This window comes from Pseudomonadota bacterium (assembly GCA_039028935.1).
Lineage (GTDB): Bacteria > Pseudomonadota > Gammaproteobacteria > Steroidobacterales > SZUA-146 > SZUA-146.
This window is the reverse complement of record JBCCHD010000024.1, coordinates 1-55,908: the sequence shown is the minus strand read 5'-3', so window position 1 is coordinate 55,908 and position 55,908 is coordinate 1. Positions and strand designations below refer to the sequence as shown.

The window sequence follows — 55,908 nt, the reverse complement described above, 5'->3', positions numbered from 1 at the left end:
GTTTTTAGCTATTTATTACGAAAACACTTAACGATAAACCGGCTTCTCGTGCGACAGATACCGAGCCGAGCGGTCCGTAGCGTTTATCGGTGGGTATAAAGGAGCGTAACGCTTGATCGCCAATCGACCCGAGCAAAACATCCTGGGCGAGGCACCCGAATTTCAACGGGCCCTCGAGCATGCCTCCCGAGCCGCACAGCTTGCCAAACCCGTGCTTATTCTCGGTGAACGCGGCACCGGTAAGGAGCTGTTTGCAAGCCGCGTTCACTTTCTCTCGCCGAGATGGGAACAACCACTGGTCAAAGTAAACTGCGCGGCCCTGACCGAGAGCATTCTCGAATCCGAACTTTTTGGCCACGAGGCCGGCGCTTTTACCGGGGCGTCAAAACGCCATATTGGTCGCTTTGAGCGCGCCGATGGCGGTACGCTATTTCTTGATGAGCTGGGCACGATCCCGCGTCGCATGCAGGAGAAGATCCTACGGGTTATCGAATACGGTGAATTCGAACGCGTGGGTGGCACCGAAACGGTGCGCGTTGATGTTCGCATCGTTGGTGCCACCAATGCCGATCTGCCTAAATTGGCCGCGAACGATGAATTTCGAAGCGATCTTTTGGATCGTCTCGCGTTCGACGTGATCTGGGTGCCACCGCTACGCGAACGCAAAGAAGACATCGGCACGCTCGCCACGTATTTCGCGGTCGGCATGACCAGTGAATTGGGCCGCGCCTTCTTCCCCGGCTTCACTCCCGAGGCTGAAGACGCTCTCATGACCTACCACTGGCCTGGCAACGTCCGCGAACTCAAAAACGCAGTAGAACGCTCAGTCTATCGCGCACCCGACGACGGCGAAGAAGTGGATGACATTATTTTGAATCCGTTTCAGCAGACGGCACCCGATCGCGTAGCGACACCCTCACCGCCCGAGGACCAGAGCGACCAGAGCGACCAGAGCGACAATAATAGGCCTTTCGATTCTCCCCCAAATTCAATCGACACATCGATCACCGACTTCCCACTCGATCTGAAAGCGCACATCGATACGATTGAGTCGAATCTGATCAAACAAGCGCTAGCCCAACATCGCTACCATCAAGGCCACACTGCTGCCGCGCTAGGCTTGAGCTACCATCAGCTTCGTGCGGCGCTGAAAAAATTTGCGATCAACGTAAAACAGCTCGAATCCTGACCAGCGCGTGTCGACGGGGACTGTTCCGATCGGCAGACACCATCCCGTCTTCGAGTACACTCTCTGACCTAGTCGATGCGGCTGTCTCGCCCGAGACTATCTTGGTATTCTCATGGCGTGCGACGACACTTTCGTGGTACTTCGAATAACAAAAAATGGGGACCTAACATGCGCGACGAATACTCACCACCCGCGGCACCGGTCGCGGACCAACTGGACTATGGCGATGTAAAGATCTTTAGCCCTCAAGGTCGCTTTGGGCGTATTCGCTACTTAGCCCACAGCTTCTGGGTATCCTCACTCATCTATGCGGTGGGCGTATTAATCGTCGTGAGCCTCGGATTGGCTGCCGATGAGGTAACGGAAGGCACGGCTTCGGCCATAATTATGATCCCGCTGATCGTGGTTACCTTTATATTCACGATTAAACGCTGCCACGATTTCAATGCCAGTGGCTGGTGGTCCGTGCTGGTGCTGATTCCTCTGGTGAATCTGCTCTTTGTGTTTATACCCGGCAACGCCGGTGCGAACCGATTTGGCAAAAAGCCACCCCCCAACACATTGCTCTTGTGGCTCGGCGGGCTGGCGCTTCCGCTCACGTTTATGGCGGGCGTGTTAGCGGCAATTGCCCTCCCTGCCTATCAGGATTACACCGCGCGAGCGCAGGTGGGTGAAAGCATGAACGTGTCGACACCGGTTCGACAAACCATGGCGGCGTTCGCTCAGGATAATGGATGGCCAACAGAGGCGGATCTTGAAGAACTGGGATTGAGTGAGCCCGTCGATTCGGTCTACGCGATATTGTATGCGCACGCCGATACCGGCGTGGTCGAGATTGTGATGAAAGGCGCACCGCCGAATGCTCAGAGCGTAGCGAACGGCACCATTTTACTCACACCCTACATTGAGGAACGGGTGTTGCGGTACCGCTGTGCTAGTGACGATATCGAACCGCGCTTTTTGCCTAAATCGTGCCAGTAAAACGATGACAGACCGGTCGTCCGTGTGACTCAATATACGGGCGTCAGGCGCCCTTTGCTGTCGCGATCATATGGCGCCCACCCCAAGGCCACGAAGTGCACCAGAATTTCGGTGGACTTGGGTTTGATTGAAATCTCGTTCAGCTCCACGCCGTTGGTCGAAAACGTGCCCTCTAGGTCCGCGACTGCCTGCTCGACCTCTTCACTCAGCGCTTTGAATTTCTGAGTCAGCACGTCGAGCGTTTCTTCTGCGCGATCAACGTCAGCCGCTTCTTTTTTGGAAGAACCTAGTCGGCCCATTGCCGTTCGCACACGCGATGCCGACGTGTAGCTAACCTTTTTGCGACCCAGCAACGTTCCAATCACTGCGGCACCGAAGCCCAGAACCGAATCGAGTTTCTTCTTTTTCGCCTGCTCTTTTTCGACGTCCAATTTCTGCTGCGCTTTACGCACGCGTTCCTCCGCGCTGGCAAGCTTTGAGGCGTATTTTGCTCGAAGCTTACCCACAGCGAGGTCTCGTTGCTCATTCGCAATTATCTGCAGGCGAACACGAAAGTCGCCCTCCGATTCACCAAATGTTGAGACTGCTTTTAAAGGCTTGTATTGATAGAGCGTGATCGCGTTGTCGTTGCGCAACCAGCGTTTGTACAGCTTCGACCACGACGCATAACTACGCACTTTCGCCATCGGCCCATCCACCTCCGCATAGTCTGCGTAGTCCTCAGCTTCAGTCAACAAATCATCAAAACCACACTCAAGTGCGCTGGCTTCTTCCCACTCTAGAGGCACGGGCGCGTCGTCAACATGCCCCATCATCAGAAACGATTTGTCGGCATCAATATGATACCGGGCACTCGAGTACACAACCTCGGCCGCGCCCACAACAGTGGGCTGATACACCAGCGTGCCGCGGTGGGGCTTGGTCTGCGGCACATAGTATTGTGTGATTTTTGGGTCGAGCGCTGGCGGCATCGATTCGGTCACCGCTTGTTGCTTCATGGCCGTCTGCGCGTGTGCCTTTTCGGAGGCCTCGGCCTTCGCCGTGGCCTGCGCCACCGTCGCCGTTGACGGCGGATTAAGCGCGTTGAGGCGCTTAATCTGATCTCGCGTCATGGGCCCAGCGAGGTACGACATGACCCAACGCGTACCGAATACCACGTCCTCGTCCTCATGCACGTTGTGAAGCAAGAATTTACGCTTACCCAGCCCTGCGAGCACCTGCTCCATTTTTCCTCGATCGAAATCACCCTTACTTGCGGCACCCTCCAGGCCCTCCATTACCCGCATTTTGTCGCGCTCCGTCTGCAGGCGACCAATAAACCAAGTGCCGGTATTTGATAGTCCCTTGTAATCCAAATCAACCGGGTTCTGTGTAGAGAGCACCAACCCCAGACCGAACGCGCGGGCCTGTTTCAGTAATGTTAGAAAGAGTTTCTTGCTCGGCGGATTCGCGGTGGGTGGCATATAGCCGAAAATCTCATCCATGTAGAGAATGGCGCGCAGGCTACCCGTACCCGGCTGTGTGCGCATCCAACTCAATATATCGCTAAGAAGCATCGTCACAAAGAACATGCGCTGTTCATCGGATAGATGGGCGATCGACACAATCGATACTTTTGGTTTGCCCTCTGGCGTGTGTAGCAGTCGCGCGGTATCGAGCGGCTCGCCGCTCATCCACGACGTGAATCCAGGCGCAGCAAGCAAATTATTGAGCTTCATCGCCAACGCAAAACGATCTTTAGGATCAAAGAACGCGTCGAGCTCCATCACGCCCACTTTGTCCATGGGCGGCTGTTGGATTGCGCCGATCAGCGCACTGATGTCGAGGTTTTTACCAAGTCGCCAGTAATGATCAAGAACATTTGAAATAAGAATATGCTCACGTGACGTAATGGGATCAGACTCGATACCCAAAAGCGCAAGAATGCCCGTCGCCGTGGCCTGAATCTTGTCGGTGTAGACATCGGTGTCTTCAATAACAGCAGCCGGTGGTGCATTAAAGTTCTCGAGCACCGAGAGAGGCCGCCCCGCCGTGCTACCTGGTGTGTAAATCGCAAAATCGGTGGACTCGCGCAACCGTTTGATGCGTTTACCGTCCTGCCCCCAACTCTTAAGCCCTTTTTTCCAAAGCGCCGCCTGACTCGCCCCAAACGCTTCGACAGTCTCGCCGGCTCCCGAAGCGGCTTGCGGATCCACCCACGGCGTAAACGCTTTGGCCGACAACGCAGGAAAGGTGAGCAATACATTGCCCATATCCCCTTTTGGATCGATGGCGATCACGGGCACGTTATCCATGGCGGCTTCTTCGATAATACCCACCCCGAGTCCCGTTTTGCCGCTGCCTGTCATGCCGATGATGACGGCGTGCGTCGTGAGATCCTTGGCGTCATACAGCACCAAATCATCGGCAAGTTCGCCCGCGTCGTTGACGCGTTTGCCAAGATAAAACGAGCCGAGCTTTTCAAAGTCCTGCATGTGTCCACTCCCCCTGAAGCTGGCTAACGAAATGCCGATGACGCCAGCGCACGAAATTGTAGCATTGACCGAGAGCATTCCCGAGTACACGCCAGAAAACTTCGCGGTTTGTTACATTGCTCACTGCTAAAGCCCACGGCATTCCCGATCCAAGAAGTAAGGTGGCCTACCCACAAAAAAGCCCGGGACCAAGCCCGGGCTTATCCGCCTGCGATCGGAGCGCTTACCAGCCGCAAAGGCGGCCGGCGTTCTGTTCTTTTAGATACTCCATGAGCGGTTGGAAGTACTCGATTATCGCCGAGGCATCCATCTCACGACTACCGGTCAATTGCTCGAGGGCTTCCTGCCAGGGTCGGCTTTGCCCGAGCGCCAGCATATTCATGAACTTCTGCCCGGCCTCTTTGTTGTTGTAGATCGAACATTCATGCAGTGGCCCGTCAAAACCGGCTTCATGACACAGTGCTTTGTGGAACTGATACTGCAAAATAAAGGATAAGAAATAACGCGTGTAAGGAGTATTACCCGGCACATGATACTTTGCCCCCGGATCAAAGTCGGCCTCAGTGCGCGCCACGGGCGGACGTATACCTTGGTACGTCTTGCGTTGGTTCCACCAGGCAGAGTTATAGTCCTCCGGCGACGTTTTGCCTGAAAACACGTCCCATCGCCATTGATCAACCAGTTTTCCGAAGGGTAAAAATGCGATCTTATCGAGCGCATTGAGCATCATCTGATTGATTACCACTCGTTCATTGGGCTTAACGCCGCTTACTAGTCCGATACTTTCAAGATAGTCGGGCGTCATTGACAACACGATCGTATCGCCGATTGCTTCGTGAAAGCCATCATGCGCTCCGCCTTTAAATAGTGGCGGCAAGTCCCGGTAGAGCAGGTAATAATAAATATGTCCGAGCTCGTGATAAACGGTATAGAGCTCTTCGGCAGTCGGCACAATGCACATCTTAATTCGCACATCGTCTTTGCCGTCAATCGGCCACGCGCTCGCGTGGCACACCACTTCACGATCAGCCGGTTTGGTGAGCATCGAACGCTCATAGAACGAATCGGGCAGACTCGGCATACCCAACGAAGTGAAAAACTCTTCTGCCTGACGTGTCATGCGTACGGCGTCCCAGCCTTGTTCGACCAGCGACTGGGTTACATCGAGACTCGCTTCACCGGGATACGGTTCCACCAATGGATACACATTGGCCCATGACTGAGACCACATGTTGCCAAGCAGATGAGCCGGTATCGGTTCGTCTAGTGCGACTTTGTCCTCACCGTATTCTTCAGCCAGTGCGGCGCGAACATGACAGTGTAGCTGCTCATAAAGCGGACGCACTTGAAGCCACAAATCTTCAGCCACTTTCTCAAAGTCGTCGGCATCCATGTCGTAACCGGACTTCCACAGCGCGCCGAGATTATCAAACCCCAATTCGTTCGCACCGTCCTTGGTGAGCTCCACAAATCGCTCATACAGCGGTCGCATATCGCGGGAAATCGTCCGCCAGCCTAGCCAGGCTTCTTCGAGTTCGTCGTAGTCGCGACTCGTCGCGAGCGTCTTGGAAAGATCGCCCAGCGTTAGGCAACTGCCATCGTCTTTGCAGTACTTTCCCTTGCCGTACATCGAATCCATGTCGACCGCGATTTGGGCAAGCTCGGCGCGATCATCGGCATTGTTGGGAGCGGGCATCGTGTTTTGGATGCGAATGAAATTCATGGCACGACCCAGTTCCCCGGTGAGCTCGAGATGATCGAACTGTTTACTCTCCTCCACGATGCGACTGCCAAAGGCCAGCCCCTCTTCGCCTGCTGCAGCGGCCAGTGCGATCGTGTCTTGCGTAATATGCGTCTGACGCAGCCACTCGGTGCGCGCGATTTTGAGACCAAGCTCCGCAGTTTGGGCGTTCACGCCATCGATAAATCGCTGAGCATCTGCCGTGCTCGCGGGCGCTGTGGCTGTTTCTGTCGGCTGAATCGACTTGGCGTCATCGTCGACGGCTTTGGCGCAAGCGACCAGCGCCAGAGCAGCCGAGGCTATGAGTATTGATCGCATGAGATTCTCCGTATTGGACTGGGCGAGGCTGGCGACGACGCCAAAGGAATAGACGTCGATGAAGTCCCGGTTCTACGGCCGATACCGAACAGGACAATCCCAGGCAACAGCCGCCGTGGCAACAAAAGTGCCGCTAGAGTACAAAAAAAAACGAGGCGCTAAAAGCGAGCTTCCGCAAAACCCACGATGGCGCGCTCAAGGCGGATAACACCGGCCTTAGTACGGCAGACCACCGAATGGGAACGGCTGCAGGATGAAAGTGTCACAGAAATAAGGGCCACCGGCCTCGAAAACGAACCTCGCGCCGCGAGCTGTGCCATAATCGGCCGCTAATTGAGCGGGTGTCACACGGTCCGACATGGTGCCCTGCAATAAAAACACCTTTCACGGGGGACACAAATGAGCACAGCCGACACCTTCCAGCCACCGGCCAATGAGAAAACCATTCTGGGCCACCCGCGAGGGCTGGTGATTCTGTTTTTCACTGAAATGTGGGAGCGCTTTTCATACTACGGAATGCGCGGCCTTCTCATTATCTATCTCACTCAACACTTCCTGTTCTCTGATGAGAAGTCGACCATTCTCTATGGGGCGTATACCGCTTTGGTTTACGTAATGACGATCATTGGTGGTTCGTTGGCCGACAAATATCTTGGCTCGCGAAAGGCCGTCACCTACGGTGCCATCCTGCTGGTGTTGGGCCATTTCGGTATGGCCTTTGAGGGCAACGGGTCCAAAGAGCTCATCACCGTCAACGGTAGCGAATACCAAGTCACACTGGATGGCCGCGGTGGCGACGCCAACCAGATTTTAGTCGGCGATCAGGGCACTACGGCGATCAGTTTTAGTGACGATGGCAAGAACATGCTCTTGGCCGACCCCGGCGCCATCGGATTGCCCGCATCCATTCCGACCGACTCTTACACGTCACGTATTGTGACCGAAGAGCGGTACAAGCAGATTTTGTACCTGTCGCTTGCCTTGATTATTGCGGGCGTGGGTTTCTTAAAAGCCAACATCTCCACGATTGTGGGTGCACTCTATGGAGAGGGCGATCCACGGCGAGATTCGGGTTTCTCCATCTTTTATATGGGCATAAACCTGGGATCGTTTCTCTCGTCGATCACCTGCGGCATTCTTGGGATTACTTACGGCTGGAAGTACGGTTTCGGTCTCGCGGGCATCGGCATGTTCGCCGGACTCGTGGTCTTTTTAAAATATCAGCATTGGCTTGACGGCAAAGCCGAGCCACCGAATCCGGCCAAGCTCAAGGAGTCCTTCCTCGGGCCCATCAACTACGAGTGGATGTGCTATCTGGTCGGTGTCTTGATTGTAGCGGTGTCCATGTTCTTCGTCAGCCACCCTGACGGCTTCGGTAAAATCCTACTGCCGCTGGGTATTCTGATGTTTGTGTATTTGATCTTTTACGCGTTCAAATACTGTGAAGGGGTCGAGCGTGATCGGATGCTGGCGGCCACGTATTTTGTGCTGGCGCAAATTCCATTCTGGGCGCTTTTCGAGCAAGCCGGTTCGTCACTCAACCTGTTTACCGATCGTCTTGTTGATCGGACGATATTCGGCTGGTCGGTACCGGCACCTGTGTTTCAGTTTCTAAACGCGGGTTACATTGTCATATTCGCACCCATCCTGGCGTGGCTGTGGATTTATCTTGCAAAGCGCAACCTCAATCCCAGTTCGCCAGTGAAATTTGCATTTGGTGTCTTTTTCGCGGGCCTCGGATTCTTTGCGCTTGTCGCCGGCATGAAAGCCTCTGGGGTCGATGGTCTGACACCCGTCATGTTTATCTTCTTAATTTATTGGATCCATACAATGGGCGAACTCATGCTGTCGCCCGTCGGCCTGTCCGCGGTGACCAAGCTGGCGCCGGTCAGAGTTGTGGGTATGACGATGGGCGCCTGGTTCTTGTACAGCGGATTATCCAACTTTTTGGCCGGTGTCATCGCCCGCGCGACGGGCGCCGAAACGCTCGGTGGCAAGCTCACCAATGCGGCTGCCGCCAAAGCGGGGTATATCGACGTGTATACCAACGTCGCTTACGTAGCCAGCGGCATCGCGCTATTTATGCTTTTGATCTCACCGATCATTAAAAAATGGATGCATGGCGCCGACTAGTTCGCCTTATTTGTTGCCGGTATGCGTATCGGGCGGCCCATTAGCGTGCCGCCCGATACCCACATGGACTCCTCTGCGACCCATTGTCGCCGCATCAAATGACCACTCATCTCACCCTCCAACTTCTTTCTCGCACGGAGAGACAACACCATGGACAGTTTTTTTCCGACGGTGATCGCGCAACGCGTCGGTTTGCTTTTGTTGCTCATCGGGCTCACGGCTTGCGGCACCTCGCCGACCACCATCCCGACCGATCAATCGGATGAGGCATCCGGGCCGTCAGATATTTTCACCACACCCTACCGCCTTGAAACGTTAGACAACGGATTAACGGTGCTGTTGGTTCGAACCGACTACCCCGATATCGTCAATTTGCAGATTCCCGTGCAAACCGGTTCGCGCAACGAAGTGGAACCCGGCAAATCTGGATTTGCCCACTTTTTCGAACACATGATGTTCCGGGGGACGGACAATTACCCCGCTGAGGTCTACACCGAAATTCTCAAAAACGCGGGGGCAGACCAAAACGCCTACACCACCGACGACTACACGAACTATCACGTGACGTTTACGAAAGGGGACCTAGACAAAATCCTGGAGATCGAAGCCGACCGTTTTCAACACCTCAAATACTCGGAGGAAGTGTTCCGCACAGAAGCGCAGGCGGTTAAAGGCGAATACTTAAAAAACTCCTCCAATCCAGTGAGTAAATTATTCGAGGTGATTCGCGAATCCAGTTTCAAAACACACACCTACGGTCACACAACGATGGGTTACCTTCGGGACATCGAAGAAATGCCCAATCAGCTCGAGTATTCCAAAGTGTTTTTTGATCGATGGTATCGGCCGGAAAAAGCCGCCGTTATTTTGGTTGGCGACATCGAAATCGACAGCGCACTGGCCCTGGTTGAGAAGCACTTCGGCTCGTGGGAGCGAGGTAATTTTACCAACATCATCCCACAAGAACCGCCTCCATCCGGCCCTCTGTATGAACACATCGCCTGGGAAAACCCCACTCAACCTTGGCTTGTCATGGCATTCCGTGGACCTCGCTTCGACCCGACGCAAAAAGACATGCCCACCATGGATATTTTCAGCTCGGTGTATTTGTCTCAATCGTCCGAACTCTATCAAAAATTGGTGGTGCAAGAGCGCCTAGTTGACGCGCTGTTTCCCTCTTTTCCTGACCGCAAAGACCCCAACTTGCTCCTGATCGGTGCGCGCCTGACAGATATTGCTAACGCAGGCGCAGTGCGTGACGCCATTGCCGACACGTTGGCCAACGCTCGCGTTACGCCCGTTGCAAAGGACAAACTTGAACAGACCAAATCGCGATTGCGCTACCAATTTGCGGCAGGTCTGGATAACTCCGAAGCGATTGGTGATCTACTCGCGAGTTACATGCAATTTAATAACGACCCCGAAGTGATCAATCAGGTCTACCGTCAGTACGCCGCGGTCACGCCGGACGATCTCATCACACATGCCAACAACTATTTTGTTGATCAGGGCCTTATCGTCGCAACCCTCGCCAATGGGGAAACGATGGAGGGGTTTGACACGCGCACGTCAATCGATGCGCGTGTTTCTGACGGCGCCGTCGACCCGACCGAATCGACCAATACAAGCCGTGATCTGGCAAGACGAATTTCAAAGTGGGTCCCTGAACAAATGCCTCGCTCGGGCGGTGGCGTCTCCTACGTTTTGCTACCGTCCGACTCGTCACCGCTAATCGATGTGTCGTTCGTGTTTAACACCGGGGCGGCAGACGATCCGCCCGGCAAAAAAGGACTCGCCATGCTCACTGCAGCCATGATCACCGACGCGGGTTCCAAGGCGTTTTCTTACGAGGAAATCAACCGCGCTATGTTCCCGATTGCGGCGGGATTCAGTGCCCGGGTCGATAAGGACATGACCACGCTTTACGGCGGCGTGCATCGCGACAATCTCGACACATGGTACGCATTGGTGCGCAGTCAGCTACTCACACCGGCCTTCAATGAGGACGATTTCAATCGCATTAAGACACGAGCCATTAATGGCGTACGTACCGATCTTGTTGGTAATAACGATGAGGAACTGGGTAAGGAGATGCTCTATCAGCGCATCTTCGGCGAGGATCATCCTTACGGTAGTTATAACGGTGGCCACAGTGACGACCTTGAGGCCCTAACACTGGAAGACGTACGCGCCTTTTATAACCAGCATTTCACTGCCACCGGGTTACGAGTGGGTGTGTCGGGCGGCTATGATGAGTCATTTTTAAGCACGCTTAAAACCGACGTGGCACGACTACCCGGCGGCGGACGTGCCGCAACGAGCGCGTTCGAGGATGTGCAGCTCTCTAACGGTCGTAACGGCGTCATAATCGAAAAAGACACACAAGCAGTCGCGGTATCGTTTGGCTTTCCAATCGACCTAGTTCGCGGTGACAAAGACTGGGTGGCGCTGTGGCTGGTGCGCTCGTGGCTCGGTGAGCACCGCAGCTTCAACAGCCACCTCTTTGGCCGCATCCGAGAAGAGCGCGGCATGAACTACGGCGACTACGCCTACATTGAGTACTTTCCGTTTGGCATGTTTCAATTTCATCCGGACACCAATCTAGCTCGACAACAGCAGATTTTTCAGGTGTGGATTCGCCCGCTACGCACGAATACGGACGCCCATTTTGCAACCAGAGTCGCAATGTATGAACTGCAGAAGCTCATCGATGATGGCCTCACATCAGCGCAATTTGAAGCATCGCGTAATTTTCTTGATAAGTTTGTAAGCCTGCTCGCCAAGTCACAATCCAGACAGTTGGGTTATGCGATCGACAGTGATTTTTATCGTATTGGCAACTTTACGGACTACGTGCGCAAAGAGTTAGCCGCACTGACCGTCGATGACGTCAACCGCGTTATTCGAGAAAATTTACAGACCGACAACATGGAGTTTGTGTTTATCGCCAAGGACGCTAAGGGCCTTAAAGAATCGTTACTGGACGATCGGCGATCACCGATCGAATATAACGCCCCAAAACCTGAACTGGCCGAAGAGGACGCGGTGATTGAAGTGCTGCCGCTGCGTTTTCAACAGATCGATATTGTGCCGGGTGACGACGTATTCAAATAGGGCTGTCCCACAAGCACCGCACGTTTGTTGGGGCGAGACTCACGTCGGTCTGTTGGCCCTCATTTCATTGAAGCGCCCGCGGCGTCGGGCGCTTCCGCTCGTCGACCGATGTGTCGCGACATAAACAGTCCCGCCTCATACAACGCGTACATCGGGATCGCGAGCATCACCTGGGAAATGATGTCGGGCGGCGTCAAAAACATACCCAGCGTAAACGCACCAATCAGAATGTAGGGTCTTTTTTTGGCAAGCGCCTGCGGCGTCGTAAGACCGATCCAGACGACGAGCACTGTGGCCACGGGTATTTCGAACGCCAGGCCGAACACCAAAAATAGCGCGAGCATGAAATTCAGATACTGACTGATATCGGTCATCATAACGGCTGTGCCAGGCGTCACGGCCACAACGAAATTGAATACGACCGGAAACAGCACAAAATACACAAAGAGAATACCTAGATAGAACAGAACAATACTGCTGATCAAGAGCGGGATGGCCGCCTTTTTTTCGTTTTTATACAGGCCCGGCGCAACAAAGCCCCACACCTGATAAAGAATATACGGCATGGCCAAAAACAGCGCCGTAAAAAACGACAGTTTGAATGGCGTCAAGAACGGCGAAATCACATTGGTCGCAATCATCGTCGCATTGGTCGGAAGTTTTTCGGCCAGCGGCGCCGACGCAAGCTCGAACAATCGCTTACCAAACGGCATAAGCATGGCAAACAGCACAACGACCACGATGACGCTGCGCATCAGCATCGCGCGTAGTTCCATCAAGTGGAACAACAGCGTCTGCGGCTCGTCTTCCAGGTCTTTTGGGGTGTTCACAATTCGTCCGACTTGACGTCTGTTTTTGCTGATTCCCGAGAACGAGATGATGCCGCACCTTGCGCCTCTACGCGTTGTGTCGCCATCGAGTCATGGGCGGGTATATCGGTGGAATCCGGTCGCATCGATGCGATGCCCTCTTCGTCCGTGTCCATGTCGGAGTCTTCCGTGGAAGGCATGGGCGCATGCGGCTCAATCGTGTCGTGTTCCGGCACTGATCCGGTCGTTACACCCTCATCATCGATCGATGACGAGGCGGCAATCGGCGCACCGAGCTTGGCGACGTCGTCGCGTGTTTGCTCAAGAATAGAGTGTCCTTCATCCAGCGTGCTCGCCGCTTCACGGAGTGGCTGTTCAACATCTTGTTTCAGCTGTTTGAGCTCTTTGAGATCGACCTCTTTTTCGAGCTCACGCTGAAACTCGGCAGCCATCTGCCGACCGCGTCGAACCCATCCGCCGAGCGTTTTAACGACCGCCGGAAGTCGTTCAGGACCGAGTATGAGCAGGCCCACCACCGCGAGCAAAAACAGCTCGGAAAAGCCGACATCGAAAAACATGGAGCGAAAAAAACGGACCTAACCGTTGGTCGACGTATCGGACGACTGCTTGATGGGATCGGTCGAGGATTCTTTCTGCGCAATTTGGGCGGCTTCAGGCGGATCGTCCTCTTTCATGGCTTTTCGGAAGCCCTTGATTGCTCCACCCACGTCAGAACCCATGCCCTTGAGTTTGCGCGTGCCAAACACGAGCACCACGATAAGCAATATAAGCAGCAAGCTGGCGGGGCTGATTCCGCTGAACATAGTCTTTCTCCGATACCGAGAGCGGCGTCAGGGTATTCCGACGCACGATTACATTATATCAAGTTGCGTACCGCCTGAGTGAGGGGGCACTGAAACTGTGCGGTACGTCACGGTGCGACCTGCAGCCAAAAGGTCACGGGTCCATCATTCGATAGGTCGACCTTCATATCCGCGCCAAATTGGCCTGTATCCACCTTCAGTCCAGTGTGTCGAGCCTCCTCAACCAAATGAGCGAACAGCCGCTCCCCGTCTTCAGGGCGGGCGGCGGAAGAGAAACTCGGCCGCATGCCTTTGTGAGTGCTGGCCGCCAGAGTGAATTGCGGCACCAAGAGCAGTTCACCGCCAATATCGGCGACGCTTCGGTTCATTTTGCCGTCATCATCGGCAAAAATCCGATACCCACATAACCGCCTGAGTAATCGCGTCGCTTCGTCCTGACTGTCGCCCTTCTCAACGCCGATCAGTGCCAGAAGGCCCGCGTCAATCTGCCCGACTGTCGCGCCATTCACCGTCACAGACGCCTGCGTCACGCGTTGAATTAATGCAATCATAGAATAAGGACCGTTTGTTTCACTCGCCTGAAAGCACCGTTCGCTCTCCACCCCGATTCTCCCTGTTTTCTCATTATTTTCAATGATTTCAGCAGGATTAGTCTGAGGACTGATCACGTGCCTATCCGAAGAAACCGACCGTTATTAAGCCCTCTATGGGCGAATATTGAACACACCAACTAGTTTGTAGGAAAAATCCTACACGCATTGTCGGAAAGCGCTGGATTCATCTTTTGCGGGTTTTCCGCATACTGTATCGGCAGTTGCCCGAAAGGGTGCTGCACGAGACGGGAAAAAGGATTTCATAGCCGCAGGACGCGACACGGAAGATACCGTTTCATTTGGTTACTCAATCGCCTATTGCCAGGACGGCTTTGAACCCCAGCCACCGTGCTGGGGTTTTTTATTCCACGAATAATCGCTTTTCTGGTTAAAGAAATCGATATTTCCCACTTCCGTAGAGTCTGCGTCAAATATTCAGCTTATTGCTTCTTTTCCTTTGTAAAAGAAAATGACCTTTGCCTAGACGCTTTTTTTTGTCGGCTTTGTGGGGAATAATAAACGAAATCAGCCGCCTCCAGCGACCGCACACCTAATTAATTGACCCGCAATGGTTTGCTCGAGTTCGACCACTCTGGGATTACGCGATTGCCGCTCGCGCTGTTCTGCCACAAGATCGCGGGTTTCTTGGCATTGCTTATCTAACGCGTCATCGAGTAAACCGCCCAGCTGCCAAACGGCGGCATTGACGGCCATTTTTGACTCAAGCACCGTCGAAGAGCCCGGGCGAAGTTCACGCTCCAGCACTTCGATCGCTTCGCGGGCCTCGCGAACATCTTGACCGGACGACGGTAGCCCACCGAGCTGCTGCGCCGATACGCGCCGCACGCGAAGCTGCGGTATGGCCGTTGTATCGTACGCGTTGCCAGTAAGGTCCGCGCTCAACGCGCGCTGCACGGTGTTGAGCACTTGAGCATAATCACCCAGACTCATATAAGCGGAGGCTAAATTGGTGTGCAGCGCGATCACGTCGGGATGGCTGAGTGGGTGATAGCGCAACCTGGTTTCAATCGCTTCAGAAAAAATCTTCGCGGACGCTTCATGCTCTCCCTGACGTCGTCGCAGCATGCCGAGATTGTTCATCGTGATGTTGTAGTCAGCGGAATTTTGTCGCCCCCGTTCGGCAAGTAGCGACAGCGAATGCTCAAACGGCGCAACCGCCGAGTCATAGTCGCGAGCAAGCAGGTAGTTCAATCCAATGTTGTTATGGATACGTGACAACAGGCGCGCGTTTCGCTCGCTCTGCTCATACACCGGCAGCAATGTATCGAGCGCTTGTGTGAACCAGCGGCCGGCCCGTTCAAAATCGTCCTCGCCTTGTTTGACCAGACCCAACATATTTTGAATGCGCGCGACCAAAAACCGATCGTCGGCCCGCTCTGCCGCCGCCAACGCCTGATTCGCATACTCGCGGGCACGTTCTATTTCGCCGATCTCACGCTGAAGACCCGCCAACTCAAGTGCGATTTGCGCTTCCAAAAGCGGTGCGTCTTCGTCGGCTTGTTGATACACGGCCTGCGCCTGCTCAAACATCGCGCCAGCTTGCTCATAGTCATTGAGCTTTAGGAACAACTCACCCAGCGTGCGAAGAGAATCGGCCTGCGCTAACGGATCGTCTATCGGTTCGTCGCGGAGTCGATCACGAGCCGACGTGACCACGTCAAGCGCCGTGAGCACTTCGCCTTGGGTACCAGGCTCCGCATCTGAAAAAATAGACGCCATAAAACTGCTGGTGATATTCGCCCGGCCAAGCGCTCGCTCGGCCTTGTCCGCATTACGAATCGCCTGATTCCATAGAATCAACGACACCCCAAGCAGCGCCGCAAGCGAGGCGATGACCCCACGTCGGATATGGCTTGCCCGATCGGCTCGTTTTAGTGACGCACGAACGAAGCGCTGTTGGTTCTCATCAAAAAAGCCCTCTCGACCGAGCAGTTTTTGCGCGTCGACGAGTAACTTGCCATCACGCAGCAGATACGCTTCAGCATGATCGTCCTGGCGCCATTTGTCACTGAGCTCAGTGAGCCAACTGCGAAAGCGAAGGTCGGCGTAGCTGCGCTCCGCCCAATCACGCGCGCGCTGCCAATGCTCCATAACCGACTCGTGAATGATCTCGATGCTTGGCTCGTTGGTATAGGCATCGAGAAAACTGATCATGAGTCGCGCATTCACAAATCGCTCAATCAACGCGCGAGCCGGTGCGGAACGAAACTCGGACAGCGGCACAGTGCGCTTGAGCAGACGGCTCGCATTGCGCGGATCGGCGGTCACTAACTGACTCAGCACCTGTGCAAGGCAGCGCTGCTGCTCGTCTGATAGAGACTGATACACGCGTTCTGCGTGCTGCGAAAGACAGCCTTTCAAACTGCCGAGTTTGTCGTACTGGGCGAAGCTCAGCAGCTTTGATTCGCCGCAACTTAGTTCCAATTCGCGCAGCGCAAACTGCAGCAGTGGCAGACTATTGGAGAGCGTGGTCGCCTCGTCGATTAGCCGCACATCCAGCCGCTGTTTGTCTTCGCGTTGTTCAAACGCGAGCCCCGCCAACACAGCGGGCTTGCGCACGATGTCACCGATTTCAGCCGCCCCAGGCTGAGTCACGTCAACGATACCGTGTCGCCCTTTAAGGTAGCGCAATGCATCGTGATGAATAAGCTGCGGATAAAATTCATTGCGCATGGTGGCGACTATATGCACCGCGCCGCTACGCGCCAATGAATAGATAACCGAAAAGATCATCGTACGCTGCTCGTCCGCCAACGTCGCACTCGTGAGAAACTGCTCGAACTGATCCAAGAGCCAAATGGCGCGACAAACGGGTGAGTCCTCTTCCTGATCTTGCTCAATGAGCTGTGCAATCGTCTCTTCGGCGTCCTCTGACAGTCTCTCGATGAACGCCATCACATCCGGATTCAACGGTCGCGTTACCCCAAAGGTTCGCAACAGGCTTTCGGCGATCTGAAACACCGGGTCTTTGAGTCCCTTACCCGCCTCCAACACAAATACGTCCGGATTAAGACCCTGGCGTCGTCGCTCTTCAACGAGTGCAGGAAGGACACCCGCTCGCGCTAGCGAGGACTTTCCACTACCGCTCGCACCGAGTAGCAGCACGAACGCTCGGCCGTCATCGAGCTGGCGAGCCAAGGCGTCACAGGCCAATGTCGTCAGTGCTGCACGACCAAAAAACTGCTGAGCATGATCAATATCAAAGACGTTTAGTCCGCGGTACGCACTCGTGACAGCCGCGGTAGTCGTCAAACTTGTCTCCGAGACCTCGACTGGCGACGCGTCGGCTTTGCTTGGCGCAAGGTTAAGGCGGTAACCACGCTTGGAGAGCGTTTCAATCACTGCGTCGTTGTTGTCGGTAGAGAGTGCCTTGCGCAGAAAATAGATCGCTCGCCTTAGCGCGCCGCCGTCAACAAACACGTCAGGCCAAACGTGTTCCAGTAAATATTCGCTGCTGACCACCTGCCCGTGGTTATCGACCAGGCAAAGGAGCAGTTGCATGACTTTGGGTTGCACCTGACGAACAGAACCGTCCAAGAGAATGCGACCTGTGCGAGGTTCAACACGAAAAGGCCCTAGTTTAAAGATCTCGGCTTCTGAATAACTCACCGGCCACCCATTCGATACGTAGCGAGAGTGTGCCTGGTCACCATGCGAATCAACACCGCAAACTCGGGGTAAACACTGAGACACGCATTATGCAAAAACTTGGACAGAATCCAAATCCATCTGGAAAGTCTATTTTTTTCATGCAGTTAGATGTCCACTCTATTCTGTTCCAAAAATGGTAACAAAAAAATCACACCTTTTCCCTGCATTCAGGGCCCACTTTACTTGAGCAATCGGGTCGATTAGTGAAACCATTCTCTACGCAAATGCCTTAGAGCATTTTTTCTTCATTACAAAAGGCCTCTCGTATGACTATTTCACGAATGAAAACGCCTGCCCTCTGGGCCGGCATCGCCCTGATCGCCGCGGGTAGCGTGTCGGCGGTCGCTGACACCAACCGCCTGTGCGCCGATGGCGAAGTCGACAACTGCTATGTCACCGGCAACTTCCCGCCTGACATTGCCCAACAATTTGGCATCACCGATGAAACCTCTCTGGTGCTGCGCTTTGTACAAGGTACCTGGTACATGGGGGACAACCTCATCGGCACCTTTGGCGGTACCGGCTGGACCCCGGTGGTCGGCGATTGGGATGGCGACGGTTACGACAACATTGGCATTTATAAGAACGGCGCCTGGTGGCTCAAGCACAGTTATGATCTCTCGCTGGTGTGGATAGACCTTCAGACTTTGGCGTACGGCGATTCGAGCTATACGCCGATGACCGGAGATTGGAACAACGACGGTGTCGATATGCCCGGTCTTTATAAGAACGGGGCATTCGACATGCTGCATGATTACACCGATCTGACCGATGAAACCACCATTCGGTTCGGATCGTTACCGTACAACCCAGACGACGCGAATGCGCCGCACCCCATCATTGGTTCATTTGGTAATCAAGGTGATCGCGCTGGGATTGCCGACAAGAGTATTGCAGAGCTTGCGCCGGCCGGCACCGGCAACGCTAACATGATGTTCAACACACCAAACAATGGCACTCAACAAGGCACGGTGCCGACTGAGGCAAGCGGTCTGTTTCCCATTGTCGTCGATGGGTTCGACCCGAATAACCCCACTCAGGTTGGACCGCGGCTCATGTATTCTAAAAAACCAACCGCCGGACACTATGGTGCGTGTCCCTTGACGGCCAGTCCTGAATCGAACCACTGCAACTGGTTGATTACGGACAGCGACGATCGACCCAACGATTCCGGTCGCACGGTGGATCCCGATCCGGAGATTTTCTAATCGCTGTCACACACTTTGCTTCGCCCGTCTCTCCCCTCAGGGGCGATGTAAGGTCACTGAGAGGCCGACCCATCAAGGTCGGCCTTTCTTATTGACATACTGTGGGTCTATCTAAGCGAACAACGTTTTCTCCGTCAGACCGTGGCGACCAGAATACGCCACGGCGATGAGCGCGCATTGTCGGCGTCGTTTGACGATGGCACCTGCCCATTGCCCCTTCAATGGACTTCGTGACGGCGTTAGTGTGGAATGCGTAATGGATGGAGTTACTCACTAACATTGTGGTCGGCTTTTCGATTGTTGCACTGCCACTGCTTCTGGTCGCCTACCTCTTTTTCATGCCACCTGTGATGCGATCAACATGGTCGGCCATCTCGTGCACTGCGTTGGTCATGGTTCTCGTTGGTCTTCAGATTGCCCATATCGACTATTTCAATCGCGAGCAAAACTTGCTCGTATCGAAGGCTTACGCGGCCGGCCTTTTACTCGCACCCGCGCTGTTTTTCTTATTCAGTCGCTCCCTTCTCATTAAACACCAATCCCTGCGTTGGACCGACGCCCTACATTTCATTCCCGTTGCCGCCACGCCGTTTATTAGCGGCAGGGTGGCGTTGACCATTGCGTTCGTTGTGGGCGCGGCCTACGCCATCTGGCTGGTCACCGTAGTGGTCCGCTTGCGCCAACACATCAATCGTTTCAAATTCGAAGCCTTTTTTTTCGGTCTCTTCGCGCTTATCGCCGTGGCGGTACTCGCGCTGGTACTCGCTGCCCCTTGGATAGGGCCTGAACTCTTTTACACAAGCTATGCACTCGCGATTGGTGTTTCGGTGGCGTTAGTGACGTTTGTTGTCATAGCCTTTCCTCATGTCCTGATCGATATCGACGAAACCGCGCGGTCTGCTTATGCCGCCTCAACCCTTGGCAACGTCAACGTCGAGCAAGTGACAGCTCAGGTCAAGCGGCTCTTTGAAGTGGAGCAACTGCACCGTTTCGAAACGCTCAATTTGACGACGTTAAGCCAAGCGCTTGATCTATCGACACATCAAGTGTCTGAGTTGATCAACACCGAATTCAAAATGGGCTTCTCACGCCTGGTGAAAGACCACCGCATTAACGATGCCAAATCACTCTTGCTCGAACAGCCGGAAGCCTCAGCCCTCTCCATTGGCCTTACAGTGGGCTTCGGCTCGCAGTCGAGTTTTTATGCCGCGTTTCGTGAGCGTGTAGGTCTTTCGCCGGCCGCGTATCGAAAAGAACAACTAGGCAAAGAGAAAATGCCGAAATGATCAATTCGGAGACTTGTAACACACTGAAAGTTTGATACTTTATTAAAAAGCATTCCTAACCGATCAACTCGGAGGCTCAATCCGAAGACCACCGTCAGACTGGATAGTGGTCGTGGCGCTCGTCGTCAGTCTTTGGTCATCTGGAGAGGAACATGCTCAATTCAATCAACTATCTTATCTATCTATTTATTAGCATCCTGATTACGGTGTACGTCTCGCGCACGCTCAGCCGCAACGGACTGCCCTTCTTGGAGCGCGGCCTGCGTGGCAACCGCGAGCTGGCTGTGGCGACTAACCACCTATTGGTCGTGGGTTTCTATTTGGTCAATCTGGGTTTCGTGTTGTTGCGCATGCGCACGGATGCCCACATCGAACAATTCAGTCAACTCATCGTCTACCAAACCTCCGGAATCGGACTTGTGTTGGTTGTGCTAGGCATCGCGCATTTTTTCAATATGTATGTGATCCACCAGCTTGGTCAAAGCCGGTTTGCCTACACCTACACGGACGATGCCATCCAACGCCCAGAAAATTCGCAAGAGACGCGCAGCGATCGGAAGGAGCCGTTTAGCCGGTAGTGGCTGCACCACGGCCAGAAACATCGGGCCTCATCCGCACCGTCCGTCTTTGCGCTCACACAACGGCGTTCAGATGGTGGTAACCATCCGGCATTTCCACCTGATATTTTTGGATATGCCGGTGGTTCTTGAGGTCAAATCGGTGATAGCCTTAGCGCTTTGCACGAGCATTGACGGGGGAAAAATTGGAACTCAAAGGCAAAATCACGCACGTACTCGACGAAAAGTCCGGCACGTCTTCACGCGGTCCTTGGCGTAAACAGGAATATGTCATCGAGATCACCGGCGACTACCCCAAATCGGTTTGTTTCATGGTCTGGGGCGACAAAATCGATCAGTTCAAGATCACGCAAGGCGATGATCTCACGGTGCATTTCGATCTTGAAAGTCGCGAGTACAACGGCCGCTGGTACACCGATGTCAAGGCGTGGCGCGTGGAGCGAGCCGAGCAGGCGGGAATACAGGACTCTGATGCGCCGCCGATGTGGGACGAACAGCCGCCTATTCCCGAGGACGATATCCCGTTCTAACCGTCCTGACCGCCACTCCGAGCATTGCGCGAGTAGTGGGAATTCGGCGACTCATCTGTTAATAATGTGGCTGTTTTTGTCAACACGAAGGCCACCATGAAACGCAGAGATTTTGTCGCCGGCCTGGGGCTCGGTTCCCTGGCCACCTCGATCGCGGCTTGTTCGCAAGCCGACACCACCACCGACTGCGGCCCCGGACTCACGGGCAAACCCATTAAGTGGAACATGGTGACCTCTTGGCCGCCGATGTTCCCCGGCCTCGGCACCGCAGCCGATTACCTGGGTCGTACGATCGAATCGGCCAGCGGTGGCCGTATTCAAGTAAAAGTCTACGCGGCAGGTGAATTGGTTCCAGCGCTCGAGGTCTTCGATGCGGTCTCCAGCGGGTCGGCGCAGATCGGACACACCGGGGCTTATTACTGGAAAGGCAAATCCCCCGCCACACAACTGTTTGGCGCCGTTCCGTTTGGCATGAACGCTGCCGAATATGCCGGCTGGCTGTATGAGGGGGGCGGTCAGGCACTCTACATGAAACTGTATGACCGCTTTAATCTCGTGCCGTTTCTTGCCGGTTTCACGGGTGTTCAAATGGGTGGTTGGTTCAATCGAGAAATCAATTCGGTTGATGATCTTAAAGGTCTCAAAATGCGTATCCCGGGCCTGGGCGGGGAAGTATTCACGCGGGCTGGCGGCGTATCGGTCAATCGCCCAGGCGGCGAGATATTCACGGCGCTTCAAACCGGCGACATTGACGCCACCGAGTGGGTCGGACCCTACAACGACTTATCGTTTGGGTTTTATAAGGCGGCAAAATACTACTACTACCCAGGCTGGCATGAACCCAATGCGGCGCTGGAATGCATCGTGAACAAAGACGCCTTTACCGCGTTGCCGGACGATCTCAAACAGATCGTACAGCTCGCGTGTGACTCAGCCACCCTACGCATGCATGCCGAGTACACGCGCAACAATCCGCGTGCGTTGCGCACGCTCATTAATGAGCACAACGTCGAATTACGTGAGTTCCCTCGCGACGTACTCAAGCGACTGCAGGCGATCTCAAATGAGGTGCTTCAAGAGCTGTCCAACAGCGACGCCGATTTCAACGAGATCTATGCGTCCTATTCGGCATTTTTCGGTGAGGTGCAGCCGTTCCACGAAGTGTCTGAGTTGTCTTACTATAACGCTCGCAAATAGAGCGACGCCACTTCGATCTGCCCATGCAATAACAAAACGGACATCGACCCATGACCAAATCGGACGTACTCGAGTATTTGAAAGCGCATAAAGACGCACGCGGCATGGCGCATTGGAAAGCGCTGGGCGAGAAGACTGGAGGGCTGAGAGGCTACGGACTTGGCCTCACGACGCTACGTCGGTTTGCTAAAACAATTGGCCGAGATCCGATACTGGCCAAAAAGCTCTGGGCATCCGCCATCTACGAAATGAAAATCATCGCGTTATTGATTGATGACCCGAAGAGCATCACGATCAAACAGGCCGAGACGCAGGTCGAACAATTGCAGGGCGGTCATCTCGCACACGTATTTTCGTCGTGCGATGCGACGCTTGCCAAAACACCCTTTGTTATTGAGCTCGCTGACACATGGACCAAGAGCAAGGATCCCGTGCGCCGACGATGTGGTTATGGCCTGCTGTACGAGATATCGAAAAGTAAGAAGAAGACGGCACCGGATGAAGCGTATTTTCTCGCCCATATTGCGCACATCGACAAGACGTATCCATCGCAGTCCATCGATGGACTCATGGCGATGGGCAGTGCACTGATGGGCATCGGAAAACGCACTAAAAAACTCAATGCCGCCGCCTTAAAGGTTGCCAAAAAAATCGGTCCAATCGATTTCGATCCGGACGGCAACTGCGAACCAACCGATATAGCCAAGCACCTGACCAGCGATTACCTCAAGAAGAAACTGGGAATACGCGTTTAATCCGATCAAGCCGCATTGGACGCCAGGTGGGTCACAGCACACCACTGGCCCGTGATCGACTGTTTCCACACCGTCTGCCTGTTTGGCCGATCTTTCCAGTTGATCAATGCGCGCGCAAAGGCAAGCAACAACCCGACTCATCCAGGTTAACTCGGTTCCTTTACAGCGCCGTATACGCAAAGAGCGATGCACCCGGTGCTCGGTATTAAGACACGTAACCGACACGTCCTCACGTATCAACAATTGCCGTCGACGGCCAGCTATCCGTATATTTTCTGAGGCAGCCAGGTGGCGAGCTCTGGCCATAGTGCGAGTATCAGCAACAGCAACAACTGAATAAAGACAAAAGGCATTACGCCTTGGTAAATCGCTTTTGTGGGCATATCGACTGGCGCGACGCCGCGTAAATAAAAAAGCGAGAAGCCGAACGGCGGCGTAAGAAATGACGTCTGTAAATTGATCGCAATCATCACGCCCAGCCAGACAGGATCGACACCCATGGCTAGCAACACCGGTCCGACGATGGGCACAACCACAAACACAATCTCAATAAAATCGAGCACAAAACCCAACAAAAACATCACGAGCATCACAACGACGAGTGCACCGACCTTTCCGCCTGGTAGGTTAGTCAGCGCGTCATGCACCACATCATCGCCACCAAAGCCGCGAAATACTAACGAGAATATCGACGCGCCCAGCAAAATCATAAACACCATGGCACTGACTTTGGTGGTGCTTTGCATCACGTCTTGAAGTCTTGAGACATTCAGCTTGCCGCCGAGGATCGCTAATAGCAGCGCACCGAGCGCGCCAACACCGGCCGCTTCAGTGGGCGAGGCGATTCCGGCAATAATCGACCCCAGCACGGCAAGGATCAGGATCAGTGGCGGCAGTAATACGCGCACAACGCGAATCACCAACTCCCCACCACTCATATCGCTGCGTTCAACCGCTGGCATAGACTGCGGTTTGAGCCAGGCCATGCCGATCAAATACACCATGTAAAGGAGCACCAACAGTAAGCCCGGCAACAACGCACCCATGAATAGGTCGCCCACCGACACCGCGTCCTGCGTAAAGCTCCCCTGCCGCCGCTGTGCCTCTTGATAGGCCGACGACAACACGCTGCCAAGCAGCACGAGCACAATAGACGGTGGAATAATCTGCCCCAGCGTACCCGAAGCGCAGATCGTGCCACTGGCAATTCTCGGATCGTAGCCGCGCTTCAACATGGTCGGTAGCGACAATAGCCCCATCGTCACAACGGTGGCGCCAACGATGCCTGTACTCGCTGCGAGCAGCATGCCCACGAGCGTCACCGCAATCCCTAATCCGCCCCGCACGCGCCCAAACAACAAGCCCAACGTATCGAGGAGTTCTTCGGCAATGCGAGCGCGCTCGAGCATTACACCCATGAACACAAACATCGGTACGGCAACGAGAATCTCATTTTTCATGACGTTGCCATAAATGCGACTCGGGATGGTGCCCAGCAGCGTCGCGTCGAACGTCCCGGTGAGTAGCCCGATACCGGCAACAATGAGCGCCACGCCCGACAACGTGAACGCAACGGGATAGCCTGCCATGAGCGTAACGATCACCGCAATAAACAAAAGCAGAGGAAAAAAGGCCGCTTCCATCACAGCGCCCCGCCGTGGGGTGTTTCGTCTTGCGTGTTCGCACGCGGATTACCACGCCACGCACGAAGGGTCATTGCCAGCCCCTGAAAGACCAACAGAGCGCACGCCACAAGAATGCTTGTTTTCAGCAGCGACGGAAAAGGATAAATCAGTCCGCCCGTTTCATGTGAACTCTCGGCTTCTATCCATGAGCGCATGACGTAGTGCCAGGTCGACCAAAAAACGAAGACCATCGTCGGCAACAACAAAAAGAGCGTGCCAAGCGTATCGACCCAACGGCGACCTTCGGGCGTAAACCCGCGATAAAACACATCGACTCGCACATGCTCATCACCGCTCAATGCATAGGCCGCACCGAGGAGGAACACGAGCGCATGCAGATAAACACTGACTTCCTGTAGCCAAATCCAGCCGATGTCAAAACCATGACGTAGCACTACAACCGCTGCGGTTGTCAGCACCATTAACAGTGTGCCCCAAGACACCATTCGCCCCACTGCGCAACTCACCGCATCGATAGCGTTGGCCATGGATAGCAGCACGCGACTCACAGGCCTAACATCACCTCGCGTTCTTCCAGGGAGGGACCATAATCATCGCGCTCGCGATAATGGGCTTGAATAACATCAAGCACGTCGGCCGCCTCATCCACGAGATGGAACAAGTCAAAATCTTTTTCGGCAATCGTGCCGTGAGCGAGCAACGAATCACGAAACCACTGGATTAGACCTTCCCAAAATTTGCGTCCGACTAACACAATGGGTATGCCACGCGATTTACCGGTTTGAATGAGCGTCAAGATTTCCATAAACTCATCCATGGTGCCAAAACCACCGGGCAGCACAACATACGCCGACGCGTATTTAACAAACATGACTTTGCGCGAGAAAAAATGTCGGTAAACGAGCGCGATATCTTGGTAATCATTCGGTTTTTGTTCATTCGGTAGCACGATATTGAGTCCGACACTGCTCGATTTCCCGCCAAATGCCCCCTTATTCGCCGCCTCCATAATACCGCCGCCACCGCCCGTCACCACGGCAAAGCCCGCATCCGACAAACGCCTCCCGATGTCCTCGGCGAGCGCATAGTTTGGATCATCTGGAGACGTGCGTGCCGAACCGAATACGCTGACCGACGGACTAATACCCGATAACTTTTCAAAGCCATCGACAAATTCGGCCATGATTTGAAATATTTTCCAAGACTCGCGACTGAGCATGGCGTGGTCGAGTGAAGACGTTTTTGGTCGTGCGGTCGGTATTGCATCGGTTTGTTTGTTGTCGCTCATCGTATGTTCCTTTATCGACGCCAGAAGGACGGTGTACACAACACCAGCAAGGTGAAAATCTCAAGTCGACCGAGCAGCATCCCCATGATCGATACCCACTTCGCTACATCGTTTACCGACGCGAAATTACTCGCCACACCACCAAGACCTGGGCCCAGATTATTGAGCGTGGCCGCCACCGCCGAAAACGCGGTGATCTGATCAAGCCCCGTTGTCATGAGAATCAGCATCATAATGGCAAAAATCACCACATAAACCGAAAAGAAACCCCACACTGCCTCGGTCACCCGATCGGGTACGGCTTTGGTGCCAAGCTTAACCGGCGTTTCTGCGCTCGGATGCACCAGACGAAACATCTCGCGTACGCCTTGCTTATAAATGAGCAGCCAGCGTACAACTTTCATGCCTCCACCTGTGGAGCCCGCGCAGCCACCAATAAAACTCGTCAGAATCAATAGCAGCGGAATGGCACCGGGCCAAGCCGAAAAATTAGCCGTAGAGAACCCGGTGGTTGTGCCAATCGACACGGCCTGAAAAACACTCTTGGTGACCCCTTCGGGCACCGAATTAAACACGTTTAAGTACGTTAGTGCGCCAAACACAATCGCCGATACGGTGCTCAAAACGACGATATACGCACGAAATTCCGGATCGAATAAATAGGCCGTGAGCTTACCTTCGCGCCACGCCACAAAGTGGAGTGAAAAGTTCACGCCGGCAACGAGCATAAAGAAAATAGTGATCCACTCAATAGCGGCGCTATCGAAATGCCCAATGCTCGCATCATGCGTGGAAAACCCACCGATAGCGACCGTGCTGAAACTATGCGATATGGCGTCAAAGACCGACATCCCGGCCGACCAAAAAGCAACCGCACAAAACACTGTAATGCCGAGGTAGATATACCAAAGCGCCTTGGCTGTCTCAGTGATTCGCGGGGTGAGCTTAGAGTCCTTGATCGGTCCTGGTGTTTCAGCACGATAAAGCTGCATGCCACCCACCCCGAGCATCGGTAAAATAGCCACAGCCAGCACAATAATGCCCATGCCACCCAGCCATTGGAGTTGCTGGCGATAGTACAACAGCGCTTTCGGTAATTCGTCGAGGCCCACGATCACGGTAGCGCCGGTAGTCGTCAGACCCGACATTGATTCAAACACCGCATCCGTTAGTGAGAGATTCAAACGTGTATCAAAATACAAGGGTGACGCGCCAACCAGGCCCAATACCAACCAAAAAGAGGCCACCACAATAAACCCGTCGCGCAAGCGCAATTCGCGCCGATGATCGCGCACGGGATACCAAATGATCAGGCCAAGCGCCACGATCAGTGCAAACGACTTTACGAAGGCCAGCCAGGTATCTTCGAAATAAATAGCGCTGACAATAAGCGGGGGCAGCATGGTCACGCTGAACATGATCAGCAGCAGCCCCAGAATGCGCTGAATCACATCAAAGTTCATGCGAATCCGCCGCCATCAAAAGAACGTAACGCCTACCTGGAAGAGTTTTTCCACACGCGGAATTTGTTTACGGTCAGTGGCAAACAAAATGACGTGATCGTCGGCCTCAATGACCGTGTCGTGATGGGCAATGATCACCTCGTCGCCTCGCACAATCGCGTTGATCTGAACGTCCGGGGGCAACTCGATGTCCTCGACTGCCTTGCCAACCACTTTCGAGCTTTTGCTATCGCCGTGCGCGACTGCTTCGAGCGCCTCAGCTGCGCCACGACGCAAGGTATGCACTTTCGCCACATCACCACGTCGCACATGCGCCAGTAGAGAACTCAGAGTGATCTGCTGTGGCGACAATGCGATGTCGATCGTATCGGCCTCAACCAAATCGGCATAGGCGGGTCGATTGATCAGCGCCATCACCTTTTTGGCTCCCATGCGCTTGGCCAACATGGCCGACAGAATATTGGCCTCCTCGGCATTCGTTACCGCCACGAACACATCGACGTGATCGATATTCTCCTCCACCAACAGTTCCTGATCGGCCGCATCACCGGTGAGCACAATGGCGTTATCCAAATGTTTTGACACCCACTTCGCGCGTTCTCGGTCGCGCTCAATAATCTTCACCTGATTCGTCCGCTCAAGCGTGCGCGCGAGATTAAAGCCAATATTGCCACCACCCGCGATCACCACGCGACGCACCGGTGCTTCAAGCTTACGCATTTCACTCATCACCACTCGAATATCTTTTCGCGCAGCAATATAAAACACTTCGTCGTCCTCCCGAATGACGGTATCGCCTTCCGGTCGAATGCTCTTTCCATCTCGGTAAATCGCGGCAACGCGGGTATCGGTATTGGGAATGTGTTCTCGCAGGGTGTTGAGCTCTTGACCGACTAACAGACCGTCTTTGTGGGCGCGCAGACCGACGAGGCGTATTTTCCCCTCGGCAAACTCCAGCACTTGTAAAGCACCCGGGTAATGAATGAGGCGTTCGATATATTCAGTCACCAAGTTCTCGGGACTGACGACCACATCAACCGGCAATGCATCTTGGGTGAACAGTTTTTCGCTTTTGATATACGCAAGACTTCGGATACGCGCGATTTTGGTCGGCGTATGATAAAGCGTGTAAGCGACCTGGCAGGCGATCATGTTGGTCTCGTCACTGTTGGTCAGTGCGATGATCATTGTCGCGTCGCTGGCTCCGGCGCTTTCAAGCACATCGGGGTGTGCCGCATGACCCTGAACGGTGCCCACGTCGAGACGGTCCTGCAGATCACGCAGCACTTCTTCGTTCAGATCCACTATCGTTACTTCGTTGGATTCTTCCTTGGCAAGATAATACGCCACGGTCGAGCCGACCTGTCCTGCGCCGAGAATGATGATTTTCACAACAAGGGCCTTTGGCTGGCAATCCAGACCTGAAGTTTACAACACTTCGAGGTTTGCATAGGACAAAACGAGCTGTTTCATGCCCACAGACGCGAAGTTGACGTCAACGCGCGTTTGCGCCCCCTGCCCGGCAAAATTGAGAATCACGCCCTCACCGAATTTCTTGTGATGGACACGTTGACCGAGGGAGAATTTGTCATGCGAAGTGGCGCCAAGACCTGGCGTAACAGACTGGCGACCCGCCACGTGACCCGGTCGGTATACGGGCCGACTAATTTGGACCTGCGGCCGAATTTCCTCGAGCAGTTCGGCCGGTAATTCGGACAAAAAGCGCGACGGCGCGGAAAAATTATCCATACCGTGCAGGCGTCGCTGTTCGGCGTACGACAGGTAAAGCTGCTGCATCGCACGTGTCGCCCCCACATAGCAAAGTCGGCGCTCCTCCTCGAGTCCGACGGTATCCTGCAGCGATCGCTGGTGCGGGAATAGGCCATCCTCCATACCCACCATAAACACCAACGGAAACTCGAGGCCCTTGGCAGAATGAAGCGTCATCATTTGCACACAGTCTTCCCATGCCGCTCCCTGCCCTTCGCCGGCCTCAAGGCTGGCGTGCGCTAGAAATGCAACCAGTGGCGGCAGCTCGTCTTCGATTTGTTCCGGATCAAAGCCTCGTGCCGCGCTGACTAATTCATGCAGGTTTTCGACCTTCGCCTCACCTTTCTCACTGTGATCTTTTTCGTAATGCGCGAGCAACGTGCTCTCATGGATAACGTGCTCGACCTGCTCATGCAGTTCCAACTCGGCAATATCGTCGCGGAGTTTTCTGATCAGAGCGATAAAGCCACTCACGGCATTCGCTGTGCGGGCGGCGAAGCCGTTTTTGGCCAGCGCTTCAGCTGCGGCCCACAGCGATAAAGCCTGCTCCTTCGCGTGCGCACGGATACGATCGACCGATTTGGCGCCTATACCGCGTGTCGGCATATTGACAATGCGATCGAATGACGTGTCGTCGTCGTGGCTCGTAGCCAAACGCAGATAGGCCAGCGCGTCCTTAATTTCCGCACGCTCGAAAAAACGCAGCCCCCCATACACACGATAGGGAATACGCAAGTTAATCAGATACTCTTCAAACACACGGGATTGCGCGTTGGAGCGATACAAAATGGCCACTTCGCTGCGTCGATTGCCTTGTTCGATCCAATCGCGAATACGCGCCACCACAAACTCCGCTTCGTCGCGTTCATTGTAGGCTGCATACACACGTAGCGGCTCGCCACGCCTCCCCTCGGTCCAAAGGTTTTTCCCCATGCGCGACTCGTTGCGCGCGATTAGGGCATTCGCCGCATCCAGTATGTTGCCGGTAGAACGATAATTTTGTTCGAGGCGAACGATCTGGGCGTTGGGAAAGTCCTTTTCAAAACGATAGATATGCTCAATGCGCGCGCCGCGCCAGCGGTAGATTGACTGATCATCGTCGCCGACGACAAACGGAATGCCCTGCTTGCCCGCCAAAAGTCGCAGCCAGCGATACTGAATGGTATTGGTGTCTTGAAACTCATCAACGAGTAAATACTGAAATCGCTTCTGATAGTGCGCGAGCAACGGCGGATTATCACGCCATAACTCAAAAGCGCGCAGTAAGAGTTCGGCAAAATCGACAACACCCGCCCGATCACACGCTTCCTGATAGGTTTGATAAAATCGCGCGAGCTGGCGTTTATTGGGGTCGGCATCGGGTGCGATATCATGCGCTCGACGACATTCACTCTTTTGGTGATTGATGTAGCTGCGAACCTCTTTCGGATCCCAGTTGCCATCCTCGTGACCCTCGTTCTTGATGAGTCGTTTGATAAACCGCAGCTGGTCGTCGGCATCCATAATCTGAAACGCCTGCGGCAAAGCCGCTTGCTGGTAATGCAGCCTGAGCAAACGATGCGCAATACCATGGAAGGTGCCGACCCAAAGATTCGCGGAGGGCATGCCCAGTAGCATCTCAATGCGATGCCGCATTTCGGCCGCGGCTTTATTTGTAAACGTGACGGCGAGAATACTGTGCGGTGAGGCACTCTTTTCAAGCATCAGCCACGCAATGCGATGAATCAAAACTCGCGTTTTACCGCTACCTGCGCCCGCCAGAACAAGTACCGGTCGCAAGTCAGCCGATACCGCCTCTTGCTGCTGAGGATTCAGTTCGAGCAATGCTGTGCTGCCAGGTGCCGCAGTGGCACCGGCGTCATCTTGATTCGAAAGAAAGTCGCTCATCGAAGCGGATTAGCTCACGAGGCGCAATGCGACTTGTGCGTAACACCCCACCCCATGCCAGATCAAGAACGAACCATTCTCATGCGTCTGTCCCGGCGGCATCGTTCTCATCCTGGGCATGCTCAGCCTCCACACACCACGAGTTCGTTCTCGGTGCCCCCCATAACCATCACCACCTCTTCGCAAGACGTGGTGTCGATATGGGGAACGGCGGCTCCCCCACCGCATGGGAGGGCCGAAATATCCGAGAATGTCCCCATCATCAAGGGTGGCGGTTGTCGCGAGAAGTCCTCTAGCCCTCGGCTTTGGCGCTGCCCGGCCAAGTCAGAGTATAAACTGCTGGCCATATCGCAGGCGCGCTGCTGTTGATCATCGTCAAAATTGCGCCCCAGCGTATCGAGCATAATGCGATTACGGCCCGGGTCTCCTCCCGCCATGACCGACGCCATCGACCAAGCAAAACTCATCTCGTCCGTTGATTCAACGCTGTCGCGCACAGCCAGTAATTGTTCTTTGTATTCGCCGTCCGTGTTGCGGCCGTCCGCCCGCGCGCGACCAAGCCGACCGTAGAGCGCCGTTAGTTGATCCATCGCATAAAGCGAGCCGTTGATCGCCGCTTTGCGATACCAGTCGATCGCCTCTGCCGGTCGCGTGCGCTCAAGACGCTTGGCCAGAAACTGCTGCGCCCACATGTCTTCATTTTCTGCGAACGCGCGCAGCGTCTCATCGTCGTACTGATTGTAGGGTTGCTCGAGTAACAGCACGCCGGTTTGGTCGGAGAACGGGTAACCATGCTCGAGCGACCAATTTGAAAAGCGTTGCTCCATATTATCCAGACCAATCGTTTCCATCAGCCCAAAAAAGTTACCTGGATCGTCGACGATAATGCGGCGGGGCCCCGCCTCCTCGTCCGTGTCGACCAACGGCTCAACCTCCGCGACCACCTCGGCCTCGGCCGGCACAACGTCATCCACATCGGTTATCGGCGCACCGGGCACGTCGGTCACAGGCGAATCGTCCTTGGCGGTGAGCACAGACACGCCCCAGGCGCCAACGATCAACACCGCGGCAATCAAAATTAGCCAACGCATTATGAGCCTCCCGCCTTTGCTGCGAACAGTAACGACCCGATATGATCAACGAGCAGCAACCCGAACAGCAACATCAAATACGTGATCGAAAAAGTAAATGTTTTCATAGACAGTTCGTACCCTTGGTCAGACAGCATGCGCCACGCGTAATACAAAAACCAGGCACCAAGCAGCAGCGCACCAACCAGATAAAACAATGTGCTCATACCGGTGAGATAGGGAAACACCGTGATCACGATCAAGATTACCGTATACAGCATCACCTGAAGACTCGTGAACTTAACGCCATGGGTCACCGGCAACATCGGCACCCCCGCATTGGCATAGTCTTCCTTGCGCGCAATGGCAAGCGCCCAGAAGTGTGGCGGCGTCCAGGCAAAAATAATTAAGAACAGCAGCAAGGCATTGGCATCAATCGAGTTGGTCACAGCGACCCATCCGAGCACCGGCGGGGCAGCGCCTGCCGCACCGCCGATGACGATGTTCTGGGGGGTCGCATGTTTGAGATACACCGTGTAGATCACGGCGTAGCCGATGAGACTCGCAAAGGTCAAAATGGCCGTCAGCGGATTGACTAGCCACACGAGCGTCGCCATTGACAACACACCCAGCACAAGCGCGAACACCATGGCATTGCGCGCAGGGAGTTGACCGGTAGGAAGCGGGCGACGATGCGTGCGATGCATTTTTTCATCAATGCGGCGATCGATCACATGATTGATCACGGCCGCCGAAGCAGCCGCCAAACCGATGCCGAGCGTGCCAAAAACGAGCGCGAGCCAAGGCACTTCAGATTCAGTGGCCAAGACCATGCCCACCACGGCAGTAAACACGATCAGCGCCACCACACGGGGCTTCGTGAGTTCAAAGTAGCTGTCAAAAACGGTCGTGCTGGACATGGATCGTGCTCGGTTTTCGCCCGCGGCGTGTCAGGCCCCTATGCTATCGCACCATGGGCAGTCGGCGCGCGCAGAAATTGGCACTGATTACCGCAATGAGCAGGAGGGCCGCATTTCCGTTATGCGCCACCGCCCAGCTCAGCGGCAGGGCGAGCTTTATGATGATGATTCCTATCGCAATTTGCGCGGCCAAAAAAACCTTAGTGGCCAGAGCACTGCGCCGGGCCGGTGGACCGCCGACGCGCATCAGCGCAATGGCCATCCACAGCAGCACAATCGTAGTGACAATCGCGCCAAGTCGATGCACAAAATGGATCGCCACACGCGCTGGGTGCTCGAGCACACCGCCTTCATAATCGACACCCAGCCCACGCCACAGCACAAACCCTTCGGCGTAGTCCGCACCGGCGGGCAACCATTGATTTTGACAGGTGGGAAAATCGGGGCAGGACATCGCAGCGTAGTTGGTGGATGTCCAGCCGCCAAGCATGAGCTGGACAAACAACACGCCCAGCCCGATCGTCGCGAGTCGCGTCATGGGTCGTCGCCGGTCTTGCTCAGTCGAACCCAGCTTAACCGCCTCTGGATACCGGGTTTGCCATGCCAACCAAACCAGCAGGCTGAGTGTCGTCATTCCGCCGATCAGATGCCCCATCACGATGAGCGGCTTTAACAATAGTGTAACCGTCCACATGCCGAGCATGCCTTGAAAGATAACCAAGAAGACCAGCAACACAGGAATCACCACGGGTTGAAGTGGATCGCGTTTGCGCCGAATGAGGGCGGCGACCGCCAGACCGACAATGCATAACCCCAGTAGGCTGGCCATGTACCGGTGGATCATCTCGCGCCAGGCCTTGCCTGTTTCGACCGGGCGCTCGGGAAACGCCGAATTCGCGCGATCGATTTCTTCTTGCGCCTCGGGCACCAAGAGTTGCCCATAGCACCCCGGCCAGTCGGGGCAGCCAAGTCCAGCGTCGGTCAATCGGACCCAAGCACCGGCCACAATGACCGATAAGGTCAGCAGCGTGGTGAACAGGACGGCCTGGTGATAGCGCTTCATTACCCGATCCTCGAGAGTTTGAGTAGGTGTTTTAAATCGTTGTAGATCGGTCGCGGTTCGCTGTCGCGCGCAAACATCAGTGTCAGATTGCCCAGCGGATCGACCAGGTAAATTCTCTCACCGGCCTCTTGCGACGCGGCATCGAGAATCTGACGCGCCATCTGGTCACTGTGAATAATATCCATACCCGGGAAGGCCTCGGCCAGACGCGTTACGTCCGGTGGTGTTTGGGTCACTATGAGCGTGCGGCTGATGCGATCAAGATAGCGACCCAGGGACAATCGCACCTGTCGGATGAGCACAAGTGATGCTTCGCAATCCTCCAAACACTCATCTGCCACATAAACCAGTGTCCACGTGTCGCGCAGCAGCTGATCGCTTTGCGACGCCACCAGATAATCCGGCGCGACAATGTCGATCGGCACCGGGGGATCCACTAATTCTCCATTGGCCTTGATACCTTCGGGCTTCCAATCAATGACGCCAAAGTACATAAGCCACGCGGCAATCAGCGGGGCAAAGAAAATCACCACCAGGACGATGAACGACCAACGGCCCCGATTGCGCTCTTCAGTTGAAACGTTCTGTTGAGAATCACTCGCGTTCATTCTTCGTTTCCTACGGACCTCGACTGCTTCACGGTAATGACGCAGTACAACACAAACAATGTGAGCGCCAGGGCAAACCACTGCACGGCGTACCCCTTATGGCGTTCCGGTGGTAGCCCGGTGGGTTGCCAATCACGATAAAATCCATTGGCCTCATCCGGCTCCAGCAGCAGCTGCCACGGTGCAACGGCCTGCTGCATCCATGTCTGAATCTCGTCGTGCTGCGGGTATACAACAATCCGCGGCCAGCTCGCCGATTCGCCGGCATTACCCTCCCCCAACACCATCCCAGGGCGCCAGAAAGGCTCCGCGCGACCGGTTAGGGTGCGCAGCTTACGATCCACCTCCAGTCCTTCAATCGCTCCACGGTCCCCATGCCAGACCCGCCAGCCGCGATTGACCATGAGCACGGTGTCGCCCACTAAAAACGGTGTCAGCACCTGATAGCCGGCCCGTTTGTCGACAGAAAACCCATCCATAATGACGTGTCGCGAGTCATCGAACCGTCCTTCAATTGAAACGCGACCATAGCGTTCGGGTAGGCGATCCAATGTCACGTGATCCAGCTCAACCCCTGCGGCATAGGCGTCAAGCCGCACCTGCTTTTCTTCCGCTCGACCAAGCTGCCAAAACCCCAAACGGATCATAATGGCCAGCAGCAACAGCACGATGATCGTCAGGGGGAGCGACACGCGAAGCTTCATCACGATCGCAACCGTTCTGCACATGTGATTACTGGCGTGCCACCGAACGGAACGTCTTGATCGGGTGTGGGCTTTGCTTCACACTCAACTTCCGCTTTTATTCGGTGCCGCGGCATGCTCAAACTCTTTTTCATCTTCGTGTTGCTTGTCATTCTCTACACGTTGGGCTCGGCGCTTTTTCATATGGCGCGGGGCAAGAACGATGACCCAAAACGCATGGTGCGCGCGCTCACATGGCGCATCGGCTTGTCTGTCGCGTTGTTTGCCATGGTGGTTCTCGCCGCCTATATGGGCTGGATCGAACCGCACCCGATCGATTTTTTCTAGCGTCAGTCGTCGCGATGTGTCGCCTTGCTCCTGTGCGGTCATGCCGTCTAGGCCCGCTCTAGCGGGCCCATCTCTTTCGTATCGAACGGCTTGTCTTGCCTAACCTGGCCCTCGCCGATGGTGATCGCGTTGACCGGACGACCGCTCGCAGACATAAAAGGCGCTACCAGAGGTAGCGCCTTTTACAATTGCTCAGGCAATGAGTGCGTATTGAGGCCCTATAAGATATAGACAAATATAAACAGGCCAAGCCAAACCACATCCACAAAGTGCCAGTACCACGCCACCGCCTCAAAACCGAAATGGTTATCGGGACTGAAATGGCCTTTGAGTACCCGTAGCCAAATCACCACGAGCATGATGGAACCCAAGGTCACGTGCGCACCGTGGAATCCGGTCAGCATAAAGAACGTCGAGCCGTAAATACCGGTTGACAGCTTCAGGTTGAGGTCATTGTAGGCGTGGGCGTACTCGAGCACCTGGAAGTACAAAAATATGAAGCCCAACGCAAAGGTCAAAAAGAGGCCGATATTTAACCAGCGGCGATCGTTTCGCAACAGCGCATGATGGGCGATCGTAATGGTCACCGAGCTGGTGAGCAGCAGCAGCGTGTTGATCAGCGGCAAGCCTGCCCAGCTCATGGTTTTAAACTCTCCGCCAAGACCATCCGGGCCATTCGTCGGCCACTCCGCTTCGTAGCCCGACCAGAGCAACAGGTTGGTGAAGAAATTACTGCCCTCACCACCCAGCCAAGGCACGACGAGCTGTCTTGCGTAGAACAATGCGCCAAAGAAGGCGGCGAAAAACATCACTTCCGACATGATGAACCAGATCATGCCCATGCGAAATGAGACGTCTTCTTTTGCCTGAAACATGCCCTTGACGCTTTCGCGAATCACTTCGCCAAACCAGCCAAAGATCATGTACAAAATACCGGCGAGCCCAGCGAACGTCATGTACTTGCCAAAATCGCTGCCGTTGAGCCAAGAGCCTGCGCCAAAGGCCATCAAAAACAGAGAAATGGAACCAATGATCGGCCACTGACTGCCGTGCGGGACGTAATACTTTTGTGGAGAGTCAGACATGGTTAGTCCTTACCTGCTCGCCGCCAGCTGCGACGGCTTCTTGGTGAAAAAAGTGTATGACAAGGTGATCATATCAACATCGCCCGGCAGCTCCGGGTCGACAATAAATGTCACGGGCATCAGGCGCTCTTCCGCGCCCTCAAACGCTTGTTCGGTAAAACAGAAACACTCGGTTTTCTGAAAGTAACGAGCCGCAACGCCGGGCGCAACGCTTGGCACTGCTTGTCCAACCCGCCCGTGTGCCAGAATATTACGTGCCTTGTACTCGATGGTGTAGAGCTTGCCCGGATGCACGTCCATTTGCGTAACCACCGGTTCAAATTCCCACGCGCCACCCGCATTGATCGACGACATGAACTCGATACTCACCAGCCGATTCGTATCAGGCGCTTCGGTAACGATCGCCGCTTCGTTCGACACTTTGCCGTTGAGCCCCGTGATGTCGCAGATAATGTCGTAGAGCGGCACTAACAGGTAGCCAAAACCAAACATGGCTGCGGCTAGGGTCACCAATGACAGCGTTAATCGCCCACGGCTGTGTGTTGCAGTCACAACAATCCGCCCTACATGTTGATCGTGTACACGTACACGTACACGAGGTATGTCGCAAAAATGCCAAACGCGGCGCCGAACAGCCAAATAGCGTGCTTCACGGCGGCTGCCCGTGCCGTTTTGTGATGATCAGTCACCGCATCCATCCTCGACGTCTCTACCTCAACTCAGTCGATGCGAGGTGGCGTTTCAAAGCTGTGATATGGGGCAGGCGATGGCAGTGTCCATTCAAGACCGTGCGAGCCTTCCCACACGCGATCGCTCGCTTTTTCGCCGCCGCGCACACATTTGTACACGATGTAAACAAACAGTAGCTGACTTGTGCCGAAGAAAAAGGCGCCCACACTCGAAATCACATTGAAATCGGTAAACTGCGTCGCGTAGTCCGGGATGCGTCTGGGCATGCCGGCGAGACCCAAAAAGTGCTGCGGGAAAAACGTCACGTTGACAAAAATCGTCGACATCCAGAAATGGATTTTACCGAGCCGTTCATCGTACATATTGCCCGACCACTTCGGTAACCAATAGTAGACGGCAGCGAAGATACTAAATACTGCGCCAGGCACCAACACATAGTGGAAGTGCGCCACGACAAAGTAGGTGTCATGGTATTGGAAATCCGCCGGCACAATCGCGAGCATCAGTCCCGAAAATCCACCAATCGTGAACAAGAACACGAACGCCACAGCGAACAGCATCGGCGTTTCGAAGGTCATTGAGCCGCGCCACATGGTGGCCACCCAGTTAAACACCTTAACGCCCGTGGGTACCGCAATCATCATCGTGGCGAACATAAAGAACAGCTCACCAGACAGGGGCATACCCACCGTGAACATATGGTGTGCCCAAACAATAAAAGACAGAAACGCGATGCTGGCGGTGGCGTACACCATGGCCGAGTAGCCGAACAATTTCTTGCGGGCAAAGGTTGGAATGATCTCCGATACAATGCCGAACGCAGGCAGGATCATGATATAGACCTCGGGGTGTCCGAAGAACCAGAAAATGTGCTGGAACATAACCGGATCGCCGCCGCCCGCCGCATTAAAAAAGCTCGTCGCTGCGTAGTGGTCGGTGAGCAGCATGGTAACTGCACCGGCCAACACAGGCATGGCCAGGATCAGTAGGTAAGCGGTGATGAGCCAGGTCCATGTAAACAGCGGCATTTTGAGCATTGTCATGCCCGGTGCGCGCATGTTCATAATGGTCACAATCACATTAATCGAGCCCATGATCGACGAAATACCCATCAGGTGGACCGACAAAATCAAAAACGGAAAGGCATTCCCGGTTTGCAGTACCAGCGGCGGGTACATTGTCCAACCACCCGCTGGCGCGCCACCTGCCATAAAGAGCGTCGAAAACAACATCGAAAAAGCGAACGGCAAAATCCAGAAGCTCCAGTTATTCATGCGCGGCAGAGCCATGTCTGGCGCCCCAACCTGCAGAGGAATCATCCAGTTTGCCAAACCCACGAAGGCCGGCATGACACCACCGAAAATCATGAACAGCGCATGCATGGTGGTCATCTGATTAAAGAAACCCGGGTCGACGAACTGCTGCCCAGGCTGAAAGAGTTCAGCTCGAATAACAAAAGCCATCGCGCCGCCCACAAAGAACATGGCGAGCGCAAACACCATGTACATGGTGCCGATGTCTTTATGGTTGGTCGCAAAAACCCATCGACGCCAACCCTTCTCAGGGCCGTGGTCGTGATGATCGTGAGCGTCTGCTGCGTGAGTGGTCATAGCCTTCGGTCTCCGTTAGTTGCTGCGTCTCGCAGCCACACCAGCGTCCGCGACGCCGTTGCTTGAATAAGTGTAGGAATGTGCGCTCACTCGCCCGAGCGCTCGCCGGCGGCGTCACTCGCCGCTTCGGTTGAGGCGGCGCCTTCCACTGCGCCCCGCTTAACCGCCTTGGGCTTGGGCGCCTCCACCGCACCCGCCGGGGCGACCGCTGCCACCCGCGTATCCGCGTCAGTGGTATTCGCTTGCACCCAACTGGCATAGTCTGCTTCGCTGACCACCTCAACCACGATAGGCATAAAGCCGTGATCGCGACCGCACAGCTCAGAGCACTGCCCGCGATAGGTTCCGATCTCGTTCGCTTTGAACCACATCGTGTTGATGAAGCCGGGGATCGCGTCTTTCTTGCCGCCTAACTGCGGCACCCACCACGCGTGAATCACATCGTTCGCCGTGAGTTTGAGCACAACCTTCTTGCCCACCGGGACGACCATCGGGCGATCAACATCAAGCAAATAATTTTCGACGGTGTTCACATCAATGTTGTTCGCCGCGCGACGCGCCATGGAGGAGGCATCGTCGAGTTTCGAGAAAAACGCAACGCCGTCCTTAGGATATTTGTAGTGCCAGTTCCACTGGTAGCCGGTGACTTCGACAGTCAGATCGGCGTTGCTGTTGTCTTCCAACTCAACCAATACTTTCGCCGCAGGAAATGCCATCGCCACGAGAATAATAATCGGCACTGTCGTCCAACCAATTTCCGCAACCGTGCTGTGTGAAAAGGTGGCCGGCTCTGGGTGTACCGATTTCCGATGTCGGATAATCGAATAGATCATGGCGCCGAACACCACAACGCCAATCGCGCAGCAGATGTAAAAAATCAGCATGTGCAGGTCGTAAATGTCCTGCCCAACGTCGGTCACGCTACGCTGAAAATTGAGGTCCCAGTCCGCCTGCGCAGGCCACGCCAATGCCGCGGCCAGTATTACCAAAGTGCGCTGAACACCTCGCCCGAACAAAGTTGTCATCATCGACTGGTCTCCTACTCTACAAACCAGTTTATTAAGGTCAGGTTTTAAGGGATTGCCCCTTGAATTTCTGTCGGCCCTTACGTCTCTGCCGATATTGTCGGCAGTGTCTGAACTGGCCCGACCAATGCAGACAGGCGCTTTCCAAGACCAACCCGTTCTGGCTCGGTCAGAAATGCGCCAATTTCAAGTGATTTACCCATGCAGCTCACCACAAGCCGACTGGGGTATGAAGCCACTCGGGACGGCACAAGCTTGACTGTCGTCCAGTAGCGTGGGAATTCTACCCGTTCTTCGACGGTTTGTACGCCTTTCTCCACGACTAGTTGTTCATTAAATACGCGTAACACCTCCTGATAGCGCCCTCTGCGCATTGAAAGTGACAAGGCGTAGCCCACGGCCAGCAGCTCCAAGCCCGCAAAGGGCAGCACGAGCCAAAACCCCGCCAGCGCGATACTGCCTGACACGAGCAATGTGCCAAACACTAACGAGCCCATAAACAGCCGCGCCTGTTGTTCACTCAACGCGCAGTTTGGGGCCAGACTCAACACCGTGAGCGGGTCGGTCTTTTCGGCGCTGGCAACGGCGTGTGCTGCCTCGTGCATATTTGACTCATTCTAAGCCGGTCTGGGAAGCAGAATGCTACTGTATGAAAGTCGAAAAGGCAATGCGTGGAACCCTCAGTTCGGAATAATTATCATTTCAATAACAATAACTTAGAGCAGTCAAACGGATGCCTACCTGAGCGTCAAAAAGGTCAAATGCAGCCCCCAACGACCAGTCAATTCCAACCTATTGATTCTGTTGGCGACACGGCGACAAATTGGCGGGGTTTCTGGGCAAATAATGCCAAATCCGGCCGTGCGGCCCAACCGACGTGAGACCCGATCACCCGTTCTCGTCAAACCGAATTGACCGAAAGAAACGGCCCTGCCCGCCAATCGTTCGCGTGACGGTGTGTGAAAGTGCGGTGAAGAAATACAGTCCGCTCTCATTAACAAATAAGCGCGACTGGACCGTGGAACCCGCATCGTCTAGGCGCATTTCAATCTCCACGTACGGTTCGCCCCGGTAGGTGCCGCTTTCGCTCGAAACAATGCGACCCCCGTAGAGTTTGGTCAACATATGCTCAGCGGCGTCCTCCATCGCGCGAGAATTCACCCGCCCCTGGTCGATTGCGCGGCTGGTTAGACGAGTCGCCGAAAACCCAGAGTAGCCTTCTTGGTACTGAAAATTCGTGACGGTCGTCAGACCCAGAGACGGTATATTTTGGCGAAAGGACGTTCGCTTCGGGTTGTGAGGAAACTCGACCGTGAATCCCTCCTCTGCTGAGCCGACCGACACCCACTCAGGCTGCAGGAATAGAAGATAGGCGCCGTACAGCACACCCAAAAAAACAGCGAATTTAAATAATTTACTCACTTGTACCCTTCAATCCCTCCAACATTCCGGCCTCGTTCATCGCATCACATATCAATCGTTCTGACATGCCATTGGTCATCGGTCAGCACAACCAAATGACGTCACCTCTACCGCTCAGAACCCGTTTTGCCTTTACGCAGCTCCGCGACCACGCTGTCAAACGCAATGTCCACGGTACCATCTTCTCGACGCCGTTGACTGGCGCCCTGCCCACACCAAGCGTGACCCATGACGATCTCCACGCTCAACGACACTCGTCCATCCAGGCGCGCGGTTTCTAACGCGGCCACAAAATTGCGCCAAATGCGCCGCCCCATCATCCCCGGCGCCCGTGCGGAAAAGCCGTTGCCAATCGTATGGCAACGCAAATCGCGCAGCAGCGCTTCAGCATCCGAATAGGTGATGGTGACACTGTCACGGTCCATCACGGGTTCTTTGAATCCCGCGTGAACCAATCCGTCACCCACATCGTGCATATCCAGCGGTTCGATTGCGTGGTACGGATTCTCTGGATCAGCCGCTTGCCAAGCCGCTCTCAATTCCCGGAACGTATCCGGTCCGAGCGTTGAAAAATGCGCGCAACCGTCTGCTCTGAGCACGGATTGCCAGGACGCAAACACCGCGTTCAATTCATCGTAGAGGGGCAAATAAAAGCTGCTGAACAGCAGATCAAACGTATCGCGTTTGAAAGGTAGTGCATCGTGATCAATACAGCGTGTCGTCACCCGAGTCCGCAGTTCTCCAGGTAATGCACGCTCAAGTGCCGCCAACATCGCCGACGAACAGTCCGCCACGACAAAAGCAGCTTGATCAAAACGCCGCGCCAAAGCCGCGAGCGTCTCGGGGTGTGCGACGCCCAGCACCAGCACGTCCTGGGCGTCCATGGTCACAATCGACAATCGGTCAACCAATTCTTGCTCGACGTCTTTGGGCAATTCAGTTGCCTGAAAATATCGTGCAGAAAATCGGTCGCGGTGCCGACGTAATGTGCGAACATCAAAGAGGCTCATGGCGAGAGTGTAGCACCCGTCCCATTGTGTTAAGCACAGCACGCCGGCGAGACGAAGACCCCCAGTCAGCGCGCTGGAGCAACGTCGTTGAATGTGACGACAATCGCCAAATTAGAACCTGGTGTCGGTGCCTGTTTTTGCGCGACAGTCACCGCATGAGCATCCTATCGTCGACCCCATTTTGCCCCAAACACGCGCTTCGATCGTGGCTTCGTGTGCCCACCCTGTGTGTTATTTGCCAGGCGTCGGCGGAACGACACAACCTGTGTCATCTGTGCTTGGCCGACCTGCCACGGCTTCACGCCGTATGCCATACGTGTGCGTTACCCATTCATCACGGCACACGGTGCGGTCCTTGCCTACTCAAACCACCCGTGTGGCACGAACTTGTTTGTGCTGCGCCGTACAGCGCCCCGTTTGACGGACTGATCGCCCGCCTCAAGTATCATCAACAGTTGGTTACTGCACCCGCCCTAGCAGCACTGCTTGTGGATGCGATTCAGCGGCGCGACGATATCGACAGCGCACATCAATCCTCATCAAACATCGATCTGATTGTGCCGATGCCGCTTCATTGGACGCGACAGGTTCGCCGCGGATATAACCAAGCCATGCTGCTCGCCCAATGCGTCGGGCAATCTCTTTCCCTGAGCGTGCAGCCCGCACTTCGTCGAACACAACGAACGCGCTCACAAACCACGTTGACACCCCGTCAGCGTGCCACCAACGTACGCCGAGCCTTTCGGGTTTCGAACAACGTGAGCGGTTGTCGTATCGCCTTGATCGACGATGTGGTGACGTCGGGCGCGACGGCACGTGCCGCGTCGCGGTGTTTACTCGAAGCCGGCGCGCGTGACGTCACGGTGTGGGCGTGTCTGCGCGCTCATCGCTCATTGGCTTCAGCGCACTCGTCGGCAACACCATGACAGAACGACGCATACGCTGCTGAAACGAAAAACCCCCGGCGCGTACGCCGAGGGTTATGTTCCACCTGCCAGCTAACGCGCGTTTGCGCGTATCCACTAATCAGCCAAGGTTCTTCGGAATGCGAATCTTTTGACCCGGGAAAATCTTATCGGGGTCTTCGATCACTTCGCGATTGGCCTCGAACAGCTCTTTGTATTTCATCGGGTCGCCGTAGAAATGCTTGGCGATTTTACTCAGCGAATCGCCGCTTTCGATTGTGTAGTACTCCACCTCTGCGGCTTCGACCGCCGCCTGTGTTTCGGCGACTTCGGCAGCGGCGGCGGCTTTTGCTTCCTCGCTCAGCGTCAATTTGCGCACGCTCACGTCTTTTACACCTTCGACGTTGCCCACCATCAACACCGATTTCTCCACCGCCTCAAGCGACGAACATTCGCCGCACAACTCCACGAATCCGTTATCGTAAATCACTTCGAGGTCTTTGATGCCGGGGTTATTGGCCTCAATCATTTCGGTGATTTTTTCGGCAGCTTCTTCATCTTTATTGAACACGCGACGGCCGATGTCTTTTACAAATCCAAACAAACTCATGAATATTCTCCAATCATGCCAAGTTACGGCAACAACCCAGCACGGTCCATGCGCGGCGTTGCCTCTCAAACCAAATTGTAATCCAAAACCAGGCCGAAAAGCACGGCGGCACCGACCCAATTGTTGTTAAGAAATGCGTCAAAACACTTTTTAGGCTCACGTTTTCGGATCAGCCACTGCTGATAAAGAATGAGACTAAATGCACTGAACAGTCCAAGTTTGTACCAACCGCCTAGACCGTTGAGTACACCAGCGGTACACAACGCCAACAGCGTTGCACAATGAAATAAAAAGATTGCCAACCGATCGAAGCGGCCAAACAAGATCGCGGTCGATTTCACACCAATCTTCAAATCATCTTCCCGATCAACCATCGCATAGGCGGTGTCATAGGCGGCCGCCCAGCACACCGTTGCGGCAAACAACCACCAGCAATCGGCAGCAAGCGCCTGATAGTGAGCAGCGTAGGCGAGCGGCACCGCCCAACCAAACGCGGCCCCCAAAAACAATTGCGGTAGATGAGTAAAGCGCTTCGTGAATGGATACACCGATGCGAGTAACGCGCCCACTACCGCAAGCCAAAGAAGCGCGGGATTGAGCCACAGCACTAACGCGAGCGCGACACCCATAAGGACAAGAAACAAACCGAGCGCTTCGCGTGGCGACACCCGATTCTCAGCCAAGGGTCGAGTCTTGGTGCGCGAGACGTCGCCATCGACTTTGCGGTCCGCAAAGTCATTAATCACGCAGCCCGCCGCGCGCATCACCATGACACCGAGTACAAACACCGCAAATACGTCGGATGACGGCCGACCACCTGACGACATCCACAGCGCCCACAACGTGGGATACAGCAACAGAAGAACGCCGATCGGTCGCTCGATTCGCATCAGCTGCGAATACGCCAGCAGTTTTTGGCTAAACGCCCCCATAGCGGCCCTCCGCGGCGACCCACCGATTGATAAGCGGCGCTACATTGTCCGGATGATCACGTAACATTAGATCCGCCGCACGCCGCACGATGGGCAGTAAATCGGCGTCGCGTACCACGTCGGCAATGCGCATCTGAAGACGGCCGGTCTGTCGCGTACCCAGGACCTCACCCGGGCCACGAATCTCCAGATCTTTTTCGGCGATAAGAAAACCATCGGTTGTACTGCGAATCACGTTCAGCCGCGTTTTCGCATGCCCTTTTAGCGGCGGCTTATAGAGTAAGACGCAAGCACTCGCCCGGGCGCCTCGGCCAATGCGACCGCGCAACTGGTGCAGCTGAGCAAGCCCCATGCGCTCTGCGTTTTCGATCACCATCAATGATGCATTGGGCACGTCGACACCCACTTCAATAACGGTCGTCGCTACCAGTAAATCCAGTTCGTGCGCACTGAACCGTGTCATCGCACGCTCTTTTTCCGATGACGTCAGTTGACCATGCACCAAGCCAACCCTAAGGTCGGGCAACGCCTCCTGCAACGCCGCGGCCGTCGCTTCGGCCGCCTCACATTCAAGCTTTTCGGATTCACTCACTAGCGGACATACCCAATAGGCCTGTTGACCCTTGGCGCACGCCAGTGCGATCCGCGACACCACCTCGGCCCGTCGATCCTCTGACAACACCACCGTTTTGATGGGCGTGCGGCCGGGTGGCAGCTCATCGATCACCGACACATCAAGATCAGCATAGGCACTCATCGCCAACGTGCGGGGTATCGGCGTGGCGGTCATCACCAGCTGATGCGGCACCGCGTCGTCTCGACCTTTGGCCTTGAGCTGCAATCGTTGATGCACACCGAAGCGATGTTGCTCATCGATTATCGCCAGCGCTAGGCGATGGTAGTGCACGTTTTCCTGAAACAACGCGTGCGTACCAACCGCGAGCTGCACATCGCCGCTTGCGAGTCCGTCGAGCGTATTACGGCGATCCTTGCTCGGCATTTTGGAGGTGAGCATCGCCACCCGAACACCCAATGGTTCAAGCCAGCCGCGTAACGAGCGCAAATGCTGTTCGGCAAGCAACTCCGTCGGCGCCATAAACGCGACTTGATGTTTCTGCTCGATGGCACGGAGGGCAACTGCCGCCGCCACGACCGTCTTGCCCGAACCCACATCACCTTGCACTAAACGCAGCATGGGACGTGTGAGACTCAAATCATGCGCCACCTCGTCAATGACGCGCCGTTGCGCATCGGTTAACGTAAAGGGCAGTGACGCAATAAAAGCCGTCATAAGCTTGCAGTCGCCCGTCAATGCGACACCCGGATCATGCTGTAGTCGCTGTCTCAGCACACGCAAACTGAGCTGGTGCGCCACCAATTCATCAAACGCCAAACGACGCTGACAGGGATGTGCGCCCTCGTTGAGCTCGGTCAAATTCAGATCGAGGGAAGGTCGATGTATCAGCTGCACAGCCTCGTCGATATCGGGAAACTCAAGCGTTTGCAGAATTGAAGCGGGTATCCAGTCTGGCAGAGGCGCACCCTGTACAAACGCCAACGCTCGTTCGATCAGCTGACGCATGCGCACTTGCTGCAGCCCCTCGGTCACCGGGTAAAACGGGGTGAGCGCGTCCGCCGACTCGAAGGCCTCATCGTCTTTTACCACGCGATACTCAGGATGGATCATCTCCGGACGCGCGTTGCTGTAGCGCACCTCGCCGAAGCACCGAATACGCGCGCCGCTCTTGAGCATGGCTTTTTGTGCATTGGAAAAATAAAAAAAGCGCAGCACCATCACGCCGGAACCATCGCTGATATGACACAACAAGGTGCGTCGACCGCGATAGACCACATCGACCAGCTCGATAGCGCCCTCTACCACAACCTGCTGACCGACCTGCACGCCGCCAATGGGATAGACGCGAGTGCGATCCTGGTAGCGCATCGGCACATGAAACAACAGATCATTAATCTGTCCGATGCCCAAACGCGCGAGCTTTTCCGCGAGCGCAGGCCCAACGCCGGACAATGCCGTCACCGGTTGTGCCGAAGACGCACGCGTTGAGGTCGCCACATGAGTCATCGAATCGGGGACTTACAGCGCGAGAATCGCATCCACTTCGACTTCCACCCCTTTGGGCAGAGCGGCCACCTGCACGGCGGCGCGCGCTGGATAAGGCGCGTCGAGGTATTCCTCCATCACTTTATTTACGATTGCAAAATGCCCAAGATCGGTAAGAAATACGTTGTATTTCACGGCGCTGTTGAGTGTGCCGCCGGCCGCTTCAGCGATGGCTTTCAAATTGTCGAACACGCGGCGAACATGGGTCTCGATATCGCCATCCACAATCTCAGATGTGTGGGGATCAAGCGGAATCTGGCCCGACACATAGACCATGTTGCCAACCTGAATGGCCTGAGAATAGGTGCCGATGGCGGCGGGCGCATCGGGCGTATTGATGATTTTACGGGACATGCAAACCTCGTCAAAAACAATGGATCGGTGGGCAATCGAATCGGTCCCTATTGGACTACGAGGCGATCACCCTTTCAACCAGCAACGCGTCAGGCATGCCATCGATTTGCTTCATGACACGGCGCAAGTGATCCGCGTCACGCACTCGGATCGTAAATTGAAGGCTAGACGCATCACCATCCGTATCGACCACTTCAACATGATCGATATTCGAACCCGCGCTGGAAATTCGTGTCGCCACGGAGGCCAATGCCCCCACTTTATCGAGCGCCTCCACGCGGATGGCCACCACAAAGTCGGACTCAATACCCGCCTCCCACGACACATTGATCCACTTATCAGGCTGCTTGCGAAACTCCGCCAGATTTCCGCACTGCTGACGATGCACCACGAGACCACGCCCTGAGCTCAAATGACCCATCACAGCGTCACCAGGTACGGGGTAGCAACACTTGGCATAGCTCACCACCATGTCCTGGGCTCCACTGATGAACAGCTCGGTCGTGCCATCATCATCGATCTCGCCCGTTTCTTCGGCGCCCGCCACGAGTCGCCGCGCGACCAACGGCGCGAGCTGGTGCCCCAATCCGATTTGCTCATACAGCAGGTCCCGTGATTCCAGGCCCATCGTCGCAAGCAGTTCGTCCATGCGATCCGACTTGATATGTCGCACCTTTGTCTTAAATTCGACGAGCGCGTATTCGAGCAGTCGCCGACCCATTTTAATCGCGTCTTCCGAGCGCAGCTCTTTCAGATACGCCCGAATCGCCGCGCGCGCCTTGGCGGTAACAACAAAATTCATCCAACCCGGGTTTGGGTGCGCGTTACGATCGGTCTTAATGGTCACGGTCTGGCCATTTTTTAGCACCGTTCGAAGCGGCATGCGTCGACGATCAACCCGCGCCGAGACACAGCGATTGCCAATATCCGTATGCACTGCATAGGCGAAATCCACGGGCGTCGACCCGCGAGGTAAGCGCAATATGTCGCCTCTTGGCGTAAACACATACACTTTATCTGGAAACAAATCGATCTTAACGCTTTCCAGAAACTCTTCGGAGTTGCTGTCGCTTTGATAGTCCTCCAATCCTGATAGCCACTCGCGCGCACGCGTCTGAGGAGCCACGTCTGCGTTTTCTTCGGTCTTGTACAACCAATGCGCCGCGATTCCTGAGTTGGCGAAATTGTCCATATCGCGCGTACGAATCTGCACCTCTAAAGGAATGGCCTTCGGCCCTACCGTGGTGGTGTGCAAAGATTGGTAGCCGTTGACACGTGGGATGGCGATGTAGTCTTTGAAGCGACCCAACATGGGCCGAAACGTTCGGTGCACGTGACCCAACGCGCGGTAACAGGTGTCGGCGTCGTCTACCACAATGCGGAAGCCGAACACGTCCGCCACATCCTCAAGTGAAAGCTCTTTGCGCTTCATTTTTTGATAGACACTATAAATGTGCTTTTCCCGTCCGGTCACTTCGGCATGCACATGATGCTCGAGCAGCACCTTTCGAAGCTTGTTGACAATGCGCTTGATCATGCGCTTTTGACCACCCAATCGCGCCTTGAGACCACGCTCGATGACCTGATAGCGCTTGGGATAAAGGTTACGAAAACCAAGATCCTCGAGCTCCAGTCGAATATCGTTAATGCCAAGACGATTGGCCATCGGCGCGTAGATTTCGAGTGTTTCTCGAGCGATACGTCGCCGTTTCTCAGGCGGCATTGAGCCCAGAGTGCGCATGTTATGCAGACGATCCGCCAGTTTGAGCAGGATTACTCGCACATCACGTGCCATCGCGAGCATCATTTTGCGCAGACTCTCAGCTTGGGCCTCGGCTTTGCTTTTGAATTGAATCTGATCGAGTTTGCTCACGCCGTCGACAAGCTGCGCCACCTCTTCGCCGAACTCCTCGATAATCTGCTCAAGCGCCGTCGGCGTGTCCTCGACGACATCATGCAGTATGGCCGCCGTGATACTCTGATAATCGAGCTGCAGGTCCGCCAGGATGCTGGCCACGGCAACAGGATGGGAAATGTACGGCTCGCCGCTTTTACGCGTTTGCCCATCGTGGGCTTTCGCGCCAAACGCATAGGCACGCCGCACCATGGAAATTTGCTCAGCAGGCAAATAGGTGCGTAGCTTATTCAGCAGCCCCCGAGCACCATCCAGGGTCCAGCCGCGCCCGAGGGGCAGGCGCCCTAGGAACGTGGCGGCCGAGTCCAACGCATTGCCCTAAAGGCGTGATGGCCGGCGCGCGACCGGTCAAGTGAGGGGAGCAGACAACCGTCGCTGGCCGTCATGACCGCGCTCGAACGCGGTCGGCAGAGCGCATACAGCGCCCAATCTGGAACAACGTTAGCGGTCCGTCGTCAGGCATGGTCTCAGCTTGAAGTGAGCGGGGGCGCAGGCGGCGCGATCTCAGACCGAGCTTCCGTTTCCTCTTCTTCCGCCTCCGTGTAGTCCACTTCGGTTTCGTTCAGGATATCGGCGTTGATCAGGCCACCGGCAATTTCGCGAAGCGCAATGACGGTCGGCTTGTCGTTGTCCTCGTCGACGAGCACTTCTGCCCCATTGGCGATCCGACGCGCGCGCTTGGCGGCGATCAATACCAGATCGAACAGGTTGTCGACATGATTAAGGCAGTCTTCTACGGTAATTCGGGCCATCTTGATTCCTGACGTTGAGTTTGGCGAGCGCACGAACGCGCTGCGCTGTTTAAAGTGCAAGGGGCCAGAGTTTACTGCATTTAGCCGGGCTTTCGCTAGATCAGCGGATTGGAAATGCCCAATTCGGCGTCCGCGATTTTACGCCGCTGCGCCCGGATGAGCGGTCAGCGAGCGAGCAATTCGTCGATAAGGGGCGCAAGCGACTCGCGATCGGCCCGAAAAGCCTGACCGGCGCCATCGATTATATGACTTAAGTCACTGACAGCATTATCAAAATCATCGTTCACGATGACGTAATCGAATTCGTTCCAGTGAGACATGTCGCTCACCGAATCACGCAATCGGCGGGCGATGACCTCGTCGGAGTCCGTAGATCGCCCTCGCAGCCGCCGCTCAAGCTCCGCGCGGGACGGTGGAAGGATGAAAATACTGGCGCTCTCCGGCATCGCTGCGCGCACTTGGCGAGCCCCTTGCCAATCGATCTCCAGCAGCACGTCATAACCTTGATCGAGTAGGGCCTGCACCTGATCTCGCCCAGTGCCGTAATAGTTATCAAACACTTGTGCGTGTTCGAGCAACCCTCCTTCATCGGCCAGTCGCTGGATTTCTTCGACGGTCACGAACCAATAATCCTGTCCGTGCACTTCCGTGTTGCGCTTTGATCGGGTCGTAAACGACACGGACATGCGCAGTCCCTCGTGCTGTTCGAGCAGCGCTTTAACCAGCGTTGTTTTGCCGGCGCCTGATGGCGCCGCGACAACATAAAGCTGAGGGGTTGTCGAGCTACCCATAAATTGACGCCATCCCTTTTGCAGCCATTGCCAGATCACTGTAGCTCGAACCGCTATTCAATGTTTTGAACTTGCTCACGCATTTGCTCGATGAGTACTTTGAGTTCCATCGCCACTTTGGTGGTATCGGCGTCCTGCGCTTTCGAGCCCAGCGTATTGGCCTCGCGATTGAATTCCTGCATGAGAAAGTCGAGTCGTCGCCCGATCGGCTCGGACGAGTCGAGAATTCGAGTTGCCTCGATGACGTGACTGTCTAGTCGATCGAGCTCTTCGTCGACATCCGCCTTGTTCAATAAGAGCGCAATCTCGGTTTCCAGTCGTCCTTCATCCGCATTGACCGCCAAATCGTGCAGACGTGCACGCAGCTTGTCTTGGATAGCCTGACGAATGGCCGGTAAACGATCACGCGTCGTCGTGACCAGGTCCGAAATCGCCGCGCAACGTTCACGAATCATGGCATCGAGTCGAGCGCCCTCACTGGCCCGACTGTCGACCAACTGTTTAAGCGCCTCTTCGACGAGTGCAACCGCCGACTGTTGAATCGGGGTGAGATCCCGTTCGGGTTCGACCACCACACCCGGCCAGCGCAACACGTCCATCGGCCGTAGACGCCCTCCCCCGAGCTGTGTTTCCAGCTGGGAAACGGTACTCACTAACTGATCAACCAAGGCATGATTGAGGCTAATCGTTTCATCCGGTGATCGGGTCGTTGTTAACTTAACGCTCACGTCGATTTTGCCGCGGCTAAGCTTGTGACCCACTAGCGAACGCAAAGACGGATCGAGCGCGCGCAGTTCCTCAGGCAAACGCAGGCTCATCTCCAGGTAACGGTGGTTGACCGCACGCACTTCAACCGCCAGCTCGCCCCACGGCGCCTGTTGATCCTGTCGTGCAAATCCGGTCATGCTATGCGTCATGCGATACCCCTAAGCGCGTTATGGTGGTCGCTTTTTGAAAGCTATCTTGGCACACTACCCACCGTGTTTGAGTGGCGATGAGAGTACTTTGGAATTGACACGAAAACAAACGGGCAGCATTCCCTTTTCGATGAGTAAAAACCCTTAGTCGTGCCAACTGAAACCGCCAGCCTGAGTTTGATTGGGCATCGAGAGGAGAACCAGGATCGGGTTGGTGTGCGCCAACACGACGCGGTCGTCTTTGCGGTTGTCATCGACGGCATGGGTGGCCATAACGAGGGCGCCCGGGCCGCCGAGCTTGCGCTGACCGTCATCTTCGACCTGTTCGATGAGGCCGACAAACCCATCTATCACCCGCGCGAATTCTTGGTGCAATGTATTGAAAAAGCGCACGAGGCGCTGGTGGAAATGGGTAAGGATCAGTCCGTTGATGCACGGCCCCGCGCCACCTGTGCGCTGGCACTGGTACAGAATGAAAAAGCGTACTGGGCGCATGTCGGCGATAGTCGAATCTATCATTTGCGCAGCCGCAAGATGATCGCCCGTACACGTGATCACAGCCATATCGAAATCTTGCTTCGAGAAGGACTCATTACCGAAGACGAATATCGCGAGCATCCGTTGCGCAACTACGTTGAGCATTGTATTGGCGGCGAACCACGTGAACCGTTTTGCAGCGTTGCCGGTGCGAAAACGCTCGAACGAAACGATGTGCTGTTGCTGTGTAGTGACGGACTCTGGGGAGGCACCGACGACAAAGACATCGCCCAGTGCTTTCCAAGCGGGTTTGCCGAGCTGGATCTACTGAGCAATCTGCGCACCCTCATGGAGGCCGCGATCGATGCCGAGGCCCCACACAGTGACAACACCAGTGCCGCTGTGATTCATTTTCAGGCCGACTAACGGCGCAACGCGCTACATTCTAACCACACAACCAGCCCTCTAGTGCTGATGGAACACGCTATGTCATCGAATAAACGACCCAGTGGACGCGCGCCTGACGCGCTGCGCACACTCAGCATCGAACAACCGTTCACACGGCACGCCGAAGGCTCTGTGCTCATCAGTTGCGGTGACACACGCGTACTGTGCAACGCCAGCGTCGAGAGTCGCGTGCCACCCTTTTTGCGCAACACCGGCAAGGGGTGGGTGACGGCGGAATACAGTATGCTGCCACGTTCAACCCATTCGCGCAGCGCGCGCGAAGCCGCGCGTGGTAAGCAATCCGGTCGCACTCTGGAAATACAACGGCTCATAGGCCGCTCCTTGCGCGCTGCCGTGGACCTGGCGGCGCTTGGCGAACACACGATCACACTTGATTGCGACGTACTGCAGGCCGACGGCGGCACGCGCACGGCGTCGATCACCGGCGCGTTCGTCGCGCTGCAACTCGCCACACAGTGGATGGTTGCCAAAGGCAAGATTAAGAATAACCCCGTGCACGGCCAGATCGCCGCGGTGTCAGTGGGTATTTTCGAGGGCCTACCTGTTCTGGATCTGGACTACGCAGAAGATTCGAGCGCCGAAACGGATATGAATGTCGTGATGAACGATGCGGGGCATTTTATTGAGGTACAAGGAACCGCCGAGGGCCATGCTTTTTCACGCGATGAACTCAATTCGCTGCTCGATCTAGCCTCGCTCGGCAATCGCCAACTCATGGCGGTGCAGCGTGAGGCGCTGGACAGGAGCGGTTAGTCTGTTGGGCGAATCACTACCGACACACCAACGAGCCTCTCTATGACATCCAAGCTGATTATCGCCACGCATAACGACGGCAAGCGCAAGGAGCTGGTGCAGTTGCTTGATGGACTCGCACTCGAGGTGCGCAGCAGCGGCGAATTGAGCCTGGATGATGTCGACGAGACCGGTCTGACCTTCGTCGAAAACGCGTTACTGAAAGCCCGCTCAGCCTGCGCACAAACACACTGCGCGGCACTAGGCGACGACTCGGGACTGGAGGTCGACGCGCTTCACGGCGCGCCCGGCATTTATTCCTCACGCTACGCAGGCCCAGAGGCGACTGATCAGCAAAACATCATCAAACTGTTAGACTCACTCGATGGCGTGCCGCATGCTGAACGCACCGCGCGCTTTCGATGCACACTCGTGGTATTACGCCACGCGGATGATCCCGCGCCGCTAATCTGTGAGGGCAAATGGGAAGGTCATATCGCCATTGAGCCCAAAGGGGAAAACGGCTTTGGGTACGACCCTGTGTTTTTACCGAGCGACGCGATTGGTTCGGCAGCGCAACTGTCGGCCGAACAGAAAAGTCGACTGAGCCATCGTGCTCTGGCGCTTCAGCAACTTACGTCGCGACTGCACGATTTTCTCCGACAGCACTGATCATGCGTCGCTTGCCAGGCTTGTATGTTCACCTACCCTGGTGCATTCGCAAGTGTCCTTACTGCGATTTCAACTCCCATGCCGTGCGCGGCACCCCGCCTTATGATGACTACACCGCCGCTCTCTGTGCGGATCTTGAGCACCAGGCGGGTCGATTTGCGCCCTCCCCATTTGGCTCTGTTTTTTTCGGCGGCGGCACGCCAAGCCTGTTCGACGCCCCGTTCATTGAACGCGTATTGGATACCGCGGCACGCGTTGTTGGCATCGAAGCCGACGCGGAAATCACGCTGGAAGCCAACCCGGGGGCCATTGAACATGGCCGGTTTAGCGACTATCGAACCGCCGGCGTCAACCGCATTTCGTTGGGCGTGCAGAGCTTTGCCACCGAGCAGCTTGCGCGTTTGGGCCGTATTCACTCGGCGGACGAAGCACGTCGCGCCGTCGTTGCCGTGCAAGAGGCGGGATTTCCTGAGCTTAATCTCGATTTGATGTACGCGCTGCCCGAGCAAACGCTCGACATGGCGTTAACCGACATCGACACCGCCATCGCACTTGCGCCGACGCATCTATCTCATTATCAACTCACGCTCGAACCCAACACAATGTTCGCTCTGCGACCGCCCAAGCTACCCAACGACCAGGCGAGTTTTGATATGCAAAACGAATGTCAAAATCGGCTCGCCGACAACGGCTTCACACAGTACGAGGTGTCTGCCTATACACGCGCCGAGCCCGGTAGACACAATCTCAACTATTGGACGTTTGGGGACTACCTGGGTATCGGGGCCGGCGCTCACGGCAAAATCTCGCAGGCCGGACAAACACATCGCACGCACAAACCCAAACACCCCAAACAGTATCTGTTGGAACCAACCGCCATAACGCTAGAGACCTCGAGCGAAGACGATGTGCTGTTTGAATTCATGCTCAACCGTCTTCGACTCAACTCGACCATAACGACCGAAGAGCTCAATGCCATCGACGGCTATGCCGAGGGCCAGTTCGGGGCAAAGTTCGATCGGGCCTCGTCCAAAAAACTGCTGATACAGCAACCCGACGGAGGCTGGTCAAAAACCGCCCTGGGCACGCGTTTCCTAAACGATCTACAGGAAATTTTCCTGCCCTAACCGCGTGTTACACAAATGCAACACCGTTGACTTTTTAACGACCAACAGGGTTGACTTTACGCAGTTATGCACATCGGTTTTTGAGGCTATCGGGAAAGCGGCTATTTGCACTATTTTGTGCATTATTCAATAGATCGGAAGAGC

The 55,908-nt window shown here is 55.1% G+C and carries 50 protein-coding genes; 16 read left to right on the top strand and 34 right to left on the bottom strand.

Annotation, left to right across the window (positions count from 1 at the left end; translation table 11 throughout):
- Positions 1 to 115 precede the first annotated feature (115 nt).
- Positions 116 to 1,189 carry a phage shock protein operon transcriptional activator gene (gene pspF, locus AAF465_11925; GenBank protein ID MEM7083432.1) on the top strand — a complete coding sequence of 358 codons (1,074 nt, stop codon included), beginning with the start codon at positions 116 to 118 and terminating at the stop codon, positions 1,187 to 1,189.
- Between the two features lie 168 nt (positions 1,190 to 1,357).
- Complete coding sequence (locus AAF465_11920; protein MEM7083431.1) at positions 1,358 to 2,170, top strand: DUF805 domain-containing protein; 813 nt, start codon at positions 1,358 to 1,360, stop codon at positions 2,168 to 2,170.
- A gap of 29 nt (positions 2,171 to 2,199) precedes the next feature.
- Here AAF465_11920 and AAF465_11915 read toward each other — a convergent pair whose 3' ends face one another.
- Together AAF465_11915 and AAF465_11910 are read right to left on the bottom strand one after the other, a co-directional pair.
- Complete coding sequence (locus AAF465_11915) at positions 2,200 to 4,644, bottom strand: DUF87 domain-containing protein (GenBank protein MEM7083430.1); 2,445 nt, start codon at positions 4,642 to 4,644, stop codon at positions 2,200 to 2,202.
- 223 nt (positions 4,645 to 4,867) lie between these two features.
- Positions 4,868 to 6,703 carry a M2 family metallopeptidase gene (locus AAF465_11910; GenBank protein MEM7083429.1) on the bottom strand — a complete coding sequence of 612 codons (1,836 nt, stop codon included), beginning with the start codon at positions 6,701 to 6,703 and terminating at the stop codon, positions 4,868 to 4,870.
- A gap of 399 nt (positions 6,704 to 7,102) precedes the next feature.
- On the opposite strand from AAF465_11910, the gene AAF465_11905 reads away from it, so the two are divergent.
- Together AAF465_11905 and AAF465_11900 are read left to right on the top strand one after the other, a co-directional pair.
- Positions 7,103 to 8,836 (top strand): oligopeptide:H+ symporter, encoded by a 1,734-nt coding sequence (locus AAF465_11905; protein MEM7083428.1) that lies wholly within the window; start codon positions 7,103 to 7,105, stop codon positions 8,834 to 8,836.
- A 150-nt stretch (positions 8,837 to 8,986) separates the two neighbouring features.
- Positions 8,987 to 11,950 carry a pitrilysin family protein gene (locus AAF465_11900; protein MEM7083427.1) on the top strand — a complete coding sequence of 988 codons (2,964 nt, stop codon included), beginning with the start codon at positions 8,987 to 8,989 and terminating at the stop codon, positions 11,948 to 11,950.
- A 59-nt stretch (positions 11,951 to 12,009) separates the two neighbouring features.
- Here AAF465_11900 and tatC read toward each other — a convergent pair whose 3' ends face one another.
- From tatC to AAF465_11875, 5 genes are all read right to left on the bottom strand, one after another.
- Positions 12,010 to 12,780: a twin-arginine translocase subunit TatC gene (tatC, locus tag AAF465_11895; protein MEM7083426.1), complete on the bottom strand. Its 771-nt coding sequence runs from the start codon at positions 12,778 to 12,780 to the stop codon at positions 12,010 to 12,012.
- Complete coding sequence (tatB, locus tag AAF465_11890) at positions 12,777 to 13,337, bottom strand: Sec-independent protein translocase protein TatB (GenBank protein MEM7083425.1); 561 nt, start codon at positions 13,335 to 13,337, stop codon at positions 12,777 to 12,779. Before tatB ends, tatC begins: the two co-directional genes overlap by 4 nt.
- Positions 13,338 to 13,355: 18 nt before the next feature.
- Positions 13,356 to 13,583, bottom strand: a complete 228-nt coding sequence (gene tatA / locus AAF465_11885; protein MEM7083424.1) for a twin-arginine translocase TatA/TatE family subunit — start codon at positions 13,581 to 13,583, stop codon at positions 13,356 to 13,358.
- A gap of 107 nt (positions 13,584 to 13,690) precedes the next feature.
- Positions 13,691 to 14,134 (bottom strand): D-aminoacyl-tRNA deacylase, encoded by a 444-nt coding sequence (gene dtd / locus AAF465_11880; protein MEM7083423.1) that lies wholly within the window; start codon positions 14,132 to 14,134, stop codon positions 13,691 to 13,693.
- Between the two features lie 567 nt (positions 14,135 to 14,701).
- Positions 14,702 to 17,713, bottom strand: coding sequence for a tetratricopeptide repeat protein (locus AAF465_11875; GenBank protein ID MEM7083422.1), 3,012 nt, complete (start codon positions 17,711 to 17,713; stop codon positions 14,702 to 14,704).
- Positions 17,714 to 18,114: 401 nt separating this feature from the next.
- On the opposite strand from AAF465_11875, the gene AAF465_11870 reads away from it, so the two are divergent.
- The 6 genes from AAF465_11870 (at position 18,115) to AAF465_11845 (ending at position 23,402) form a co-directional block, all read left to right on the top strand.
- The gene (locus AAF465_11870; protein ID MEM7083421.1) at positions 18,115 to 19,056 is read left to right on the top strand and encodes a hypothetical protein; all 942 of its coding nucleotides are present in this window, start codon (positions 18,115 to 18,117) and stop codon (positions 19,054 to 19,056) included.
- A 260-nt stretch (positions 19,057 to 19,316) separates the two neighbouring features.
- On the top strand, positions 19,317 to 20,342 hold the full coding sequence (locus tag AAF465_11865; GenBank protein MEM7083420.1) for a helix-turn-helix domain-containing protein: 1,026 nt from the start codon (positions 19,317 to 19,319) through the stop codon (positions 20,340 to 20,342).
- A 152-nt stretch (positions 20,343 to 20,494) separates the two neighbouring features.
- The gene (locus AAF465_11860) at positions 20,495 to 20,920 is read left to right on the top strand and encodes a hypothetical protein (GenBank protein MEM7083419.1); all 426 of its coding nucleotides are present in this window, start codon (positions 20,495 to 20,497) and stop codon (positions 20,918 to 20,920) included.
- A gap of 185 nt (positions 20,921 to 21,105) precedes the next feature.
- Positions 21,106 to 21,450 (top strand): DUF3127 domain-containing protein, encoded by a 345-nt coding sequence (locus AAF465_11855; protein MEM7083418.1) that lies wholly within the window; start codon positions 21,106 to 21,108, stop codon positions 21,448 to 21,450.
- Positions 21,451 to 21,546: 96 nt separating this feature from the next.
- On the top strand, positions 21,547 to 22,647 hold the full coding sequence (locus tag AAF465_11850; GenBank protein MEM7083417.1) for a TRAP transporter substrate-binding protein: 1,101 nt from the start codon (positions 21,547 to 21,549) through the stop codon (positions 22,645 to 22,647).
- Between the two features lie 50 nt (positions 22,648 to 22,697).
- A complete protein-coding gene (locus tag AAF465_11845) occupies positions 22,698 to 23,402 on the top strand; it encodes a DNA alkylation repair protein (protein MEM7083416.1) in 705 nt (234 codons plus the stop codon).
- 260 nt (positions 23,403 to 23,662) lie between these two features.
- Here AAF465_11845 and AAF465_11840 read toward each other — a convergent pair whose 3' ends face one another.
- The 11 genes from AAF465_11840 to AAF465_11790 all read right to left on the bottom strand — a co-directional run bounded on the left by AAF465_11840 (position 23,663) and on the right by AAF465_11790 (position 35,821).
- Positions 23,663 to 25,045, bottom strand: a complete 1,383-nt coding sequence (locus tag AAF465_11840; GenBank protein ID MEM7083415.1) for a TRAP transporter large permease subunit — start codon at positions 25,043 to 25,045, stop codon at positions 23,663 to 23,665.
- Positions 25,045 to 25,596, bottom strand: a complete 552-nt coding sequence (locus AAF465_11835) for a TRAP transporter small permease subunit (GenBank protein ID MEM7083414.1) — start codon at positions 25,594 to 25,596, stop codon at positions 25,045 to 25,047. Before AAF465_11835 ends, AAF465_11840 begins: the two co-directional genes overlap by 1 nt.
- On the bottom strand, positions 25,593 to 26,336 hold the full coding sequence (locus AAF465_11830) for a TIGR00730 family Rossman fold protein (GenBank protein ID MEM7083413.1): 744 nt from the start codon (positions 26,334 to 26,336) through the stop codon (positions 25,593 to 25,595). The genes AAF465_11835 and AAF465_11830 overlap by 4 nt, the downstream gene beginning before the upstream one ends.
- An 11-nt stretch (positions 26,337 to 26,347) precedes the next feature.
- The gene (locus AAF465_11825; GenBank protein ID MEM7083412.1) at positions 26,348 to 27,799 is read right to left on the bottom strand and encodes a TrkH family potassium uptake protein; all 1,452 of its coding nucleotides are present in this window, start codon (positions 27,797 to 27,799) and stop codon (positions 26,348 to 26,350) included.
- Between the two features lie 15 nt (positions 27,800 to 27,814).
- Positions 27,815 to 29,191 carry a Trk system potassium transporter TrkA gene (gene trkA, locus AAF465_11820; GenBank protein ID MEM7083411.1) on the bottom strand — a complete coding sequence of 459 codons (1,377 nt, stop codon included), beginning with the start codon at positions 29,189 to 29,191 and terminating at the stop codon, positions 27,815 to 27,817.
- A gap of 36 nt (positions 29,192 to 29,227) precedes the next feature.
- Positions 29,228 to 31,456, bottom strand: a complete 2,229-nt coding sequence (gene uvrD / locus AAF465_11815) for a DNA helicase II (GenBank protein ID MEM7083410.1) — start codon at positions 31,454 to 31,456, stop codon at positions 29,228 to 29,230.
- Between the two features lie 122 nt (positions 31,457 to 31,578).
- Complete coding sequence (locus tag AAF465_11810; GenBank protein ID MEM7083409.1) at positions 31,579 to 32,547, bottom strand: hypothetical protein; 969 nt, start codon at positions 32,545 to 32,547, stop codon at positions 31,579 to 31,581.
- Positions 32,547 to 33,446 (bottom strand): heme o synthase, encoded by a 900-nt coding sequence (gene cyoE, locus AAF465_11805; protein MEM7083408.1) that lies wholly within the window; start codon positions 33,444 to 33,446, stop codon positions 32,547 to 32,549. Before cyoE ends, AAF465_11810 begins: the two co-directional genes overlap by 1 nt.
- Before the next feature lie 43 nt (positions 33,447 to 33,489).
- Positions 33,490 to 34,509 carry a COX15/CtaA family protein gene (locus AAF465_11800; GenBank protein ID MEM7083407.1) on the bottom strand — a complete coding sequence of 340 codons (1,020 nt, stop codon included), beginning with the start codon at positions 34,507 to 34,509 and terminating at the stop codon, positions 33,490 to 33,492.
- Positions 34,509 to 35,117, bottom strand: coding sequence for a hypothetical protein (locus AAF465_11795; protein ID MEM7083406.1), 609 nt, complete (start codon positions 35,115 to 35,117; stop codon positions 34,509 to 34,511). The genes AAF465_11800 and AAF465_11795 overlap by 1 nt, the downstream gene beginning before the upstream one ends.
- Positions 35,114 to 35,821: an SURF1 family protein gene (locus AAF465_11790; GenBank protein ID MEM7083405.1), complete on the bottom strand. Its 708-nt coding sequence runs from the start codon at positions 35,819 to 35,821 to the stop codon at positions 35,114 to 35,116. Before AAF465_11790 ends, AAF465_11795 begins: the two co-directional genes overlap by 4 nt.
- 114 nt (positions 35,822 to 35,935) lie before the next feature.
- Between AAF465_11790 and AAF465_11785 the strand changes: the two genes are divergently transcribed.
- Positions 35,936 to 36,148, top strand: a complete 213-nt coding sequence (locus AAF465_11785; GenBank protein ID MEM7083404.1) for a twin transmembrane helix small protein — start codon at positions 35,936 to 35,938, stop codon at positions 36,146 to 36,148.
- A gap of 218 nt (positions 36,149 to 36,366) precedes the next feature.
- Here the strand turns inward: AAF465_11785 and AAF465_11780 are convergent, their stop codons facing one another.
- From AAF465_11780 to AAF465_11745, 8 genes are all read right to left on the bottom strand, one after another.
- Positions 36,367 to 37,233, bottom strand: a complete 867-nt coding sequence (locus AAF465_11780; GenBank protein ID MEM7083403.1) for a cytochrome c oxidase subunit 3 — start codon at positions 37,231 to 37,233, stop codon at positions 36,367 to 36,369.
- A gap of 9 nt (positions 37,234 to 37,242) precedes the next feature.
- On the bottom strand, positions 37,243 to 37,785 hold the full coding sequence (locus tag AAF465_11775; GenBank protein ID MEM7083402.1) for a cytochrome c oxidase assembly protein: 543 nt from the start codon (positions 37,783 to 37,785) through the stop codon (positions 37,243 to 37,245).
- Between the two features lie 11 nt (positions 37,786 to 37,796).
- Positions 37,797 to 37,922, bottom strand: a complete 126-nt coding sequence (locus tag AAF465_11770) for a hypothetical protein (GenBank protein MEM7083401.1) — start codon at positions 37,920 to 37,922, stop codon at positions 37,797 to 37,799.
- Positions 37,923 to 37,952: 30 nt separating this feature from the next.
- The gene (ctaD, locus tag AAF465_11765; protein ID MEM7083400.1) at positions 37,953 to 39,533 is read right to left on the bottom strand and encodes a cytochrome c oxidase subunit I; all 1,581 of its coding nucleotides are present in this window, start codon (positions 39,531 to 39,533) and stop codon (positions 37,953 to 37,955) included.
- A gap of 86 nt (positions 39,534 to 39,619) precedes the next feature.
- Positions 39,620 to 40,561 (bottom strand): cytochrome c oxidase subunit II, encoded by a 942-nt coding sequence (gene coxB, locus AAF465_11760; GenBank protein ID MEM7083399.1) that lies wholly within the window; start codon positions 40,559 to 40,561, stop codon positions 39,620 to 39,622.
- 77 nt (positions 40,562 to 40,638) lie between these two features.
- Entirely contained in the window at positions 40,639 to 41,163 is a 525-nt protein-coding gene (locus AAF465_11755; GenBank protein ID MEM7083398.1) for a DUF2244 domain-containing protein, read from the bottom strand.
- Between the two features lie 283 nt (positions 41,164 to 41,446).
- On the bottom strand, positions 41,447 to 41,980 hold the full coding sequence (locus AAF465_11750) for a hypothetical protein (protein ID MEM7083397.1): 534 nt from the start codon (positions 41,978 to 41,980) through the stop codon (positions 41,447 to 41,449).
- 107 nt (positions 41,981 to 42,087) lie between these two features.
- Complete coding sequence (locus tag AAF465_11745) at positions 42,088 to 42,915, bottom strand: methyltransferase domain-containing protein (GenBank protein MEM7083396.1); 828 nt, start codon at positions 42,913 to 42,915, stop codon at positions 42,088 to 42,090.
- A gap of 230 nt (positions 42,916 to 43,145) precedes the next feature.
- Here AAF465_11745 and AAF465_11740 point away from each other — a divergent pair, with 230 nt between their 5' ends.
- The gene (locus AAF465_11740; protein ID MEM7083395.1) at positions 43,146 to 43,916 is read left to right on the top strand and encodes a ComF family protein; all 771 of its coding nucleotides are present in this window, start codon (positions 43,146 to 43,148) and stop codon (positions 43,914 to 43,916) included.
- A 100-nt stretch (positions 43,917 to 44,016) separates the two neighbouring features.
- Here the strand turns inward: AAF465_11740 and lysM are convergent, their stop codons facing one another.
- From lysM to AAF465_11700, 8 genes are all read right to left on the bottom strand, one after another.
- A complete protein-coding gene (lysM, locus tag AAF465_11735; GenBank protein ID MEM7083394.1) occupies positions 44,017 to 44,505 on the bottom strand; it encodes a peptidoglycan-binding protein LysM in 489 nt (162 codons plus the stop codon).
- A gap of 65 nt (positions 44,506 to 44,570) precedes the next feature.
- The gene (gene ubiA / locus AAF465_11730) at positions 44,571 to 45,437 is read right to left on the bottom strand and encodes a 4-hydroxybenzoate octaprenyltransferase (protein ID MEM7083393.1); all 867 of its coding nucleotides are present in this window, start codon (positions 45,435 to 45,437) and stop codon (positions 44,571 to 44,573) included.
- Positions 45,424 to 47,520 carry an ATP-dependent DNA helicase RecG gene (gene recG, locus AAF465_11725; GenBank protein ID MEM7083392.1) on the bottom strand — a complete coding sequence of 699 codons (2,097 nt, stop codon included), beginning with the start codon at positions 47,518 to 47,520 and terminating at the stop codon, positions 45,424 to 45,426. The genes ubiA and recG overlap by 14 nt, the downstream gene beginning before the upstream one ends.
- A gap of 12 nt (positions 47,521 to 47,532) precedes the next feature.
- Positions 47,533 to 47,913, bottom strand: a complete 381-nt coding sequence (locus tag AAF465_11720; protein MEM7083391.1) for a RidA family protein — start codon at positions 47,911 to 47,913, stop codon at positions 47,533 to 47,535.
- 55 nt (positions 47,914 to 47,968) lie between these two features.
- Positions 47,969 to 50,137: a bifunctional (p)ppGpp synthetase/guanosine-3',5'-bis(diphosphate) 3'-pyrophosphohydrolase gene (locus tag AAF465_11715; protein ID MEM7083390.1), complete on the bottom strand. Its 2,169-nt coding sequence runs from the start codon at positions 50,135 to 50,137 to the stop codon at positions 47,969 to 47,971.
- A gap of 158 nt (positions 50,138 to 50,295) precedes the next feature.
- On the bottom strand, positions 50,296 to 50,580 hold the full coding sequence (rpoZ, locus tag AAF465_11710; protein ID MEM7083389.1) for a DNA-directed RNA polymerase subunit omega: 285 nt from the start codon (positions 50,578 to 50,580) through the stop codon (positions 50,296 to 50,298).
- Between the two features lie 164 nt (positions 50,581 to 50,744).
- The gene (gene gmk / locus AAF465_11705) at positions 50,745 to 51,371 is read right to left on the bottom strand and encodes a guanylate kinase (GenBank protein ID MEM7083388.1); all 627 of its coding nucleotides are present in this window, start codon (positions 51,369 to 51,371) and stop codon (positions 50,745 to 50,747) included.
- Positions 51,372 to 51,424: 53 nt separating this feature from the next.
- A complete protein-coding gene (locus tag AAF465_11700) occupies positions 51,425 to 52,288 on the bottom strand; it encodes a YicC/YloC family endoribonuclease (protein MEM7083387.1) in 864 nt (287 codons plus the stop codon).
- Positions 52,289 to 52,438: 150 nt separating this feature from the next.
- Between AAF465_11700 and AAF465_11695 the strand changes: the two genes are divergently transcribed.
- Genes AAF465_11695 through hemW form a run of 4 tightly spaced genes read left to right on the top strand, consistent with a single transcriptional unit; the run spans position 52,439 to position 55,764 of the window.
- Complete coding sequence (locus AAF465_11695) at positions 52,439 to 53,191, top strand: PP2C family serine/threonine-protein phosphatase (GenBank protein MEM7083386.1); 753 nt, start codon at positions 52,439 to 52,441, stop codon at positions 53,189 to 53,191.
- A gap of 60 nt (positions 53,192 to 53,251) precedes the next feature.
- Positions 53,252 to 53,986: a ribonuclease PH gene (rph, locus tag AAF465_11690; protein ID MEM7083385.1), complete on the top strand. Its 735-nt coding sequence runs from the start codon at positions 53,252 to 53,254 to the stop codon at positions 53,984 to 53,986.
- 42 nt (positions 53,987 to 54,028) lie between these two features.
- Positions 54,029 to 54,637 (top strand): RdgB/HAM1 family non-canonical purine NTP pyrophosphatase, encoded by a 609-nt coding sequence (gene rdgB / locus AAF465_11685; protein MEM7083384.1) that lies wholly within the window; start codon positions 54,029 to 54,031, stop codon positions 54,635 to 54,637.
- Positions 54,638 to 54,639: 2 nt separating this feature from the next.
- Positions 54,640 to 55,764 (top strand): radical SAM family heme chaperone HemW, encoded by a 1,125-nt coding sequence (hemW, locus tag AAF465_11680; protein ID MEM7083383.1) that lies wholly within the window; start codon positions 54,640 to 54,642, stop codon positions 55,762 to 55,764.
- The last annotated feature ends 144 nt before the right edge of the window (positions 55,765 to 55,908 follow it).

Coding starts and splice junctions, on each gene's coding strand:
- AAF465_11900 (MEM7083427.1), top strand. CDS start 8,987: ATGGACAGTTTTTTTCCGACGGTGATCGCGCAACGCGTCGGTTTGCTT.
- AAF465_11830 (MEM7083413.1), bottom strand. CDS start 26,336: ATGAGCGACAACAAACAAACCGATGCAATACCGACCGCACGACCAAAA.
- ubiA (MEM7083393.1), bottom strand. CDS start 45,437: ATGGGGGCGTTTAGCCAAAAACTGCTGGCGTATTCGCAGCTGATGCGA.
- AAF465_11920 (MEM7083431.1), top strand. CDS start 1,358: ATGCGCGACGAATACTCACCACCCGCGGCACCGGTCGCGGACCAACTG.
- lysM (MEM7083394.1), bottom strand. CDS start 44,505: ATGAGTTTGTTTGGATTTGTAAAAGACATCGGCCGTCGCGTGTTCAAT.
- gmk (MEM7083388.1), bottom strand. CDS start 51,371: ATGGGTAGCTCGACAACCCCTCAGCTTTATGTTGTCGCGGCGCCATCA.
- AAF465_11850 (MEM7083417.1), top strand. CDS start 21,547: ATGAAACGCAGAGATTTTGTCGCCGGCCTGGGGCTCGGTTCCCTGGCC.
- AAF465_11905 (MEM7083428.1), top strand. CDS start 7,103: ATGAGCACAGCCGACACCTTCCAGCCACCGGCCAATGAGAAAACCATT.
- rpoZ (MEM7083389.1), bottom strand. CDS start 50,580: ATGGCCCGAATTACCGTAGAAGACTGCCTTAATCATGTCGACAACCTG.
- coxB (MEM7083399.1), bottom strand. CDS start 40,561: ATGATGACAACTTTGTTCGGGCGAGGTGTTCAGCGCACTTTGGTAATA.
- AAF465_11840 (MEM7083415.1), bottom strand. CDS start 25,045: ATGGAAGCGGCCTTTTTTCCTCTGCTTTTGTTTATTGCGGTGATCGTT.
- hemW (MEM7083383.1), top strand. CDS start 54,640: ATGCGTCGCTTGCCAGGCTTGTATGTTCACCTACCCTGGTGCATTCGC.
- rph (MEM7083385.1), top strand. CDS start 53,252: ATGTCATCGAATAAACGACCCAGTGGACGCGCGCCTGACGCGCTGCGC.
- AAF465_11780 (MEM7083403.1), bottom strand. CDS start 37,233: ATGTCTGACTCTCCACAAAAGTATTACGTCCCGCACGGCAGTCAGTGG.
- uvrD (MEM7083410.1), bottom strand. CDS start 31,456: ATGAGCGACTTTCTTTCGAATCAAGATGACGCCGGTGCCACTGCGGCA.
- AAF465_11795 (MEM7083406.1), bottom strand. CDS start 35,117: ATGAACGCGAGTGATTCTCAACAGAACGTTTCAACTGAAGAGCGCAAT.
- AAF465_11790 (MEM7083405.1), bottom strand. CDS start 35,821: ATGAAGCTTCGCGTGTCGCTCCCCCTGACGATCATCGTGCTGTTGCTG.
- AAF465_11755 (MEM7083398.1), bottom strand. CDS start 41,163: ATGCACGAGGCAGCACACGCCGTTGCCAGCGCCGAAAAGACCGACCCG.
- ctaD (MEM7083400.1), bottom strand. CDS start 39,533: ATGACCACTCACGCAGCAGACGCTCACGATCATCACGACCACGGCCCT.
- AAF465_11720 (MEM7083391.1), bottom strand. CDS start 47,913: ATGTCCCGTAAAATCATCAATACGCCCGATGCGCCCGCCGCCATCGGC.
- AAF465_11825 (MEM7083412.1), bottom strand. CDS start 27,799: ATGAACTTTGATGTGATTCAGCGCATTCTGGGGCTGCTGCTGATCATG.
- AAF465_11865 (MEM7083420.1), top strand. CDS start 19,317: ATGGAGTTACTCACTAACATTGTGGTCGGCTTTTCGATTGTTGCACTG.
- rdgB (MEM7083384.1), top strand. CDS start 54,029: ATGACATCCAAGCTGATTATCGCCACGCATAACGACGGCAAGCGCAAG.
- AAF465_11800 (MEM7083407.1), bottom strand. CDS start 34,509: ATGAAGCGCTATCACCAGGCCGTCCTGTTCACCACGCTGCTGACCTTA.
- AAF465_11785 (MEM7083404.1), top strand. CDS start 35,936: ATGCTCAAACTCTTTTTCATCTTCGTGTTGCTTGTCATTCTCTACACG.
- AAF465_11910 (MEM7083429.1), bottom strand. CDS start 6,703: ATGCGATCAATACTCATAGCCTCGGCTGCTCTGGCGCTGGTCGCTTGC.
- AAF465_11845 (MEM7083416.1), top strand. CDS start 22,698: ATGACCAAATCGGACGTACTCGAGTATTTGAAAGCGCATAAAGACGCA.
- AAF465_11700 (MEM7083387.1), bottom strand. CDS start 52,288: ATGACGCATAGCATGACCGGATTTGCACGACAGGATCAACAGGCGCCG.
- AAF465_11810 (MEM7083409.1), bottom strand. CDS start 32,547: ATGCGTTGGCTAATTTTGATTGCCGCGGTGTTGATCGTTGGCGCCTGG.
- tatA (MEM7083424.1), bottom strand. CDS start 13,583: ATGTTCAGCGGAATCAGCCCCGCCAGCTTGCTGCTTATATTGCTTATC.
- recG (MEM7083392.1), bottom strand. CDS start 47,520: ATGACTCATGTGGCGACCTCAACGCGTGCGTCTTCGGCACAACCGGTG.
- AAF465_11740 (MEM7083395.1), top strand. CDS start 43,146: ATGAGCATCCTATCGTCGACCCCATTTTGCCCCAAACACGCGCTTCGA.
- AAF465_11870 (MEM7083421.1), top strand. CDS start 18,115: ATGACTATTTCACGAATGAAAACGCCTGCCCTCTGGGCCGGCATCGCC.
- AAF465_11915 (MEM7083430.1), bottom strand. CDS start 4,644: ATGCAGGACTTTGAAAAGCTCGGCTCGTTTTATCTTGGCAAACGCGTC.
- dtd (MEM7083423.1), bottom strand. CDS start 14,134: ATGATTGCATTAATTCAACGCGTGACGCAGGCGTCTGTGACGGTGAAT.
- tatB (MEM7083425.1), bottom strand. CDS start 13,337: ATGTTTTTCGATGTCGGCTTTTCCGAGCTGTTTTTGCTCGCGGTGGTG.
- AAF465_11860 (MEM7083419.1), top strand. CDS start 20,495: ATGCTCAATTCAATCAACTATCTTATCTATCTATTTATTAGCATCCTG.
- cyoE (MEM7083408.1), bottom strand. CDS start 33,446: ATGTCCAGCACGACCGTTTTTGACAGCTACTTTGAACTCACGAAGCCC.